Origin of the sequence: Brevibacillus porteri (genome assembly GCF_003013475.1) — a bacterium.
Taxonomy (GTDB): Bacteria; Bacillota; Bacilli; order Brevibacillales; family Brevibacillaceae; genus Brevibacillus; species Brevibacillus porteri.
This window is the reverse complement of the sequence record NZ_PXZO01000004.1, coordinates 56,575-113,674: the sequence shown is the minus strand read 5'-3', so window position 1 is coordinate 113,674 and position 57,100 is coordinate 56,575. Positions and strand designations below refer to the sequence as shown.

The following is a 57,100-nucleotide window of genomic DNA, read 5'->3' as shown; positions in this document are numbered from 1 at the left end:
TTGGTGCTGCTTCCATCGTTTTGGCTGAGTACGATGTGCCAGAAAAAGACCTTGAGATCAATATAGCCGCAGCCCGCTTGGCCAGAGAAGCGGTGGATGCCTATTCTACGGAGGAGTGGCCGCGTTTTGTAGCAGGTGCAATGGGACCTACGACCAAAACCCTTGCGTTGACAGGCGGTGTCACTTTCGAAGAACTGGTCGAGGCGTATTATCGTCAGGCAAAAGGTCTGATTCTTGGCGGCTCCGATGTTCTTCTATTGGAAACCTCGCAAGACACGTTAAACGTCAAGGCTGGCGGAATCGGGATTCGCAAAGCTTTTGAAGAGCTTGGACAGGAGCTCCCGGTGATGCTGTCAGGTACGATTGAGCCGATGGGCACAACGCTGGCGGGCCAAAACATCGAGGCGTTTTACATCTCCTTGGAGCATTTACAGCCAGTCTCCATTGGTTTGAACTGTGCGACAGGACCAGAGTTCATGCGTGATCATCTGCGGACACTGTCAGGAATTGCCCAATGTGCGGTTAGCTGTTATCCGAACGCAGGCTTGCCAGACGAGAACGGCCATTACCATGAAACGCCACAGGGACTTGCTTCGAAAATGCGGGCATTCGCTGATCAGGGCTGGATAAACGTCGCTGGCGGTTGCTGCGGAACAACGCCTGACCATATTCAAGCGATGGCAGAAGCGTTGAAAGACTGCAAGCCGCGCAGTGCAGCTGTGGAACCGCTGAGCGCAGTCTCCGGGATCGAGGTTGTTTACGTCGAAGATGACAATCGTCCCTTGCTAGTAGGGGAGAGGACCAATGTCATCGGTTCCAAAAAATTCCGTGAAATGATTGCAGCTGGTCATTATGAAGAAGCATCTGATATTGCCCGAGCACAAGTGAAGCGCGGCGCACATGTCATCGATATATGCTTGGCTGACCCCGACCGTGATGAATACGAAGATATGGAAAAATTCCTACAGTTCATCGTGAAAAAAGTAAAAGCGCCCCTCATGATCGACTCGACAGATGCCAAGGTCATGGAACTGGGACTTCGCTATTCGCAAGGGAAGGCCATTCTCAACTCGATCAACTTGGAAGACGGGTTGGAGCGATTTGAGGAAGTCGTTCCGCTTATTCACAAATTCGGTGCCTCCGTTGTCGTTGGAACGATTGAGGAAGCAGGTATGGCTATCACTCGCGAAAAGAAGCTGGAGGTCGCGCAACGCTCGTACGACATTCTTGTCAACCAGTATGGCATAAAGCCACAGGATATTATATTCGATCCACTCGTCTTTCCAGTAGGGACAGGGGATGAACAATACATCGGCTCTGCCAAGGAAACCGTAGAAGGAATTCGTTTGATCAAACAGGTAATGCCTGCTTGCAAGACGATCCTGGGTGTCAGTAACGTTTCCTTCGGCTTGCCTCCTGCGGGTCGGGAAGTGCTGAATGCAGTCTTCTTGTACCACACAACTCTCGCAGGGCTTGATTACGCCATCGTCAACACGGAAAAGCTGGAGCGCTATGCTTCGATCCCAGAAGACGAGAAAAAGCTGGCAGAAGCTCTTCTATTCGAGACAAATGATGAGACATTGGCGGCCTTCACCGAATTTTATCGCCAAAAGAAAAAGGAAGTCAGTGTGGAAGTCTCCTCGTTAACGCTCGAGGAACGTTTGGCCCGTTATGTAGTCGAAGGCTCCAAGGATGGCCTGGTGGAAGACTTGAAGCTGGCTCTGGATAAATACACACCGCTCGAGATCATCAACGGTCCGTTGATGGCTGGGATGGAAGAGGTCGGTCGCCTGTTCAACGGCAACCAGCTGATCGTGGCAGAAGTATTGCAGAGCGCGGAAGTGATGAAGGCATCCGTTTCGTTTTTAGAGCCATTCATGGAAAAAAGCGATGCCGCTGCCAAGGGGAAAATCTTGCTGGCGACAGTCAAGGGCGATGTACACGACATCGGAAAAAACCTCGTGGAAATTATTTTGTCAAACAACGGCTACAATGTCGTGAACCTAGGGATCAAGGTACCGCCAGAGCAACTGATTGCCGCATGCAGAGAAGAAAAGCCGGATGCCATCGGTCTGTCTGGACTCTTGGTAAAATCCGCACAGCAAATGGTCATTACAGCACAAGACCTGCGTGATGCAGGCATTGATATCCCGATGATGGTTGGCGGTGCGGCGTTGACGCGCAAGTTCACATCGAACCGGATCGCACCGGAATACCGTGGAATTGTTTTATACGCAAAAGATGCCATGGATGGTCTGGATCTCGTAAATCGTCTGCAAAATCCGGAAGAACGTGATCGCTTGGTAGAGGAACAGCAACATCTGCTGGAAGCAGTTGCAACGGCTCAACCTGTCATCGAGGAGAAAAAAGCACCTTTGCCAGCTCGCTCAGCCGTCAGCAGAACGGTTCCGATCCATCTGCCACCAGATTGTGAACGACATGTTCTGCGACAATACCCGCTCAGCCATCTGCAACCGTATTTGAACCTGCGGATGCTCCTCGGAAAACACCTCGGTGTTCGCGGAAATGTAGATAGATTGATAGAGGCAGGCGACGAGAAGGTACTGGAACTGTACGGCATTGTGGAAGAGCTATTAAATGAAGCGAAGCAAAAAGGAACCATTACGACACACGGCGTGTATCAGTTCTTCCCGGCTCAGTCAGATGGCAACGATATTTTGGTTTATGATCCAAAAGACCACAGCAAGCTGCTGGAGCGCTTCTCGTTCCCGCGTCAGCTGGAAGAACCTCATCTTTGCCTGTCCGACTTCTTGCGACCAGTGGAGAGCAAGGAAATGGATTATGTCGGATTCCTGACCGTAACGGCTGGGGGAGGGATTCGCGAAAAATCTACAGAGCTAAAAGAGCGTGGTGACTACTTGCGCTCTCATGTCCTCCAATCCTTGGCATTGGAGCTGGCAGAGGCATTTGCAGAGCGAATTCACCACGTCATGCGCGACGTGTGGGGCATTCCTGATCCGGTTGAGATGACGATGCTCGAGCGCTTTGGTGCTAGATATCAGGGCATTCGTGTCTCCTTCGGTTACCCTGCTTGCCCGAACCTGGAAGATCAGGCGCAGTTGTTCCGTCTGCTGCGTCCAGAGGATATCGGCGTTCAGCTGACAGAGGGCTTCATGATGGAGCCAGAAGCTTCCGTATCCGCGATGGTATTTGCACATCCTGAAGCACGTTATTTCAACGCAGGTCCATCTATTTTTGAAGTGTAAGGAAAGTAGTAAAGATAAATGAAACTGGGAGAGAAGGGATTGAGTTGACGACGAGAAAGAAAGATTTACGAGCCTATTTGAAAGACCACCTGCTAGTCGGAGATGGTGCGATGGCGACCCAGCTGCACGGGCTGGGCGTCCCGGTTGGCGTCAGCTTTGAAGAGCTGTGTTTATCCAACCCGCGTTTGGTACATGAAGTTCATACGTCTTACTATCAGGCCGGTGCACGTTTCCTAGAGACAAATACGTATTCTGCCAACCGAGATGCATTGAGCCGTTACGGTCTGGAGCATAAGGTAGCGCGGATTAACCGGCTAGCAGTCGCCATTGCACGGGAAGCCGCACAGGATGATGCTTATGTGGCTGGGAGCATCGGATCGATTTTGGCTGGACGGGTGAAGAAAAAGGTTTTGGACGAATACCGTGACCAGTATGAGGAACAGGCGATTGCTCTGTTGCATGCGGGCGTAGATGGACTGATTCTGGAGACGTTCGTGGACTTGGAGGAGCTGCTTCTGGCGATCGAGGTAATCCGTCCGCTCACAGATGTCCCTGTAATCGCGCAGTTAGCCACTCTGGAAGTAGGACGCACACGTGATGGCTACGCTTTGACAGATGCTTTTTCCGAGCTAAAAGCCGCAGGCGCTGACGTGATCGGTCTAAACTGTCGCCTTGGTCCTGCTGAATTGCTACGCTCGTTTGAAAATACAGTGATTCCAGAAGATGCACTTTTATCCGTATTCCCGAATGCGGGGCGTCTGGGGATGACTGACGGCGAATACGCTTTTAAATCGTCACCTGAATATTTTGGACAGAGTGCGCTTCGCTTGCGTGAGCAGGGGATACGGTTGATTGGCGGGTGCTGCGGAACCACACCTGCACATGTGAAGGCGATTGCGGATGCACTTGAGTCACTTGAGCCGCAAGCGCGTGTGAACCCGACCATCGTAGCTGGTGATCGTCCTTCGATTTCTGTGCAGTACACGAGGGAGAGGGAGAAACCAAGCATTGTCGAGCGCGTAAAAACAGCAACGACGATCATTGTCGAGTTTGATCCGCCGCGTGATCTGGATGCAGACCAGTTTCTCCACGGATGCTGCGAGCTACACAAATCCGGAGCGGACGCCATTACGTTGGCGGATAACTCGTTGGCGACAGTGCGGATGAGCAACATGGCTCTCGGAGCACTCATGAAGAGCAGACATGGAATCGATCCGCTCTTACACATCGCTTGCCGGGACCGCAATCTGATTGGGCAGCAATCGCACTTAATGGGGCTGCACGCTTTGGGGATCGACCAAATATTGGTGATTACTGGGGATCCATCGCGCTTTGGGGATTTGCCAGGTGCCAGCTCGGTATTTGATGTGACCTCTTTTGATCTGATTCGCATGGTGAAGCAGTTAAACGAAGGAGTTTCGTTCTCAGGACGTCCGTTAAAGCAAAAAGCCCAGTTCATCGTGGGCGCGGCCTTTAATCCGAATGTCCGAAATATGGATGCTGCCGTTGCCCGCTTGGAAAAAAAGGTCGAGGCAGGCGCGGACTACATTATGACACAACCTGTGTACGATGCAGAGTCCATTCGGAATGTATACGAGGCGACGAAGCATATCGGCATTCCTGTCTTTATCGGGATCATGCCGTTGACCAGCTCGCGCAATGCGGAGTTCCTGCATAATGAAGTGCCGGGAATCAAGCTGTCGACAGAAGCTCTGGAACGGATGAAAAAGGTACAGGGAGAGGCTGCCCGCCAGGAAGGGATCGCAATCGCGAAGGAATTGGTCGACACGGCCGTTCGTTACTTCAATGGCATCTATCTGATTACACCCTTCAATTATTACGAGATGGCGGCAGAGCTCATTCAATATACTCGTCAGCAAAGCTCATTGGTGAAGCTGGCTCAGACTTAGCGGTATACATCAGTAAAATAGGGAAGGCCTATGTGTATAGACAGGCTATAGCCTTGCGTCTAATATACATGGGCCTTCATTTCGTCTAACATATAGGCGGTCTTGAGAGCTTCCCGATTGCAAAACTGTTGAATCTCAGCAAGGCTCATCTGGGCATACAGCTTCTTGCGTAAAAAACGTTCAATGATATGCGGGAAAGAGAGATCGACAAAGAGCAAATGCAGTTGCTCAATCGATAAGGGATTTTCTTGGAGATAGCCACGCAATATATGAGAGAACCATTCTTCGTTCCACTGCTCATTTTTTCGCATCGCAAGGGATAGAACACGAGCAATGTCTTTGGACGGAAAATCGTAACGAACGTCCTCCCAGTCAATGATTGCAATTCTTTGATTACTGACGAGCAAATTCCCATTGTTAAAATCTCCATGACAGAGATAGTGATTGCTTAGGGGTTCCTTTTTCCATTTCGAGAAGTATGGAGAGGATATCAAATGTTCCTTGGCTGTGATCCCGGCTTGTTTAAAAAAAGGAAGATATTCCGTGAGCGCAGCGTATTTTTGATCATTCTTCCTGGCGTGTCGAAGCTCCCACTTCTCAATGGCAGCTAAATCTGTTTTGTACTCTACTGACCATTTTTCTGCGCCATTGTAAAGGATGCTATGGTTGGAGGAAAAACCGAGCGACCTCGCATGAAATTTGCCTAATACCATGCCGATCCGTTCCATTCGAATAGGGGAGTTATACGCAATATTTGGCCAGGATAGTCTTTGGTGAAGAACGAAAAGATTTTCTTTATGAGTGATGTAACGCTTATTATTTTTGGTTCGTTGAATGTCGGGGATGAGTACGCCGTTTTTGCGCAAATGCGCTTCTGCATTCAGAATGAAATGTAAACGTTCCTTTTGCAGAGGGAAAGCTTTTCCGATGAATTTGCCATTGGTTGTTTCCAAGTAAATGACGAATGATTTGGATGTATCCCGAATGGTTTTGTGATGCAGAACAGTCATGGCGTATCTGTTCTGGATTTTTTTGATGAGGTCGTCCACTGCTGATGCCCCTCCTTGCGTACAGAGCTACAAGTATTGTATGGAAGAAGAGGAGTGGTTGACACGAAAGGATCTACTTAGGCGCGGGAAGAGGGTGCCAATTCATCTCGCGTAAAAAATGACTCAACTCACTAAACTTGGCGATTCGTTCCTCACGTGTAAAAGATGCGTTAGCCCCACTGGTAGACGGGACGACAAACACATAGCTGCCAGACCAATCTTCTGTCCCAAAGTACCTGATTGGCTGCAGCCCCAGTGAAATGGCTTCTTTTTTTTGTCCAGTCGCGTGACGAAAAGCAGTAATGCCGTTAAAACAAATGACACGAGGCCGGTAAGTCTGAATCATTTGGACGAACAGCTCTGCCCCTGTGGCATAATCCTCGTTGCGCAGGTCTGTTGCGGAGCGGGTAGGGCGTGATACCAGATCGGTAATACCGTAGTTGTAGTCTAAGAGGGTAGCGGTTTCCTCGGGCAAGAGCTTGTGAGGTGTCAGGCCGCCTTCGTACAATCCACGCCAAAACAGGTTGGCTGGATTGGCGTAGTGGAAACCCGTCGCAGCTGATATACGCCCTGGATTGATACCGCAAAATAAGACCGCCAAATCGCGGCGAATGTATGTGGGCAACCATTTTTCTGTGAACTCGACCAAAAGCGAACCCCTCCTGTTTACCACATTGTAGCACATCAGTGAGCGCTTTCAGAAAGGAGCAAAAAAAGCTGCCAGATTCGGCAGCTTCAGGTTATATTCGATCAAGTATTGGATCTTATAACTGGGGAAGCGGATACGGCAGCACTTGCTGTGGCTCATTGAACGTGAATTGCTCCATTTCATTTCGGACGTATCTTTTCGTCTCGAATGGAACGACTTCTTGTTCTTCATTCCCCCACAACCAATTCGACAGCATTTGTATCATAAGGATACCCTCCACTTTGTGGAAATGTTTTACATGTTCATCATACTCCAGGTGAGGGCATTTTTGGTTGGGCAGGTGTGAATAAGGCGTGAAGAAATCGTGGATAGAACGTGAACAAAAAGGAAGCGATTTCACAGAGCTTCGAAAAAAAGCGTAAAGAAATCCGCCTGTACGAACGGACTCTTTTCGCTTTTTTGCCGTGCCATTTCTATGGATTGGTGGACCACAGTCCAGCGGATTTCACGAAGATGCGCTTGTTCAGCTTCAGCTGGCTAACCACGAACTCAGCAATATCCTCTGGCTGCATGGTCTTTTCAGGATTTCCGTCGGTCAGACCCAAGTCAATGGCCATATCGGTTGCTACTGTGCTAGGCGTAAGCGCCGTTACGCGAATGTTGTGTTTGCGCACTTCGAGAGCCAACGATTCAGTCAGGCCAAGAACACCAAACTTGGATGCACTATACGCGCTGGTGACAGGAGCTCCTTTTTGTCCAGCAGTGGAGGAGATGTTGATAATGTCACCAGAGTTTTGGTCAATCATGCCAGGGAGTACAGCGCGAGTGACGTAGTACACACCCATCAGATTGACTTGGATGATTTGTTCCCATTCGCTCGTTTCAAGCTCCAGGAATTTACCGAATTTAGCCACGCCAGCATTGTTGAGCAGGATATCAATGTGACCCAATTCATTTTTGATAGAGGTAACGGCTGTCGTGACGTCATCATAGTTGGAAACGTCTGCTGTCGCAATCGCGACCTTCACGCCGTATGCTTCTATTTCCTTCGCTACTTGCTTCAAATTTTCCTCAGAGCGAGCCAAGAGTCCAAGATTCACGCCTTCTTTTGCCAAAGCAATTGCAGTAGCGCGCCCGATGCCTTTACCTGCTCCTGTAATGATTGCGGTTTTTCCTTTTAGATCGATAGCCAATCGATAACACTCCTTTTTCAAGACAATAGGAATCTCATGTATATTGTGCAGTGTACTAGCATTTATCCTCGAGGGGAAGGATGCACTTTTATGTACGTAGGTTACGAAAGGTAACTTTACAAAATAAAAATGTCCTCCCTGAGCAGGGAGAACATTGGATAGCAAGGGGATAACTGTTTACAGCTTGTATACGTCTGTGTATTTTTTCTCAAGGTAATTCATCAAGTAAGTCGCATTTGTACCTTCGCCTGTAATCGCTTGAACGAGTTCACGAGGACTCTTCATTTTACCGTACTGATGGATTTTTTCCTTGAGCCACTCACGTATTGGAGCGAAATCGCCTTTTGCGATCAGTTCTTCGTAGCCGTTGATCTCACTCTCCATAACGTGGACGAATTGTGCCGCATACACATTACCCAGCGAGTAAGTAGGGAAGTAGCCGATCATTCCACCTGACCAGTGTACATCCTGAAGCACACCCAGTGCATCTGTCGGTGGCTCGACACCCAGGTATTCTTTCATTTTTTCGTTCCAAATTTTTGGCAGATCAGCCACTTGAATGGTTTGATTGATCAAGCCTTTCTCGATTTCGTAACGGATCATGACATGCAGGTTGTACGTCAACTCATCTGCTTCCGTACGGATAAAGGAAGGAGTAACAGCGTTAACCGCACGATGCAGGTCTTCTACAGACACACCTTCGAATTGAGTAGGGAACACTTTTTGCAAGTCCGCGAAAAAGTGATTCCAGAACGGCAGACTGCGTCCGACCATGTTTTCCCAGTAGCGGGATTGAGATTCGTGAATCCCCATGGAGGTACCATCGCACAGAGGAGTGAACAGCAGGTCAGGATTGATGTTCTGCTCGTACATCGCGTGGCCAGCCTCGTGAATACAACTGAAGAGCGCAGAGTTGAAATCATTTTCAGCGTAGCGCGTCGTAATGCGGACATCACCAGGATTGAAGGTGGTGCAGAACGGATGCGCACTGCGATCCATGCGGCCAGACTTGAAGTCGTACCCGATTTTCTCGAGGATATAACGGCTGAATGCTTCTTGGTCTGCCACAGGGAAGTTTTTCGTCAAAAATGATGTGTCTGGCTTGTTCGGGGAGTCGGCGATTGCTTTTACCAGCTTGACAGTTTTCTCGCGCAAGGTGGCGAAGATCGGATCGAGCTGGTCGACAGTCATGCCAGGCTCATACATGTCCAAGAGGGTGTTGTACTTGTTTTTACCGTCATGACCCCAATACTCGATGAACTCGAGCTGAAAGTTCACGATTTTCTCAAGGTACGGTTGGAACATGGAAAAATCGTTGTTGGCACGAGCTTCTTCCCACACCGTTTCTGCTTTGGCGGTCAGCACGACGTACTCCTGATGCCTGTCAGCAGGTATTTTTTTGTTGCGGTCAAATTCCTTTTTGCATTCCAGCACACTGTGACGGGTAATTTCATCCAATGTTTCGAGGACAGATGGCTCACTCAGTTCCGTCAAAAGCGCTTCCATTTCTTTAGACGTCGCCAGCTTGAATTGCTCGCCAGCCAAAGTCCCGATGATTTCAGAACGGGCATCCATTCCATTGCGAGGCGCTTGTGTAGCCTTGTCCCAATAAAGAACGTTCAGTGCTTGCGTGTAGCTGGTTATTTTCTTCACATAGTCACGGAATTCGGCCGTACGTGTTTCCACAGTCGTTGACATAGGGTTCCTCCTGTAAAATTGTAATATTCTGGTAATTAATATGTATGTCATGCAGTCAAAAAATTTTTACTACTGAATATTATAACGGTTTGATCAAAAATTACTAGGTGGATGCGACAAGCATTTGTCGGTATAATCGTAGAGGAAACGAATGTGTTACTTATTTGCGATGACAGGAGAATGAAGATGAGTCAATCCAATCCCCAATGGGAAAATGAGATAGCAAAACGCCGTACCTTCGCCATCATCTCCCACCCGGATGCGGGTAAAACGACAATGACGGAAAAGCTGCTCTACTACGGCGGAGCCATCCGTGAAGCAGGGATGGTCAAAGGGCGCAAAAATTCCAAGCACGCTACCTCCGACTGGATGGAGATCGAGAAAAAGCGTGGAATCTCCGTAACGTCCAGTGCGATGGATTTCGAATACAACGGACACCACATCAACATTTTGGATACACCTGGTCACCAGGACTTCAGTGAAGATACGTACCGTACGCTGACGGCTGCTGACGCTGCTGTGATGATTATCGACGTAGCAAAAGGGGTAGAGGCACAGACGATCAAGCTGTTCAAGGTCTGTCGGATGCGGGGTATTCCGATCTTTACGTTCGTGAACAAGCTGGACCGTCACGGTAAAGATCCATTCGAGCTCTTGGAAGAAATTGAGCGCGTATTGGGTATTCGTTCTTATCCGATGAACTGGCCGATTGGGATGGGTAGCTATTTCAGCGGTGTATTTGACCGCATGAAGTCTCGTGTCGAGCTGTATCAAAACAATACACAGCACGAGGATATTTCCTTTTTCCCTGTAGAAGGAGCAGAAGATCCACTAATCGGTGATCGTGTCGGTCAAGAACTGTGGCAGCAATTGCAGGACGAAATCTCCCTGCTGGATGTTGCGGGAGATGAATACGATCCTGAACTGATCAACAAAGGACAACTGACACCTGTTTTCTTCGGTAGTGCCATCAACAACTTCGGTGTACAAACATTCCTGGATAACTTCCTGCAAATGGCGCCAGCACCTTCTGCGAAGAAAAGTACAGAAGGCTTGATCGATCCGTATACGAACGCGTTCTCCGGCTTCATCTTCAAAATCCAAGCCAATATGAATCCAGCTCACCGAGATCGCATCGCTTTCTTGCGTATTTGCTCCGGAAAGTTTGAGCGGGGAATGTCAGTCAAGCACGTCCGTCTTGGCAAAGACATCAAATTGGCGCAGCCAGTACAGTTTATGGCACAGGACCGCGAAATAGTCGATGAATCGTTCGCGGGAGATGTCATCGGTCTTTTTGACCCGGGCATTTTCCAGATCGGTGATACACTCTGTGTTGGAAAAACGTTTGAGTACGAAGAAATGCCGCACTTCTCGCCAGAGTTTTTCTCCAAGGTGATGGTGAAGGACGCGATGAAGCACAAGCAATTCCAAAAAGGGATCATGCAGTTGACCGAGGAAGGAACGGTGCAGTTATTCCGTACTCATCCGATGGAAGAGCTGATTCTTGGCGTGGTAGGTGTGCTTCAGTTCGAGGTACTGGAATACCGTTTGAAAGCCGAGTACGGGGTAGACATCATGTTGACTCGTATGCCGTATCAAATCGCTCGCTGGCTCGAAGGGGAGAAAGCAGACCTCGATGCTGTGAAGAACAGAACCGTTTCTGACCGTTATGGCCGTCCCGTTATGCTGTTTGAGAGCGAGTACCAGCTGCGTGTTGCGATGGATAAGTACTCGAATATCAAGTTCCACGAGAGTTCTCTTGGTTTGAAATCCGTTCATTCTTAATTGAAAAAAGAAATGCAGGGCCTCCCGATTACGGTGAGGCCCTCTTTGCAGTTGCCTGTCTTGCACGACATTTACTTTGGCAAAGGCGACACAGGTATCCACTTGTTTAAGTACAACGAATACGGATGTTCAAAGAAAATAAAGTAGTAGACTGGTGTTATTGATTGAGCGGGCTAGGATTTGCGAACAGGTAAATATGCTTTTGGAATTTTACAGGCGACACTGTAAGCAGGATTGAACACGTTGGCCACCTCATATTCGACGACTTGGCCGAGCAGCAGGCTTGCTTCATTTACCGAGAGCCCATAGTCTTCAACTAGCAAGGAGAGCATTTCAGTAGTTGCGTGCTGAAGCGCTTGTTCGAGCGGTCTGACGTTGCCGATGCAAGACAAGTGAGTGTCAGACTCCACCCTAGGCCATTTTATCGTCTTGCCCTTATGCACACGGACGGAAAAACGGACGTCTAAAGATATTTCTATACCCGTGCCGACAATTTCACCGCATCCCTGTGTCGCATGTCCATCGCCAAGATGTAAAAGCGCGCCTTCCGCAAACACTGGAAAATAGACAGAGACACCGGCAACTAACGCTTTGTAGTCCATATTACCGCCGTAATTGCCGCTTGTCGCCGTTGATATGACCTGACCTTGGGACGGGGCTACGCCGAAACAGCCGAGAAACGGACGAATCGGCAGGTTCAGGTATTCTAAACCGGGTGTCGGCTTCTCTAACCGCGCTATACCCTGCGCAGCATCCACCTGCCAGCGGACTATTTCCAGAGTGGGCAATGTTGTAGCTGTCAACGGATCGACTACGTTAGGCGCAAGCACATTGCATGTCCATCCCCAGTCCCGGTTTGGCGTCATCGATTCCAGCTTAACCTCCAACACATCACCGGGTTGTGCGCCTTCCACGTAGAAGGGACCCGTCATCGGATTTCCTCTGGGGGCAACGCTTTCTCCCATGTGATCCCATCCTCTTGCATCGATGGTAGAGGTGATAACCGTGTCGCCGTCGTTTATAACCAGCGCCGGTTCATAAGAGCCGATATTGTTATAATACAGTTGCGGTTGAAACGTATGTATAGCCATTTCATTCACTGCCTTTCCTGGAATGTTTAAAGTCAAATATCCGAATATTTGTCTATAATAATTCTCAGTATGGAGGATAAAATCCCTTTTGGTATCTTTTCCAAGTTTTCTCGATGTAATATTGACTAGTGTCTAATACTTTATTTTCTTTTGACAACGGAAGTCTAATCCATTTCACCATTTCCACGACTCATTTGGACAGCATGGACTAAAACTCGATGGCAAAAAACTTGACTTCCTCCGTAGTATTTGGAAGGGTAATCATCCCTTTATCTTGCAGGCCGATTTTCTTTAAAAGATTGGCAGAAGATGTATTATCGGGGTTAGTGATTGCTACGATGCGCTTTAAGCCGACAACTTCTTTTCCGTGGGTAAGAACGGCAGAGGCTGCCTCAAACGCGTAGCCTGTGCCCCAGTATGCGGGCAATAAGGCAAAGCCGATATCGACATCCTCCAGCGAATCTCTCTTGATCAGTCCACATAAACCGATCGGAACATTTCCTTCCTTCAGCTCTGCCAAATACAGACCAAAGCCATGACTCGCGTACATCGCGACAGCACCATTCAAAATATAGTTGCGGGCGTCTTCTGGCGTACGAAGACCACGATCGCCAATAAATCGAATCCAAGAAGGCTCATTCATCAGTTTCAAGACAAAATTAGCGTCTTCGGCAGTTTGCCAGCGGAGGATGAGACGATCTGTTTCTAGCACTTTCAAAGGAACGACACCAGCCTTTTCTTTTTTCATTTATCCGATGATTTGCAGCTCTTTGGGAAAAGACGTCAATACTTCTACGCCATCCTTCGTGACGAGCACATTGTCTTCAATGCGGATGCCACCGATCTTCGTGTTATAAATGCCCGGTTCAATCGTGAAAACCATGCCTGGGATGAGTTCTCCAACTGCCTGGCTGTGAACGTACGGGGCCTCATGAAGCTCCAATCCGATTCCGTGCCCTACACGATTGATGAAAAATTCTCCATAGCCCCGGTCCGCAATGACACCTCGTGCAGCTAGGTCAACCTCTGCGATCAGAGCTCCTGGTCGAACGGCTTGTATCCCAGCCAGATTCGCTTGCAAGACCGTATCGTACATGTCTAGCAATTCTGCACCCAGTTGACCAACTGCAAAAGTACGAGTCAGGTCCGATACATACCCATCGACATACACCCCTGCGTCAATCAACAAAACTTCACCCGCCTGAATCACACGTGTCCCCGGGTCGCCATGGGGCAGTGCTGCTTTTTCTCCAGCTAGTACAATCGTTGAAAAGGATGGGCCTTGGGCTTTTAGCTTTTTCATCTGGTATTCGAGCTCTGCGACGACGTCCAGTTCCGTCATCCCTATGGATATCAGAGGGAGCGTACGGCGTAGGGATTCCTCCATCACCCAAATAGCTCGCTTGATAGTCGCGATTTCAGATGCATCCTTAGCCACACGTATATTGCCCAGCAATTCTCCGACATCCACTGCTTCTGTAGCTTGCACGATCGATACGAGTGCCTCATATGTTTTCGCTGTCAAATGGTTCTTCTCCACACCAATGTGAGAGAGGGGAGTCGGCAGCAAATCCTGAAGCACAGTTAGTGCATTCTGTGAATCGTCATGGGTGTAAATCATAATGGCAGGACAAGCCTCTCGTGCTTTTTCACCGTCCAGAAGTGGAACGAAGAGGAAGGGGGACTCGCCTCTCACCAAAATGAGGCCCATGAAACGTTCATGTGGCTCTGTCAAAAATCCGGTAAAGTAATACACGTTTTTGGGATGCGTAATAATCAACGCGTCCAGTTTCCTGCTTTCCATATACGCGTGCAGCTTTTCCAGTCTTTCTTGCATCCAGATCACCCTTTTTTATTGGTAGACAATGTTAGGTTCTAAAAATGACAGGCGTCAAAACGGACAGGATCTCGGCTTCTTCAACAGTGGAAGGATTGTACCACGTATGAAGGAGAGAGGAAGGGAAGTGGATCGTGTCTCCTTGTTCGAGATGGTATTCTGTTCCGTCGACGACGATGGTGACACATCCTTTTACGACGTAATAAAACTCTTCACCTGGATGCTGAAAGGCGACATGCTTCATCTGTCCGGGTGGCAACACGTTGAGGAGGGGTTCAAGCGCCCTATCGGGGAAATTCCCACCGATTCGAACGTACTTCACAGGTGAACCTTCAATCTGTAACGTTTGACGCTTTTCAATGGGAGTGTGGTACGTGATATCTTTTTCTACTTCAAAGAAGTACGTAATGGGGACACCCAGACATTCCGCAATTTTTTGCAGAGAAGTAATCGCGAGCGAACTGTTACCACGCTCTACTTGTGATAAGAAACTGACGGAGAATCCTGATTTCTCACTTAAATCCTTTAAAGTAAGCTCCTGCTGTATACGAAGCGCTCGTATTTTTTTGTAAACGTGCTCCAAAAAGTCACCTCCTGACCAAAAACAATTACCGTATTACAGTAAATATTACGGTAATACGAAAATAAACGCTACATTTATTCCGAATTTTCTATATTCTTTTCTTATCCTACTTGTACCATTCCCTTCATATACTGGGACAAAGATAGGCCGTTAGAGAGGAAGGGAATGCTTTGAGGGCTCTCCTGTTAGTGGTTTTGTTTCTTGTTGCCTTTGACATGCACGCGCAGACGCCACTTCTTGCGCCGTATTTAAATGTATTAGGTGTATCCGCTGCGATGATCGGCTTCGTGCTCGGCGGATATGCGATCAGCAATTTGACAGGCAATCTGCTCGCAGGACCTTTTCTCGATCGCTATCCGAAAAAATGGTTTATCGCAGGTGGATTGATTTTGGCTGGTGTGATGCTAATTGGCCAAGGCATCGTGCAAAATACCGCAGGTTTTTTTACCTTTCGGCTGATGCTCGGGTTTTTGATGGCGTTTGTATCCCCTGCTTGTTCTGCCTTGCTCGGAGAAACAGGGAAGACGGCACTTGAGCAGGGCGAAATCATGGGTAAAAAGGGATTGGTCCTTACCTCGGCAGGTATCGTATCCCCGGCAGTCGGTAGCTTTTTGGCGGTGCAGTTCGGCTATGGTCAATCATTCGTGATTCTCGGCTACATGATGATCATTGCTGGCGTTTTCGCTTGGATGATGTTGCCCCAAAGAGTAGAGGGAAGCACGCCGTCCACGCCACGGATCAAAGGTGGGGGCAAGCAGAGCCTTACCGCTATCCTGGAAAATCGTATGCTGTACCCTGCGTTTCTTGGAGGATTTGCGATCATTTACGCCCAAGGAACAATCATCTATGAAGTGCCTTTGCTCATCCAAAAACAAGGGCTGTCCCCCGCAGTTACTGGCATCTTGTTCAGTTTGAAAGGTTTGGGGGCACTAGCGATTCTGTGCCAGTTTTGGCTGCATCGCGTCCCCGTAGAGACGAGAACGTTTGCTGGATTGGGTGTGCTTAGCCTTCTTCTGTACGCCCTCGCAATCGGCTTGGCGATTCCGATTCACGTCATGATGTTTTTCTTCGGGGCGTGCTTTGGGATGCTGTTCCCAGCTTTTGCGACCATTTTGACGGTACATTCACCCCGAGAGCAATACGGGAGTGTGTTTAGTATTTACTCAGCGGTATTGTCGATCGGAGCGGTATTGAGCCCAATATTGGCAGGCTTGCTGGGGAATTGGCACCATTCCTACTTCATTGCGTTTTTTGTAACAGCTGGCGTGTGTCTGATCGGGGGACTACATCGATTCTTGTTAAGTGGGGTTCCACGCTAAGCGGATTAAAAATAGAGAGTAGAAGGACTTTCTGCTTAGTAAGCAGGGGGTCTTTTTTCGTTTCCATAAACAAAAAGTTGAGCATCGTGCCATAATCCGATATAATACCCATTGTGATTTTGATAATTATTCTCAATGAAAATGTGGTCGAGTTGGCAATTGCCGCTGCTTGATGGCATGACGCAGATGGAGGAATACACCAATGAAGAAAACAGCCAAACTTTCGATAACCAGTGTCGTATTGGCAAGCCTAGTTACAATCGTGAGCGCTTGTTCTGGCCAGCCGAACGCAGCGAATCCAGAGACTCAAGCGGGTGACAGTCAGACTGCGACGCCGGGGGCTGAAGCTCCACGAGTACTGAAGGATGCGATGGGAAATGAAGTAACAGTCCCAGCCCGACCGCAGCGCGTGATCGCTTCTTATCTGGAGGATCATTTAGTAGCGTTGGGAGTGAAGCCAGTCGCCCAATGGTCTGTAGGGAACAGTGAGGTACAGGGCTACCTGCAAAAGGAGCTGGCGGGTATTCCAGCGATTCCTTATGATCTGCCACCAGAAGTTGTGATGAGCCACAGTCCTGACCTGATTATTTTGGATAGCGCGACCTTGATCCAAGGCGACAGGTATAGTCAGTACGAAAAAATTGCGCCAACCTATACAATCGGAAAAGAAAAGAACAGCGATTGGCGCAAAGAACTCCTGACAGTAGGAGAAGTCCTTAACAAGGGGGAAGAAGCGAAGAAAGTGCTGGCGGCTTATGAGACATTTGCAGTCGAATCCAAACAAAAGTTGCAGCAAGCGATCGGAGAAAAATCAGCGGCAGCACTCTGGATGACGGGGAAAAATGTGTACGTAGCACGTCAGGACTTGTCTAGCGGCGATGTGCTCTACAAGGACCTCGGTTTTAAGGTTCCTGCAATCGTCCAGGAAATCTCCAAGTCAGGAGAAGCAAACTGGAATTCGATTTCCATGGAGAAATTGGCTGAACTCGATGCCGAGTACTTGTTTATCGTAAACAGTAATCCAACTGGTTTGGAACAGCTGCAAAAGGACCCCGTATGGGCGAATATCCCTGCTGTGAAGAATGGAAATGCCTATACGTTTGCGAAAGATTCCAGTTGGCTGTACACAGGCGTCATCGCTAACCGCCAAATGATTGAGAATGTACTGAGCAACGTAATCAAATAAGAAGAAAAAGCCTATCCACCCTTTGACGTTTCGATCGAAAGAGTGGATAGGCTTTTTATATGTGTCTCTTGTTATCATGGGACTGGGATCTTCTGGATTTTACGTGCTTCAATTCCGCCACGATAATAAAGCTCACGATGACAAGTAAAAACCACGAACTGATTTTACTGAGATGCACGAGCTCCCAGCCTGCTCTTTGATTCGGATAATTCCAAGCACCGAGGAACGTCGCTATATTTTCCGCAATCCAAATGAAAAAACCGATCAAAAAGTAACTAAGAGGGATGGGCATGAAAAATCGCTCGTTCGCGACGCTAAAATAAACACGGGTTTTCCAGAAGACAATGAAAATAGCTGCCATCAGCACCCAACGCAAATCCCAAATATAATGGTGGGTGAAAAAGTTCAGATAGATCATGGCGCCCAAAATGGTGGCGATAATCTGATGCGGCCAGCCAGAGAGAGAGACCTCTAGTCGGCGCCAAGCTTGACATAAGTAGCTCGCGACACTGGCGTACATGAACCCACTGTAAAGAGGAACGCCAAACACCTTGCTGTACGCATCTTCTGGATAGCTCCAAGATCCCATATGCACCTTGAATATTTCCAAGCACAGCCCGATCACGTGAAAGACCGTGATGACCTTCAATTCGTCCCGAGACTCCAAGCCACTTTTCACCATGAAGATTTGGAAGAGTAGGCAAAGCAAAAGCAGGAGGTCATACCTCGGCAAACCAGGAATGGTGACGAATTTGGATAAGGCCAGCGAAGCAAAAATAAAGACCGGAAACAAGCATGACATGGCTTCTTGATAGCCGAAATGAAGCAATAAACGAATATATCGTATCATTTGTCTGTCCTTTACGTTCTGAAAGTAGTTTCAGAGAGTTAATCCGTAAGCACAAACCGCACCAGTCTATTGATCGCGGAAGGCAGCACGCTTACGTGGCCCTCATCTTCGAATTTGATGTAGCTCACTTGAATACCTTTGGTAGCGAGTGGTTCCATGCGCTCGACGACCCGTTGTGCACCCTCGACCATGAAGGAGAGTTCATCACCGCCAACAATGACAAGAAGCTTTACTTCGTGTTCCCCTTTCCATTGGGCAATGAAGCGCTCTTGCTCCCTCAATACTTCGTCATTGCCCCACCAAACGGAAGGACTGCCTGATATGACGTGAGAGAATAGCTTCGGACGCGAGAACATCGTATACAGTGTGAAATGGCCGCCCAAGGAGTGGCCGAAAATCGCCTGTTTGTTCGGATTTATTTGCCACTCGGAAGAAATAGCTGGCATCAGCTGCTGTTCAAGGAAATCGAGGAACAAATCAACTCCGCCATACTCTGGCCAAGGCTGCCCGTTTGGTCGGTCAGGAAGCGTAGCTGCGTCCACAGGCATGGTCAGATCATAACAACGGCGGTCCATGTCAAATGGCAGACGTGATGGATAGCCGATTCCTACAACAATGGCTGGGTTGAAGCCCTTGGGCTTACGGGTTTGGACCTTCACTGTCTCGGCAATCGTTCCGAACATCGCATCGCCATCCACGGCATAAATAACCGCATACCCTTCAGGAGGGGCCTCAGCTTCCGGAATCGAAATCATAATCCGATAGGAACGACCTTGGCTTGATTGCAGTGTCCACTCTACACAATTACTAGGGGAGTAGCCGTTTTTCTCTATGATTCTCATTTTGCAATCAATCCTTTCACATCGTCAATGACTTTCATATGTGCGATCAGACCACCACTTAACCAGTGATCTCCGTCAACTTTAAACGTACGACCGTTCTTCACAGCCTCCATGCTTTTCCAAACAGCACTCTCTGTCAAGTCTTTCTCAAACGCATCCCCCGTACCAGCGTCATTGATGAGGAAAATATAGTCCGCATCCAAATCAGGTAAGCTCTCTAGTGATAAATGAATCTCACCGCTGGATACGACCTGGCTTGGCAAAAAGCCTAGTTCTTTGGTAAGTACGTATCCACTGAAGAAATCGTATTTGATGAAGAACATCCCTCTGCCATTGAAGCGAATGATTGCGGCTTTTTTGCCTTGGATATGAGGGGCCAACTCCTTTTTGGCTGACTCGACATGCTCCTTATATGTCTGCAAAGCTTTTTCAGCTTCCGTCGACTTGCCCAACAGATCGCCAACCACGCGTACGGAAGATTCAAGATCAGAATTTGCCTGTTTGAACACATATGTCGGAGCCATCATCTTATATTTATCGTACACGCCGCTTTCGATATGGTTGGCATTGTGCAAGAGGATGAGATCTGGCTCATGGGCCATAACCGCTTCCGGCTCTGGAGGCAATCCACCTGCGAAGGTAATGGACGGCACATCTTTTAGCTTATCTTGCAAATACATTTTTGGTCTTGAGCCCGTTGACCACTGCACGACCGGAGCAACGCCTAATGCGACCAATGTATCTTCCAGATTGGGAGCGAATATTTTGGCAGGTGCGGCAGGCAATGTCACCTCGTTACCCATTTCATCTTTTAGTACCCGCGGGTAGGCAGGCTGATCAGATGAGCTCTTTGCCGATCCTTCGACACTCCCAGTCGCGGACGAATCGACCTTCTGCGTCACTGACTCACTGCTTGTATTGCTCCCGCAGCCTGCCGTAAGTCCAGCAACGAGCATCGTCGTGGTCAGCATCAGGGCAAGGCTAGTTTTCTTTGTCATACAAGTGGAATCCCCTCTCGTTGATAATGTTTCTCACTGGATAACATTATAATTCACACAAGAAAGGGGCTCCATGGACAACACCTTGAATCGCATTTGGACTTTTCCCCGTTACCATCAGTAGCATTTCATCCAGCATCCGATTCATGGCAACGGGTGAATACTCGTACCACGGATTAGAAGGCAAGGAATAGAGATACCCATCTTGAACAGCGCGAAGTCCTCTCCAAAGCGAATGATGCTGTAGCGTCAGCCAGTTTATACGTGTCGACTCATCCAGACAAACGAACAACAGGATTCGCTCCGGGTCTAAGCTCACAAGCTGCTCAAGCGAAATTGGCCGATTGCAAGGTTCCGTTTCCTCTTCCACAAGAGAAAGCTGCAAATCATCGCACAGAAGCTCCTTCATCCCCTTGTTGTTGTAGAGATGGATGCCATCCCGATAAAGTCGAATGATCGCAAATTTATCTTGTTTGAGCACGGACTGCAGGTCTGCGCGAACGGCAGCAGCCTTCGCTTCATAAAAAGCAATCCAGGAGTCACAAGCTGCTTCTTTGCCCGTGTAACTGGCAACTTCACGTAATTGTTCTCTCCAGCCAGAAGATTGAAGGGTCAAGACGTCTATGCCATGTGCAGACAAGCGTTGCCTGGTAGTTTCGGGAAGTACTATGTGGCTGATGACAATATCAGGCTTGGCAGCCAGAAGCATCATTTCCTGATCGTCATCGTTCCATGGTGTTTCGACCGCTTTTAGATGAACCGCAATCTGTTGCTGATACTGCTGATAGTAATACGGGGTCCACTTCGCATCCAAAGGAGCAGCGACTGGTACAATTCCCAGTACCATTAGATGTCCCAGTAGGGAAGGGGAGTAGACGGCAACTTTGCGCTCGGAAACTCTTTCATACGAGGAGGGGGATACACCCACTTCCTTCTTGAACTTCCGACTAAAGTAAAACTCATCGCTATACCCGATTGTTTTCGCAATCTCCCGCAGCTTCATATCCGTCTCGCGTAACAATCGCTTGGCGTGATTGATACGCAGACTCGTTACATAGTCCATGACACTTTGTCCGTAAGCCTTCTTGAACGAATCACCAAAATAGCTCGGACTTAAGTTCGCCATCGCTGCCAACGTAGTTACGTTTAACGGACGATCGAAGTTACAGATCATATAGGTGCGAACCTCGTGGAGTGACATTTGACGTCTAGGCTCGTATTCTTCGTTAGGCTTCATGAATCCATCCACCTTTTTCAGGCAAGTGCAATAGCTATTGATAATGATAATTATTATCTATTAATGATAGCGAAAATGATAGAGGAAGAAAAAAATAAGTGTTCCATGAAAATAAAGTTGTAGACTGCAAAATAAAGCACTAGACTGCAAAATAAAGTGTTAGACTGACGGCAAGTTATTCAACTAACGGGCAGATTAGTTTAAGATCAAGCGCGGAGAAGCGTATCACAAATAGTGGTAAAGCAAAGAATTGAAGTAGAGATTAGTATTGAAGGTATCCTTGCAGTGTGAAAAAAGATAAGCTCTTCCCCTAAACCGGGAAGAGCTTGCCGTCTTTTAAGCTTTATCCGGCAATAACGAGCTGACAATTAAAGACAACGTTTGCCTGTATACCGCATGCGCCGATTGTACATCTCCTAAGTGTCCTCCCATGTAAAGATGAATGACGCCATGGAGCGAAGCCCAGAATACGCGGATAACTAATTCAGTGTCATACTGGCCAGGGATGAGACCTTGCTTTTGCGCATTGCTGATCACCGTCAATAATTGCCGCATGGCCGTTACGGTACCATTTAGGCTTTCCTCGTCCGGTTTGAAATCCGCGAATGCGCCTCCGAACATCAGTTTATAATAACTGGAGTAACGCTGCCCGAATTGCCAAAAGGCTTCGCCTAAATTATGCAAATGCTGCGCCGGATCAGCAGCTTGCGGCGTCCCCTCGAATTCGTTAGCGAGAAGCTTACAACCGTCCAGATACAGCTGCTGAGCCAAGCCCTCTTTATTGACAAACAAGTTATAAATGATTTTTGTCGAGCAACCCATTTTCTGCGATACTTTACGCACCGTAACGGCTTCCGGACCCTCTTCTTGCAAGAGCGTTGCCGCAGCGTCAACAACGAGCTTGCGGAGATTTTCAATATTTTGCAAGCGGGCTTCTTGGTAGGTTTTCAACACTCGTGAGTTTGCATTGGAGGAGATATCTTGATCGCTCATAATCATCACCTTCGGATATCAAGTTATCGTCAGGAAACAAAGTTTCTGACGCTCTTGCAAGGAATTTTATACAGTTGTTAAGCGGTTGTCAATGAGACGATAGATGTTCAAGGATATTCAAAGATTGACTTTCTAGAAAAGCCGGGATACAATGAACTCGTTCGGAAACACTGTTACCAAATGGTATGATGATTATCACATTCCTTGAGAATCGGGAATAATTACTTTTGCTCATTCGGTAACGATGTTTCTACATTATAACATAGTTTCTAGAAGGGGAGTAGCGATATGACGATTCAAGGTAAATGGGCGCTCATCACGGGAGCTTCTTCCGGTATTGGAGAGCAATTCGCGAGACAACTGGCCAAACAAGGCAGCCATTTAGTACTCGTAGCCCGATCGAAGGGCAAGCTTGAGAGTCTGGCATCAGAGCTCAGAAAGATGTATAGCATCAAAGCCGAGGTTATCGCTATGGATCTTGCGAAAGAGGGCGCACCCAGCGAGTTATATCAGCAATGTCGACTTTTGAAAGTGGATATCGAACTGCTGGTCAACAATGCAGGCTTTGCTACGCATGGTTTGTTTGAACAAGTGTCAGGCGAGCGTCAACATGAAGAAGTTATGCTCAATGTCGCCGCTGTTGTAGATATGACCCACTTGTTTTTGCCGGATATGTTGCGCAAAAGCTCAGGTACAGTTATCAATGTTGCTTCAACCGCCGGATTTCAACCACTTCCCTATATGGCCGTATATGGGGCAACGAAAGCTTTCGTCCTGTCGTTTACTCAAGCGTTATGGTTTGAAAACCGCAACCGCGGCATTAAATTCTTCGCACTTTGTCCCGGTGCGACGGACACGAGTTTCTTTAATGTCGTAGGAGCGGAAGAAGCCTCCGTCGGAAAGAAAGATACTCCGGAAAGAGTCGTCGAGGTTGCACTTCGTGCGTTGAAGGAAGGGAAAGTATACGTCGTTCCGGGTGTGCAGAATTATCTCGGGGCGCAGTTATCGCGATTCATTACACGAAAACAAAGTCTTCGGCTTGTTGGAAGCATGATTCGTCCGCGTGAAGGATCCAGCAGCAATAATAAGAATCCGGGTAATCAATCTGATCTTGCAGGGAGGACAATTCGATGAAAGCTATACAGCTGAAAAACGGCTTCGGCTTCGAGGAATTAATCATAACGGAACTAGACACCAACGCCAGGACCTAAGGAGGTACTGATCCGCATGAGGGCAGCTTCTCTCAATTACCGTGATCTAGTGGTCCTCAGCGGATTAATGCCGATCGAAGTCAAATTTCCCTTCATTCCATTATCAGACGGAGCGGGAGAAATTGTAGCCGTTGTCCAAGGAGTAACAAGGTTCCAGGTCAGACACTGAGTAGCGGGTAATTTTCAACAGCGATTCATTGCCGGCAGCCCAAGACCTGGGGTGTTAGAAGAAAGCCTGGGGGCCGTTGAACGGAATAGGCCCGATATGTCGTTCTACATGAAGGCGGAGTCGTCCCTATTCCCGATCACCTCAACTATGAGGAGGCCTCAACCTTACCGATCGCGGCATTAACCGCATGGAGCATGCTAATCGAATATGGCGGTTTGCAAGCGGGTGATACCGTGCTGCTGCAAGGAACGGGCGGGGTATCCATCTTCGGGCTTCAATTCTCGCTTATGGCCGGAGCACGAGCCATCATCACGTCGAGCGGCAACGATGGGGAAATCCATAAATGCGCTTCGCACTGGAGGGACCTTGAGTATGGTCGGGTTCTTATCGGGCTTGACCATTCCGGAATACGATGTCTCCAGCATTTTGCAGAAACCCGCAACTGTTCGCGGCAGTCAAGTCGGCAACCGAGATCACTTCGAAAAGATGAATCGGGCGATTGCCCATCATCGTTTATATCCCGTCATCGACCATGTATTCCCGCTGGCCCGAATTGGAGAAGCATTCGCGCTCTTGGCTGAAGGAAAGCAATATTTCTGTAAAATCGTAGTCCAAATCTAAAATCTCGCTTATATGAAAAAGGAGACACACTAATGCCTAATACACAAGTTCGATCCGTTAAATCTACTGAAGGCGTGAATCGTCCTAAACGCTCACTACGTGCTAGGATATACAGATGGGGGCTATCGCTGCTCGCGGTGCTCGTTCTAGGAATACTCGTTTTCTTGCTTGTACCTTCACCGATCAAACCGGCAAAATGGTCAGCACCGACGGCCCCCTCTTTTGAGGAAGCGGGTCCGTGGAAACAAAACAATAAACTCAGCTCGGCTCAGCTTGTGACTGATGCCCCTCAATTCCCTGAATTCATTACATTCGATAAAGAAGGTCAGCTATATACAGGAGATTCAGATGGGAAGATTTACAAGGTTCCTTTCGATGCAGAGGGAAATCCGCAAAAAGCCCAAATGTTTGCAGACACCAAAGGAACTCCTAATGGGCTTATATTCGATGCCAAAGGCGATTTGATCGTTACTGATGTCAAGAGGGGACTGCTGTCTATTAACCCATCCGGGAGCATAGAGGTATTGGCTGATCAAGTGGACGGTAAGCCGATCTATCTAGCTAACGAGCTTGATATTGCCAAGGACGGCTCCATTTATTTTTCTGATACTTCGAATTATGGTAGTGTGACCTTCAAGGAAATTGCCGAGAACAAGCCGCATGGACGTTTGCTGAAGTACGATCCAAAGACCAAGCAAACGACCGTCCTGTTAGAAGGCCTTTATTTTGCAAACGGAGTCGCCTTGTCTGCGGATGAAGATTTTGTGCTTGTGGCGGAATCGTATCATTATCAATTGACTAGATACTGGCTTAAAGGACCGAAGAAGGGTACATCTGATATTTTCGTAGACAATCTCGCAGGTTTTCCAGATAACATTACGCGTGATGATCAAGGTCATTTCTGGGTCGGTATCTTCACGACTCGCATTTCCTTTGTAGATCAGATGCATAGCAACCCTTGGTTAGCCAGTACCATGGCCAAAATGCCGGAGTCGCTGCTTAGCGGCGCAAGCGCACCGGCGAAGCATGGGCTTGCTATGGAGCTCAGCCCGCAGGGAGAGCTTATCGGAAGCTGGCATGATCCGGAAGGTAAACTGTATGGCGTAACTACGGCTGTAAGCCATAACGGATATTTATATATAGGAACGGCACCGGGAGGCAGCAAGGGTGTTCATCGCGTGCTTTTAACAAAATAATGTTGGAATTTGGTAGGGTGCGAAATGAATCTGGATGATTTGGAGCTATCTTGGAATGAGAAGGAGAGTCTGATCGGCAAAGTGGCCTTGGTGACAGGCGCTAGCAGTGGCATCGGGGCATCGATTGGATGAGCTGGTTCAGGAATTGCATAAAGAGGGATTGTACGAGGTTATGGCAGTACCTGCTGATATTCAAAAGGCTGAAGAGGTACAGGAAAGATGGGAGGAGCTGTACAGGACGAATGTACACGGTCTTATGTTGACGCTGCACTACGGGCTTCCGCCGATGCTGGGTCAGGGCAAGGGAGATGTCATCATCATCTCCCTCATTGCCGGCAAGGAAGTGATTGCCAGCGCTACCAAATACGGTGTTAACGCCATAGCGTCTGCGTTACGTTTGGAGACAATCTGGACTGGCTTTTTGTACGGAAGTATTGAATAGTCTAGTACTTTATTTTCTACGAACACCTGGATTATCTATCACCGTTTTTATTAAGTGTAGGCGCAAATAGGATAGAAGGCATCCTGTCCTGTCTAGAGCTAGGTCTTCATTTTGAAGGAAATCCGTGCTTGCTTGCACGCCAAGCTACTAGAAGCGCAAGGATGAGCAAAATAAACAAAGCCCAGGGTAAGGAGCTGGGATCCATTATTTCGATAAGGACTCCGCCCAACATCCCGCCTCCACCGATGGCCAGGTTCCACGCCGTCACGAGCATGGACTGGGCCACATTTGCACTCTTGCCCGCAGCATCAGCTAGTGCAGTCTGTAGCAAAGTCGCTGCCCCTCCAAACGTCAATCCCCGCAGGGCTACCATTAGATAAATCACGATGGGATGGCCGCTACCTATACCAAGAATAACAGACGCCATGGCGAATACGGTGAGGCTGATCAGAACCAGAGGTCGTAATTTTCGACCAATCAACACACCAATACCCCAGATCCCAACCAGCGAAGTCATTCCAAAAATGAGTAATACCCAATCAATACGCTCTGATAATCCAGCCTGAGCAAGATATGGTGCAATATAAGTATAGAGAATGTTATGGGCTAGAACCCAGGTAATTACGACAAACAGTACCGGCCTCACCCCGGGGATAACAAAGATCTGGTGGAGGGGGAGCCGTTTATCCACATTCTCTCCGGGATAGTCTGGCAGCTTCCAAAGTACCCATACAACCAGCATCAAAGCCAGTAGTGACATGATACCGAACACAAAGCGCCAGCCAATAAGAGCACCGAGAAATGTTCCAGCAGGGACACCAAGCGCCAGAGCGAGAGGGGTCCCTACCATAGCCACCGCCATAGCCCGCTCTTTCAGCGATTCTTGCACCATCCGACGAGCATAGCCTGTAATCATCCCCCACAATACGCCAGCGGAAACACCCGCGGAAACACCCGCGAAAAATCGAGCAACCAGCGTCAGCGTATAGCTGGAAGACAGAGTGGTGATCGAGTTGAAAATGAAAAATCCAAGGATGCACATTAGTAAAAGCGGTCGCCGTCGCCATCCGCGTGTCGCTGCTGTCAATGGAATCGCAGCCGATAGTGAGCCAAGGGCGTATAAGGTGACAAGCTGACCCGCCAGGACCTCCGATACTCCAAGCCCCTCGCTTATCTGAAGCAGCAAGCCAGCCGGAATCGTTTCGGTGAGAATACAGACGAATCCAGCCATAGCAAGGGCCAGTAAGCCGGACCAGGGAAGACTGTCGGATTGGAGAGCACCGGAGACACTCTTTGTCGAGGTAGTTGGATGATGGTACATGACGTAGGCACCTCTCTTTACGGTTTGATATAACGTCTCTTCTCTCATGGGCCGATTTTCCTCTCGGTCAGCAGGCACCATCATTTCCCCTGAAAAAGTGGGAAAGCATACGGTAGCCTTTATGCTGTTTCATACGAGAGATTGTCACGCTTTCCTTGATTTTTGCCGCTCCACTCCCGATGTTGTGGAATGTTATCGTATCAGTGGGGAACACAATTACCTCTTAAAAGTTATGACCGAATCCATCCAAGCCCTCGAGGAATTCGGAAATCAATCTGATAAAACCGGAACCTACACAACGCTGATCGTGATGTCATCGCCTATCGACTATAAATTTCTAATACCTTCATTTGATGACGCAAACTTACTGCGATAGCTGGAAACGAAAAAAACAGCATGAAAAAAGGAATCCGATTCCGAAGTTCGAAGACCTTAGAAATGACTAAGCTAACAGGTATCGATAGTTCAAAAAACAAGCCAGTCTAACACTTTATTTTCGTGTTTTGACTGGCTTGTTTGTATGGGCGGATTGCATAGTCTAATACTTTATTTTCTTTGAACAATAAGGCGACCGCTCCCCAGTATCGTAGGGAGGCGATCGCCGCCATTCCATTTTTGGAATTACTCTTCACCGGTAGCAACCGGATTTTCCTCGTACGAGCTCCAATCACTCCAGCTGCCCAAATACAATTTCACATCTGTTCGACCAGCAGCATGGAAAGCAAGCAGATTGGAGCAAGCTGTCACGCCTGAGCCGCAATAGACGATCAATTCTTTGTCAGCGTAAGGAGCGAGACGCTTTTGCAGCTCGTCTGCCGGAAGCATCGTCTGATCAGCAGCGAGGTTGTCCTTATAAAAGAAATTGTGCGCCCCAGGTATGTGACCTGCTTTTGCGTCGATCGGTTCATTCTCACCGCGGTAGCGTTCTGGCGCACGAGAATCGAGCAATACAGTATGGTCGCTGCGTTTTTTGACACCTTCCATGTCAACCAGCATGTCGTGACGGACATGGGGGACGAACTCTCGAGCTTGTACAGTAGGTACTTCTGCTGTTACCTCATAACCAGCCTTTTTCCAAGCAGCGTATCCGCCGTCGAGTACAGCTACCCGATCGTGACCAAGGTATCGCAGCAGCCACCATAGACGTCCTGCCATCGCCATTTCCTGATCATCATAGGCGATGACAGTCGTGTTGGCATCGATTCCCGCATTTGAAAAATGGGCAGCTAACAGATCTGGATCTGGTAGAGGATGACGTCCACCATGCTCGCTTTTGGAACCAGAAAGGTCACGGTTCAGATGAAAGTAGAGGGCTTGCGGGATATGATCTTTCCCGTATTCCTCTGCACCTGCTTCAGAAGCACTTAAAGCAAAACGACAATCGACGATCACCAAATTTTCATCGTTCAGATGATCCTTGAGCCATTGAGGTGTAACAAGTGCTTGCATGAATCTCCCTACTTTCTCTTTTTTTTTCTTCATCATAGCAGATGGCACCCCAATCAGGTACAATAATTACGGTAGGTGGTTAGGGGAAAGGAGAAGAGAGATGAAGCGTTTCATTCGCTATTTTTTAGAGGGGTTATTGTTTGTCATTCCTTTGGCAGTGACGATTTATATTTTGTACTGGATTTTCACGACAGTGGATAGCTGGTTCTATAAGCTGGTCCACAACTGGTTTAACCTCCAAATTCCAGGACTGGGCTTCCTCTTAACCATACTCGGCATCACGATTGTAGGCTTCCTTGCATCCAATGTGCTGACACGCGGAGTGCTTTCGCTCGTGTCCACTGTTTTCGAGAAAGTGCCGTTTATCAAACTCATTTATACATCCATCAAGGATTTGATCGGAGCGTTTGTAGGGGAGAAGAAGAGCTTCGACAAGCCGGTGCTCGTGACGCTATCTAAGGATGGAAATGCAAAGGCAATTGGGTTTATTACAAAGGAAAGCCTCGATTCTTTCGGTCTCACAGACCACGTAGCGGTCTATTTGCCACAGTCGTACAATTTTGCAGGGAATCTCCTGTTGTTCCCAAGCGATCAGGTACAACTGCTTGATACGGAAAGCTCAGAAGTCATGGCATTCCTGGTATCGGGTGGGGTATCCGGAGGGCCGCAAAACGTAAACAAAAAAAGCAGCGATGCTTAAATAAAACAAACCTCCAGCGCCACTAATCTAGTGGTTTTGGAGGTTTGTTGCTTGTTTTGGGAACTACCTTCATGTTCTCTCATTTCAATTACATTAGCTGCTAAAAAATCCACTATGGCTAGAATATTTGCGACGATAGTGACGATGACCGTATGTTCGATGCCCCATCTTCCAAAAAGGGCGATATCGGTAATCACTGCTGCTGTACTTGTGATAGCCACGTCCGGTCATTTTCCACAAGAACCGGGCGCCTTTCTTAAAGAGGACCGCCACTATGACAATCGCAATAATCAAGATAACGAAACCGATCCCCAAAATCGTGAGTAGGACTGACATCCACATCGTCTCCTTGCCAAAAAGGTCTTACCCTTTTTTACGGATCACTCCACAGGAAGTTTCAATTATCCCTCGGCATTCAAATATTTCTCATAGGGAGTGTAGTCGATTTCTTTGGATTTCAGGTGAGCAATGAGCCATTTGTGGTCACGCTTGGGGGTTGCTACGATGTACCCCTTTACAATCAAATCTGTTGTAATGGTGGTTGCTTTCTCTTCCAGTGCGATCTGGCCGATTCTCGCTGCAATGGAACGTCTCGCAACATCACGAAACAACTGTGGCACAGGATCAACCAATTCATTGAGCAAGGTCAGACCCTCATCTGTCCAGAGTGCACGTGTCTGATCAATGTAATGATCTTGCCAATCCAAGTCAGATTTTCCATCTTGCTTGGGCATGGACTTGAGAAATTTGCGGAACATGAAATACCCGCCAATCGCCATAAGACTTACGAGAACAATGGTCCAGCCAACGATAAACAGGGAAAACCCTGTAGACATTTCACCCATACCTTGTACACCTCATTACCAATATCCATTCACTAGTAAAAATTGTACCTTATTTTGGTTCGAGCAACAAACTTTTTGTGCGTTTGCCTATCCTTGGGTTTGCTCTTCCCAAGAACACATACAATTTAGTATGATTAGAATTAATCTTTATTGGGAGTTGACGCTCATGTTCAAGCTTGGACAACGCGTCGTCATTGTTGCCGACTCCTTCGAGCAAGGTTTGCCTTTGGGTGAATACGGTTACCTGATTGCTCGTGACCGCAATCCGGACAGCGCATTTTCCTGGGTTTTACGCATACCGAAAATTGATAAGCATATCGCTGTTGTAGAAGAGGATATCGCCTTGGAGGAGCAATTGCTGGAGGAAGAAGCCAATCGCATCTCGCATGAGGCTTTACTTGATTTTGCATTGGCGACAAGGAACGAAGCACTGTTTCGACAACTGATGGGCATGGAAGATGCAGAAGAGGCAAATGACGAACCCGCGAAGGAATCAATGGAGGAATTTATCCGTAAAGTAAATATCAAAGCATGGATCTAATTGGCGGTTTTCCTTGTGTGGAGAATTTGAAACTTTTGTGAGGAAATGAAAGCGAGGCTGTTTCATGTCTGAATTTGTGACGTTTACCAATGAGTTTGGTCAAACCATCGATATGTCCCGAGAGGACTACCAGAAAACAATCATTCCGCAAAATCTGGATAAGTACTGGGATGAAAAAGATAAGCTTCGCGATTTTGCGATGGAGTTGGTGAAGGGTCAATTTCATGAGCAAGCCGCTGTCGCTGCTGACAGGCTTCTCGAATTATACGGTCCAATCGAGTCTGCTCTCATTTTCCGTGCAGTCGTTCATATGCAGGCGAGAGAATTTGAAAGCGCTAAAAAAATCCTGACAGATTGTCTGGAACGATTCCCGTCATCGGGTACGGCTTGCACCAATTTGGCAAAGATTTTCGCGTTTGAGGGAGATGAGCCAAAAGCATTCGAGACCCTACATACTGGTTTGCACAAAGACCCGAATCAAGAAAATGGCTTGAACATGTTTGTCGAGAGCTTCGTGCAAAGAGGGAAAAAGGATGAACTGAAAGGGCAGCTAGAGGCGTTGGCAAGTAAAGAAGGCGCTTGGAGACCACAGCTGCAGCTGGCTCGTCTGGCTTTGACGGAGGAGGATCTCCTGAATGCGATGAAATGGTACACGGTAGCGATTGAAGGAGCGAAAGACCGCTTTGAGGTCGTCATGACTGTGACAGGTGAATTGGGACAAGCGGGTTATGTCTATCAGTTGATTCAGATTTGTGAAAAGTTCTGGACGCCGTATTTCCCGTATCCGTATGCTGGCTTCAACTATGCCAACGCTCTGTTGGCAACCGATCAAATGGAAAAGGCAATCGTCATTCTGCGTAGCATGCAAGAGCATTTGCCAGATAACTACAAGCCTATGGTCGATCACTTCCTGAATCGAGTACCTGGAGCGCTCGAAGTGGAAGCAGCCGCCCAACAGAAGGTCGTCGAGAGCCACATGGACGATCCGACAGCGAAGAAGAGCAAGTGGAAGTTTTGGAAGTAAATCGATAGCTAGAGCGCCCGGCACTTCACTGTCGGGCGTTTTTCTGTAAAAAGGGGGACTGTGGGATGCTGCATCATGTTGAAGTGTACGTCTCCAATTTGGCACGCTCCAAAGATTTTTGGGGCTGGTTGCTGGAGGAAGAGCTGGGCTATGTGCGATATCAAGAATGGGCCAGTGGGGTAAGCTGGAAACAGAATGGTACCTATCTGGTATTCGTTCAGGCCGAGGAGCGATTCCTCGATACCCCGTATCATCGGTGTCGAGTCGGTTTGAATCATCTGGCATTTTACGCACGGGATCGAGAACATGTGGAAAAGCTGCGGGAGGAAGCTGCTCGTCGCGGTATCTCTTTGCTCTATCAGGATCGGCATCCGCATGCTGGAGGCGAGGGACATTATGCTTTGTTTTTCGAGGACCCAGATAGAATTAAGGTCGAGATCGTGGCCCCTTAACCTCGTAAGAACCTATTGATCCATGAAAAAACGGTGCAATCATCCCCGGTAGATGGTTGGCACCGTTTTTTAGAAGCCATCTATTTGAACTGGCTGGTGAGCCGCCGCTCTATATAGGCTACGCCTTGATACATCAGGGTAGCGATGACCGCGATAATGGCTAAGCTCATCATGACCAGGGTGAAATTAAATACTTGGAAGCCGTATATGATCAAATACCCCAAGCCTTGCTGGGATACGAGAAACTCTCCGACGATGACGCCCACCCACGAAAGTCCGACATTCACTTTCAGCGTTGCGAGAAGGGTTGGGATGGTAGCTGGCAAAATGACGAGCGTGAAGATTTGCCGTTTGCTCCCTCCAAGTGTTTGCACGACTTTGACGTAATTTTGATTGACTTCTTTGAAGCTGGTGTAGACGTTGATCGTGGTGATGATGACCGAGATCGCGCACCCCATGGCTATGACGGAGAGCAAACCTGGACCAAAGCCGACGATGAAAACCGGACCAAGGGCTACCTTTGGCATACTGTTGGCAATAACCAGATAAGGCTCTAGTACGCGGGAGAGAAAAGGGGACCACCATATAATCGTTGCCATGACGGTTCCCAGAATCGTGCCTAAGAGAAAGCCGATAATCGTTTCCCATACGGTCAAGCCGACATGCGGGAGAAGACTGCCATCTTGCAGCTGCAACCAAAATTGAGCCCAAATCTTGGAGGGATAGCTGAAGATGAGTGCATTAATGGTGTTTGTTCGAGCCAAGAGCTCCCATAAGCCGAGAAAAACGAGAAAGAGGAACAGTTGTGTGGAAAAGACGGAAAAGCTCATACGCTTTTCAAGCTGCAAGTAGCGACGATGGACGGATTCAATTTCCTTTGGCTGCATCAGACACTACCTCCATCTCTTTCCACACGCGATGGAACAAGTCTTGGAATCCATCATGATTTCTGGCGTCGAACGGCAGAGCATCCCGGATCGGGTTGGGTACGACAATCTCGCTGTTGATGCGTCCCGGGTTGCGTGAAAAGATATAAACGCGATCGCCCATCGCGATCGATTCCGAGAGATCATGTGTCACAAGGACTGCCGTTTTTTTATGCCGGCGTAGTGTTGAAAAGATCAAGTCTTCGAGCTTGAGTTTGGTTTGGTAGTCTAATGCAGAAAATGGTTCGTCAAGCAACAGCACATCAGGTTGACAGGCGAGTGTTCGGACGAGTGCAACCCGTTGTCGCATGCCGCCTGACAGCTGTAGGGGAGAGGATTTGCGCACATCAGACAGTTCCATTTCATCCAGCAGATGCAGGGCGTACTCTTCTGTTTCCTTGGAGCGGATGCCTTGGATATCGAGTCCGAGAAACACGTTATCTTCGATGGAGCGCCAATTGAACAAATAATCTTGCTGAAGCATGTAGCCAACTTGCCTAGACGTTCCGCTGACTTCTCTTCCGTCGATCCACACCTTGCCTGCTGTCGGCTTCTCAAGCCCTGCAATAAGGGAGAGCAACGTCGTCTTTCCACAACCGCTGGGACCAACCAGACAAATGAAATCGCCTTCCTCCACGCGCAGGTTAATGTCTTGGACCGCCATGAACGCCCTGGTCGTGGATAAATAAAGATGGGTCACGTGGCCGAGTTCTATTTTTGCCGGCGTAGAAGAAATCTGCTTCATGACGGCCTATTTCCCTTCCTTGGATTGGGTAGCAAATGTGGTGTTTACCAGCTTGGTGTAATCAGCACGTTGCTTTAACTCACCAGCGGAATCCATAATATCTTGTAGCTGGTTCCATTCCTTTTCGTCCAGGATGGGATCGGTAGCATAGGAGCCCTGCTCCAAGTAACGCTGTACAGCGATTTCCAGAATCTTTGGATCGATTTGCTCGAAGTACTTGCCAATCACATCAGCCGTTTCTTTTGCACTGTGGCTGGCAACCCACTGTTGCCCTTTGTAGACCGCATTGGTAAACTTTTGAATAGCTGCTGCGTTGCTGTCGATATAGCTTTGTTTTGTCATAAAGGCTGTGTAAGGAACGGTTCCGCTCTCTTTGCCAAAAGAGGCGACGACATGGCCGATTCCTTCCTGTTCAAAGCGGGAGGCTTCCGGTTCAAACAGCTGTACATACGCTCCGGTACCAGATGCGAAGGAAGACGCAATATTTTTGAATTCGATATTCTGAATGAGTTCCAGGTCGCCTTGCGGATTGATATTGTGCTTTTTGAGTACATACTCGCCGACCATTTGCGGCATGCCGCCTTTACGTTGGCCCAAGAAGACACTGCCCTTTAGCTTGTCGAAAGTAAAGTCATCCATTTTGTCGCGGGAAACAAGGAAGGTACCGTCCGTCTGCGTGAGCTGCGCAAAGTTGACAACTGGGTCGGCAGCTCCTTGCTGAGAGACGTAGATGCTGGTCTCGGAGCCAACGAGCGCGACTTCGATGCCGCCAGATAACAGAGCTGCCATCACTTTATCTCCGCCAGGTATGGTTGAGAGCTCTACTTCCAGACCTTCTTCCTTGAAAAATCCTTTTTCAAGTGCGACATATTGCGGGGCGTAAAACAAAGAACGAGTCACTTCACCAATTCTTATTTTTTCGGGAGTGCTGGTGCAGCCAGTCAAGACGGCCGTCATAGCGAGAAAAGCGGCCAGCCCCAGCGCCAAAAAGCGTTTCATGATTAGGAGTCCCTCCTTGCTAGGCTTTGTATGTTGTAGGCTATGCGCCCAGACAAAAAAGGGTGAATGCCTAGAGATAGAGACAGGCACATGATGAGGGAAGGCCACAAAGGAGATGGACATAGCGTGATCGTTACATTTTTAGGCACCGGATCAGGTGCACCTACTACGCGAAGAAACGTGAGTGGGATCGGCTTGCGATTTTTACAGGCAGGCAAGTGGTGGTTGTTTGACTGCGGAGAGGGGACTCAGCACCAGCTACTGCGAGCACCGATGAAAATTAGTCAGTTGGATAAAATCTTTATCACCCATCTGCATGGGGATCATCTGTACGGACTGATCGGATTGCTTGCGAGCCGGTCTTTGCGCAATACAGAACCGACTCCGTTAGAGCTGTACGGACCACCAGGGCTCGACCGATATTTTCGAGCGATCATGGAGGCAAGTCCGGTTCATTTGCAATATCCCTTGGAAATAAAAATCGTCAGTGAGGGCGTAATCTACGAGGACGAAGAAATCGTGGTGAGCTGTCGAATGGCGAAACATCGCGTGCCTTCGTTTGCTTATGCTGTGATGGAAAAGGAAAAGACAGGAGCATTTCAAGTAGAACTGGCAAAGCAGGCCGGGGTGCCGTCAGGACCGTTATTTGGAGCCTTGAAAAGAGGAGAACAGGTCACACTCGAGGATGGGCGTGTTCTGGACGGAAAGGACTTCGTTGGAGAGCCGCAGCCAGGACGTAAAATCGTCTTCAGTGGAGATACGGAGCCGAGCCAAGCGGTTGTGGAACTGGCAAAAGGGGCGGATTTGCTCGTCCACGAAGCGACCTACGCCCATCACGACAAGGAGCTGGCGACCAGAAGCGGGCATTCCACAGCACGTGAGGCAGCTCAAATTGCCAAAGACGCGGGCGTGAAAGAACTGTGTCTGACTCACTTTAGTCCACGTTATGAAGATGAAGACGGGGATTTTTCGATGGAGGATCTGTTGGCAGAAGCGCAGCAAATTTTTTCGGCGACCCAATTGGCTGATGATCTTGGCAGCATATCTGTAAAACGAGAGAGAAACGATGGGAGAAAGCCATAATCCCTGCTATAATGAATGATCACGATGGAGGAGGTGGGGGAGCATGAAGCGGATTACCTTTGCTACACCAGAAGAACTCATTCAACACTGTCAGTCGGAAGAAGTCAGCCTCGTTGTCGAATATCGAGACGATGTGAACAAGCAACGTCAGGTCATTTTGACGGGAGAGCAGCTTGCAGAGGCACAGACCTACCTGAACTTCTCCAAATCCGAAGCGTATTACCGTAAGGACGGACTTTTTTACGAAGTCATTGCAGGCTGGAAGTAAACCACATCGTCAGGAGATGAAAGAGACGTGTCTGGCAGAGGGTTCAACAGGTCGATCACAGTTCGCTACTTGATGTTTGTACTAGGTTTGTTCGTCGGTGCATTCGGTACGGTACTGGCCATTAAAGCAAACCTCGGCGTAGCACCTTGGGAAACCTTTCACATCGGCCTGCAAAAGACATTTGGATTAACGATTGGCCTGTGGTCTCAGATCGTAGGAGTCGTTGTCATTTTCGCCACTTATTTCGTGGCAAAAATGAAGCCTAATTTTGGAATGTTCTTAAATATGATTTGCTTTGGTGTTTTTCTCGATCTTATCTTATGGTTAGATTTTATTCCTGAGCTACAATCTATCTGGGCGAGGCTCTTGATGTTTCTCACAGGTGTTGTTGTTTTGACTGTCGGGATCGGGATGTATTTATCTCCTTCTCTTGGGGCAGGACCGCGCGACAGCTTTATGCTGGCGATGAACGAGCGTCTTGGCTGGAGTATCCAGCGAGTCCGTCTCATCATAGAAGTTACCGTACTGCTTGCAGGTACTGCGTTGGGTGGACCTGTGTCAATCGGCACGATACTGATTGCATTGTTAACGGGACCGATGATTCAACGTACGATTCCGTTTTGGCGTCAAGTCATGAAAAAGCAGTATGGACTGCCAGAGCCAATTGAAAGACAAGCGAGCTAATCTCCTTTCCATTTGCCAGTAACTGTGTAAAAAACCAGGAAAAACAGTCTTGTATAGGCGATGGTCCAATCATCTTTGAGCATTCGCACATACAGTATGACTAGTTGCTGGCAAAGGAGGGAAAGCGAATGAGTCTGTTCAACGGAGGATTTGACGACTTTGCTTTAATACTGGTGTTGTTCGTACTGCTCGTAATCGTTGCTTGCTCTTGCGACTAACGAAAACACTGGTCATTAGCTTCGCCAGGAGGGAGAGCGATTTTTCGCTCTCTCTTTTGTTTTGCAAAAAAAGGCTTCGCCAAAGAGGGGCGAAGCCAAAGGGAGGCATTTCCTATCCCAGGCGATCATGCACTTGTTTTTTTACGCTGGACATTTGCTGATCGGATAATTTGACTCCGACCGCCTTGCTGACTTTTTTAATCAGCTCGCTTAATTTCTTGTCATCCTTCAAGTCTTTCATGGAGAAGTCTCTGGCCAGTGATCGTACATCGCCCATCGTCCATTTTTTCTTGCTTTTCTTGTTGATGGATTTCAGTAAGTCACGTGGACTGCCCTTCGCTTTTTGCTTGACCTTTGCCCTTACTTTTCCTTTTGCTTTTGCCATGATGCTTCGCTCCTTTCAAAGGAATACGCCTGCCCTATGCAGTTATATGGAAAAGCAAGGGAGTTCGCTTGGACAGATTCACGCGGCTATTCGCCTATTTTGGTCAACGTTGTGCAATGGCCCAAACCCACAGAGGGAGCCGTGACATAGGATGAGTCAGAACGATGCATGACAGGAGGCTAGTGGGATTGAAAATTGTCAGCTTTCATCGGGATACGCCGTTTACCGAGATTCTGTCAGATTTGAAAACCAAGGTTCTGACCAAAACCGAGAGACTTCCATGGCGATGCTATGATGACCTTTCTTGCTTGTGTGTCAAACAAAAGATATTTGAGCAGCATGAGGAGCTTTTTCGAAGGTATAAAGCGATGGTGGAAGAGAACATTACCGTAAGCGTCCATGCGGAAGGAGAGGATGAAATCCCGTGGGGAGTGCGATATGTGGGGGCACAGAGATTGTGGCGAAAGGGGCGAGGAGCAGGCGTCAAGGTCGCTGTCATCGATACGGGAATCTCCCGCGATCATTTTGATTTGAAGGGCCAAATAAAGGGTGGCATCCAGCTAGTGCGGGGCAAACAAAATGGACACGGGACGCATGTCGCAGGGATCATCGTAGCCGAGATGAACCAAAGAGGAATTGTCGGAGTTTCTCCAGAGGCTCATTTGTATGACGTCCGTGCTTTTGATCATGAGGGTCAATCATCTTTGTCGACCATTTTGCAAGCTCTGCAATGGTCAATTGCCAATAAGATGGATGTTATCAACATGAGCTTTGGTATGCCCCAATATAGCGAAGCAATGGCGAGAGCAGTTGATCGGGCCTATCAGCAAGGAATCGTACTGGTAGCTTCTGCAGGCAACGGAGGGGGAGAAGCGGAGTATCCAGCGCGGTACGATGGTGTATTAGGGGTTAGTGCGATTGATCAAACGGGAAAATTGGCAACGTTCAGTGCGAGAGGCAAGGGCGTAAATATGAAGGCACCCGGGGTTGATATTTTATCTACGTGGCCGGGAAATCAGTTTAAAAAGCTGAATGGCACTTCGATGGCTGCCCCGCATGTAGCAGGGCTGAAGGCGTTAGAAATTGGTCGCAAGCGAAAATAAGCATAGCGTTCCTACGAAAAAGCAGCTCCGAGGCTAAAAAAGAAGCCAAGGAGCTGTTGCTTTTTATAAACGAATTATTGATGGGGTTTGGAGTCATGGTCTTGCTGGACACGGAACCATATATTAAGATCATTAATAACACTGGCCAATTCGTGGATCTCGCTGTTCAATTCGCAAGATCTAACGAAATTTTCTTCTTCGGACATTAGTTTGGTTTTCTCGATAATGACCTTCTCTACCCGGTGTATTTTATCCGGAATGGTCGCGCGGATTTCTTCCCATTCCAGCAACATATCCGCTCTTTCTACTTTCGAATAATCTTCCCATTCCAGATGCAGCACGGGAAGTCGTATACCTAGCCGTTCATCATGGATAAATTGATAGCGCAAAGGTGAACTCACTCCTCTCCACTTCCATCATACCAAAAATGAATCGGTACGGGGAGAGAAATACACACGAAAGGAGCAACTATGTCAAAAGGACGTGTTCTTATCGATGCGGATGCTTGTCCGCGCCAGGCACTCTTAACTGCCCAAGCATTGTGCAAGGAGCTCGACTGGATTTGTTTGACCTTTGCCAGTTATAATCATCAAATCGGCAACGCCAATCATGTAACGGTAGATGCCGGTCCACAAGCCGTAGATATGAAGCTGGCGAACGAAACGAGTTCAGGGGATGTCGTGGTGACGCAGGATATTGGTCTGGCAGCGCTTATTCTAGGAAAGAGAGCCCATGCCCTGACACCCCACGGGATGGTTTTTGACCCAGAACGGATTACATTTCATTTGGAAGAACGAAATGAAAAAGCGAGATATCGGCGAGGGGGAGGTCGTACAAAGGGGCCTGCTGCTCGCACGCGTGAAGACGATCAACGATTTGCTGAGTCCTTGCGCTTTTTGATGGAAAGAGGAGATCAACAATGAATCAGACAACTAGAAAAAATGGATATGTACGCGGAGCACTTACATTTGCGGTACTTGCCACAAGCATGTTTGCCCTCTACGTAGCAGGGAAAGTGGCTGGTATGGATCAAGCTGCCATGGCATTTGCAGAGTCGATTCGCTCGGATGTTGGGACTGCTTTTTTTCGATTGGTAACCAATCTTGGCGGCGGCATGTTTCTTGTACCTGTAGCGGTGATCATGTTCGTTGTCCTATACATAAAGAAATATCGTGTGGAGGCAATGTTTGTTCTCATTTCCCTCGGTGCCAGTGAAGTAGCGAATGAGCTCTTAAAGCGGTTCTTTGAGAGACCTAGACCGAGTGGCGTCAATCTGATTGAGCTGCCGGAGTCGTTTTCGTTTCCGAGTGGTCATGCGATGATTGGACCAGCCTTTTATTGCATGGTCGCGTTTTGGATTGCCCAGTGGTTTGCGGAGAAAAGATGGTCGTCGCTCGTGCAGCCTGCGGTTTTTATTTTCGTGGCATTGCTCGCGTTCAGCCGTGTGTACTTGGGGGTTCATTATTTGAGCGATGTGCTTACCGGCTTTTTCCTGTCGATGTGCTGGTACTTTCTCCTTCGTCTTGGCTATGAAGAATGGATGGGGAGACGAAGCACGGTCGTCGACCCCATACCGCAGTCCAGGTAATCAGCAAGCTAGGTGGAATACCCTAATTCACTCATTAAACTCAGCCATTTTTCTACGCTGGGTTTATTTTTTTTGTCCTTTGGCAAGACGATGTACGCCGATCGTTTGGGAGGTTTATTGCCTGTTATGATCAGTTCCTTCAAGGTACCTGCCGCAAGCTCTGCTTTGACGGTAGAGCGCGTCAACAAGCTCACGCCGAGACCTTCTTTGATCAGATCGATGGCGAGCTCCGCTTTGTCTACTGTCAGCTTGGGTACGTAATTACGCGGCAATGTCTGTCTAATCCACTCGTTAAAAGGAGGGCCCCAATTCATGTACAGCAGCGGCAGATTGCGCAGCTCGCGCGAATCGACGTGTGTAGATGCGGCAATGGGGCTCTCTGGACAGCAAACCAAGACAATTTCATCATCCCACGTTGGTATAACGTCAAAGTTGGGCAAGGATGGGGGAACGTACACGATTCCGATTTGAATCACGTTGTCCAGCAAATACTGGATGACATCGGACGAGTGCCCTGTCTTGGTGCTGATCGCAATTTGTGGATACCGATAGTGGTATTCTTTCAAGATTGGCTCGAGGGTGGAAGTCCAGATCGCGTTTAAGCTGCCGATCGATAAATAGTCTTCATAAGGCTGGAGTGAAGCGACTTCATTTAGGGCTTCATGGGACAGTTTGAGGATTCTCTCTGCATACGGTAAAAGGGTTAAGCCCGCTTGGGTAATCTCAACACTTCTTTTATCACGAATGAAAAGAGGTTTGCCAACTTTTTCTTCCAGTTGCTTGATTCGCATTGTCACCGTAGACTGGACTAAGTGGAGCATTTCCGCAGCCTTGGTGAAATTTTTCGTTTGGGCCAATGTGTAGAAAGCGCGTAATTGTTCGAAGTCCATACAGTTGGAATCCCTCTTATCTAAATATTTGATTACCATATACAAAAATGTTCGTTTCCCAAATTATACCCTGTTCGCTAAGCTGGGGATATCCTTATTTCATGTGGGCTATCGGGAGAGCGAGGGGTATTGGGATGAAGTGGGAATGGTGGCGAGAAACGCCCTTTTCAGTGAAGCTCTTGTTAAGCACATCTTTTATGATGAATATGGGTTTTTATGCATTAATCCCGTACCTCACTTTGTATATGACGGGCAGCATCGGCTGGACACTGGCGATGGCAGGGATTGTCCTGAGTGTCAGACAGTTTTCCCAGCAAGGTCTTGCTTTTTTAGGCGGTGTGATCGCGGATGCCTTCGGATACAAAGGGGCGATGTTCCTTGGATTGGGCGTACGTGCCGGTGGTTTTGCGATGTTCGCTTTTTGTACCGAGACCTGGCACTTTTTTGTTGCCGCGATTCTTTCCGGATTGGGTGGGGCGTTGTTTGAGCCTGCTTGTTCTGCTGCCTATGCGATTATTACACCTGAGGCCATTCGAAAAGAAGTATTCTCCCTTCGCAATGTGCTTGGAAATATTGCGGTTGTCGGTTCCCAAATCGTGGGGACAGCACTCTCGGCTATTGATTTTACGTACATTTCGTTGTTTGCAGGAGCCGTTTTCGGAGTGAATACAATCGTGATCTTCTTTTTATTCCCACCAATTCGCGCCACTAATACACGGCATAGCATATGGGAAAGTATGTCCACGGTAGTGAAGGACAAGCTGTTTGTACGATATACCTTTATTTTGATGGGGTATTATTACTTGAATATGCAGGTGTTTTTAACGATTCCGCTGTTTGTTGAAAATGTTACGCATAGCAAGGTGAATGTAGGGATCGTGCTTTCTGCTCTCTCGCTGTTTGTGATCTTATTTCAAATGAAAGTGACACAATTGCTGGAGGGTTATCAGCAAAGGCTTACCTTGATTGGCATCGGAACGTTGTTTATGAGTGTGGGACTATTTTTGTTCACGTTTGCCGATTCATTGTGGCTCATTCTTTTGGATGTGTTCCTTTTTGCACTGGGTACCATGATTGCTGTTCCGAATCTGGTGGATGTCGTTCCTCGTTTTGCTCCCAAGGACTTGGTTGGCGCCTATTACGGCTTCAACGGGTATTCGATTGCCATCGGGGGTTCGTTCGGACAAATAGCAGGAGGATGGGTGTACGATGTAGGGCTGCGCTTGCAAACGCCGTGGCTGCCGTGGACCATTTGTTTGGTCATCGGGTTTTGGGTGGCCTGGATGCTATATCGCATGGAACAACAAACCGGACAAATCGGGAATGATCTTAAGAAAATAGCTCGATCGTAAATATTTTTGGGCGAAATGAAACATTTTCCATTGTTCATACGTATATAACGATAGAGAAGATTGGCGCAAGAAAGTGAGGGAATTTTATGGAAGATATGAAAAAGCTGAAGCGCATGTTGCTGGTAACGAGTTCCCTTGGATTTGCAGTCTTTGCCATGGTAGTCGTTACGGAAATTGTCCGAATCTCATTGTAGTATTGCCAAGCCTATCGCATCGCATATAAAACATGAAAAGCTTGCAGTCCCTTCTTGAAAGAGGGGGGCTGCAAGCTTTTCTTTTTGTGATTATGCTTCGATTTTCTTTTTAAAATGGAATTGATACACGCATATCGCAATGATCATGAACGGAACTCCGCAGTACAAGGCGATGCGCTGTTCGGGATCGAATGCCAAGCTTACGAGAACGAGCAAGTTCAAGATCAAGGAAATCAAAGGCAGTATCGGATACAAAGGTGTACGGAACTTCAGATCCTCCAGCTTGCCTCCATTTTTCAGGTAATGGCGACGGAAAGCGAGCTGCGAAGCGGAGATGGAGATCCACCCCACTTGTGCGCCGAGACCAGCGATAGACAACAGCACCATGAACACTGTATCTTCTGCAAAAATACCGGACAGAAGAGACAAGAGAGCAATTGCAAACGTAATCAACAAAGCGTTCATCGGAATCCCTTTTCCATTTACAGCCCCAAGCTTTTTCGAAGCCATTCCTTCTTTGGACAGGGAGTAAAGCATGCGAGTTGCTGCGTACAAACCAGAGTTGGCTACAGATAGAAGTGCTGTCAAGACAACGAAGTTCATAATGTCAGCGGCATAAGGAATCCCAATACTGTCAAAAACGACGACAAACGGACTTTCAATCACACCTGCCTGTTGGTGTGGAATCATCCCTGCCACGATGGCAATCGCCAGAATGAAGAAAACGAGTGTACGCCAAACCGTCGTACGAATGGCCTTCGGAATCGTCTTCTCTGGATCCTCACTTTCTCCAGCGGCAATCCCGATTAGCTCGGTACCTTGGAAGGAGAAGTTCACGGTGATCATCGTCATCAGCAAGCCTGTGATTCCAAAGGGGAGAAGCGGGCTTTCTGTAAAGTTGGAGAGCATTGGCGCAGGCTGACCGTTTTTCAGGTCGATGAAACCAAACATCGCCGCTCCACCCAAGATGATGAACAAGATGATAGCGCTTACTTTAATGCTGGAAAACCAGAACTCAGATTCACCGAACGCTCGAGCAGATAAAGCATTTAATAAGAAGAGCACTACACCGAAGATCGCGCACCACATCCAAACAGGTGAGTCAGGGAACCAACGTTGCATCAGCAATCCTGATGACAACAACTCTAAAGCAACGGTCACGGCCCAACCAAGCCAATACAACCAACCTACACCAAACCCAAGTGCTGGGCTAACAAAGCGGGTCATATATGTTTGGAACGAACCGGCCACTGGCATGGCAACTGTCAGCTCGCCCAGACATAGCATAGTCAGGTACATGATAAAGCCGCCGACTAAATAGGAGAGAATGGCACCAACTGGTCCTGCCTGACTAATTGTATAACCTGATCCGAGAAATAACCCGGTTCCGATTACGCCGCCAAGAGAAATCATAAAGAGGTGTCTGCTGTTCATCGTGCGTTTCAATTGATTGTGCTGCTCCATGTTGCTTGTGGACATATAACCCTCTCCTTCACGCGAGTATGTTCAATGGATGTATGCGTTTTCAGGCGCGATAGCGATATATGCTCTGCAAGAATGATACCAAAAGAAATAATTTATGAAAATATTATTTTTGAGGTATATACTACCAAAATGTGCAAAATGATTTGGCAGTTGATGCAAAATAATTAAAAAAACGCCAAATTTCTTGGCGTTTATTAAAAATGATAAGGTAATAACTGAACTGAAAGAAAACATCTTAAGAGATGTACTTGTAAATTTTTAGAAGGTAACGATGAACCAATTAAGCTGGTGAGAAAGACGGACAGTGAATCTCCCTTGCCGGAGTGTCAGAGTCGAAGAGAACTGTGCTTTTTCTTCTCCACCACTATGTTGACTCAAACCAGAACATTTATATTAGTATGCCTTATCCTTTAATCCCCAGCTTACGCAAACGATACTGCAAGCTTTGACGACTAATTTGCAATTCCTTGGCTGCTCGTGAAATATTTCCGTTATAGCGTTCCACAACATGGTGAATATATGCTGTTTCAAATTCTTGCATGGTTTCCTTTAACGGCTTTCCTTCGTCCACAAAAGGCAACGTGTGAGGGGAGGGTTGCTCGATTGTTACGGAAGCGGCTGGCGTACGACGCAAAAAGTGTAAGGGCAAGTGTTCATAGCGGATGGTTGATTCGTCAATCATCAGATTCATGGCCCCCTCAATCAAGTGTTGAAGCTCACGCACATTACCAGGCCAGTCATGCTGGATAAAAAATTGCAGAACCTCGTCACTGATGCCTCTTACCTCCATTTGGAAGAGCTCATTGTATTTCTCAATAAAATGGCTGACCAGCATCGGAATATCTTCCTTGCGTTCCCGAAGCGGGGGGAGAAATAACGTGACGACTCCGAGGCGATAGTACAAGTCTTTTCGCAAATGCGAATGGGCGATTGCCTCAACAGGATCTTCATTAATAGCTGCAATGATTCGTACATCGATCGATCGATCCTTTGTGTCACCAATACGTCTAATCGACTTCTCTTGCAGAGCACGCAACAATTTTGCCTGTAGTGGCATACTAAGCGAGTTGATTTCGTCGAGAAAAAGGGTTCCGCCTTCTGCTTGCTCAAACAATCCAGGTCGCTCCACTGCGCCAGTAAATGCTCCACGAGCAGTTCCAAACAAAAGCCCTTCGATAAGGCTATCCGGAAGCGCAGCGCAGTTTTGTGAAATAAGGGGACCAGAAGCACGCAGACTGGCATTATGAATGCTTTGCACGAACAGCTCTTTCCCGGCACCCGTTTCACCCACGACCAATACGGATGAGGAGGTGCGTGCTGCGCGTTTGGCATTCTCTATGACATCGAGAATAGGACCGCTTCTCCCGATAATGTGCTCGAATGTGTAGCGTGACCCGTTTTTTTGCAGCAAGTTTTCTCTGATCAATCGTTCCATTTTGGTAACATCATTTGCGATTTCCATTGCGCCGATGATCTTGCCATTTTCAATGATGGGGTACGTATGGTTGATGGTTGAAATTTCTTTTTGCTTGTCATTGAAATACGTTTGGCGTGTATTGCGAATGCTATTTCCGGTACGCAAGCATGTGAGCAAGGTACTTTCCTGTCCAGACGGGAACTGAAAAACCTCTGCCAAAGGTTTGTGCAAAACGTTTTGTCTGGTCATCGATTCCAGCTCGGTCATTTTGGAATTGTAGACAATCGTTGTCCCGTCCGAATCGATGACATGTACACCTTCATTCATTCTGTCCAAAATATGTTCATAAATGCGCAAGAGAGTGTCAGCTGAAGAATTTTGCCTAGAAGACGACACCGTGGTCACCAGCCTTTCCTTATGAGGGTATCATAGCATAAAGGGAATGAGTGCAAAAACATTATGCACTGCAAAAGATTATGAATGCGAGGTGCAAAATTTTTTTGCTCATTTGATCGGATTGGATCGACTTTGTGAGGTTTTCCTATTTGGCATCGTTCTTGCTAGATAATTTTAGCAAGTGATCTTGAAGGAGGCTAACGACATGAGTAAAACAAACGTGGTTATTGAACAAACAGAAAAATTTGGTGCGCATAACTATCATCCGCTACCGATCGTTATTTCCAAAGCAGAAGGCGTATGGGTACACGATCCGGAAGGCAATAAATATCTGGATATGCTGAGTGCATATTCTGCGCTGAACCAAGGGCATCGTCATCCACGTATCATCCAAGCTCTGAAAGATCAAGCAGATAAAGTAACGCTCACTTCCCGTGCTTTTTACAATGACCAACTGGGTGAATTCTACGAAAAGCTCTCTGCGGTGACAAGAAAAGAAATGATCCTGCCAATGAACACTGGTGCAGAAGCAGTAGAGACAGCACTCAAAGCGGTTCGTCGCTGGGCTTATGACGTGAAAAAAGTACCAGAGAACCAAGCAGAAATCATCGTATGTGAAGGCAACTTCCATGGTCGTACTGTCACAGTAACTTCCTTCTCTTCTGCTGAAGAGTACAGACGTGGCTTCGGACCATTCACACCTGGGTTCAAAATCATTCCTTATGGCGATATTGAAGCGCTTAAGCAAGCGATTACACCGAATACAGCAGCATTCATGCTGGAGCCGATCCAAGGCGAAGCAGGGATCATCATTCCGCAAGAGGGCTTCTTGAAGCAGGCACAAGAGGTATGTAAAGCAAACAATGTACTCTTGGTCAGCGACGAGATTCAAACAGGCTTCGGTCGCACAGGTAAAATGTTTGCCAGCGATTGGGAAGATGTAGTACCAGACATGTACATCATGGGGAAAGCTCTTGGTGGTGGCGTGTTCCCGATTTCCGCAGTAGCAGCAAATAAAGAAATCTTGAGCGTATTTGAGCCAGGCTCTCACGGTTCTACCTTTGGCGGAAATCCACTCGGATGCGCAGTTGCCATCGCAGCTATGGATGTACTGGCTGACGAAGGTCTTGTACAGCGCTCCCTGGAAATGGGCGCATACTTCATGGAGAAATTGAAAGAAATCAACAACCCGATCATCAAGGAAATTCGCGGTCGTGGTCTGTTCATTGGTTTGGAGCTGACAACAGCGGCTCGTCCATATTGCGAAAAACTAAAAGAACTGGGACTCCTGTGCAAAGAAACACATGAGACAACCATTCGCTTTGCACCGCCACTCGTCATCAGCAAAGAAGACCTGGATTGGGCAATTGATCGCATCAAGCAAGTTCTGCACGTGACAGAAGCAGCAAACGCATAATAGCAACGAAAAAAGCCATCCAGTACAGGGTGGCTTTCTTTCTTAAGGGGTCATTATGACAGGATAGTCACATCATTCGTTCGACAAATTTCGACTGACTGTGGATAAAGGGAAAAAAACATCCACACAGGAAATGCTTGGATACTTATAAGTTACACACAATTTGCCCACATGTTACCAACAAGATGTCCACAATGCTTGTGGATATCCGAACGGTTGTTCGATACAAAGGCTTCTGTTACAATGGGCTCATATTAGCGATGGAGGTGAGCAAAGGTGAAATACTTAAGTGACCAAATGTTGATAGAAGTATATCATCGCGCTGTCGACCTTCAACTAGATGCAGCTTTTATCGAATTGCTTCGCGAAGAACTACAGCATCGGAATATCCGTATCACGCAGTTCAGCGCCTAAGAGCAAAATCATCACACATACGTAACATATGGCAAAAGCCATCCTCTTTTTTTCGAAGAAGGATGGCTTTTGTTATCCAAGAGAGGATTAGCTTAAGTGGCTTGTCTTACACTTGCTCCGTAATAAACTCCAAAGCGGTAATTCCTTTGATTGGCGCTTCATTTGCCAGCAACACTTCTGGCAAATAAAAGTACACAGGACCATCCTCTTTAATAGGCTTGCCGTCTTTGGAGAATTGGAGGATGGCTCTTCTTGCCTCTGCAAGTGGAAGAACGATCGCTTCCTGATCCTCGCGGTGAAGACGGACATGAGTCACCTCTGGTAGGGGCTCAGCGTTTGTAATGAAGGGATCGAGACGAATTCCGTACTCGCCTTCGAGCACTTTACGTTCTTCGGCTAAGCTTTTTCGTTCGGAAGGAAGTGTAGCCCCTTCGCGCAATTCCTTATCCCATTGCGTCCCCGTGCCAGCCAAATACTTTGCTTGTGTAGCCAGCGAGCTATCATCTTCGCCCGCGTATGTTTTCAGATCGAATTTGCGTTCATCAAAAACCCAAACGGTTGGATCCAATGTAATAGGGAAAGCAATGGCCCCTTTGAACACGATAACATCAGACATACGTCATTCCTCCGTGATCATTCGTAATCAATCTCTATATTACTATAGACTCGCAAATGACAGCAATTATCCAAAAAGCGAAAATTTCATAAAATAGTCTAAAAATTATTGACATGGATTTTATAGATTATATAATCATATTAGCAAGTTATTATGTGTGAGTGAACTTTGCCTGCTATATTTGAACTTTTACTTAAAAGTTGAGGTCAGATAAAAGGCATTGTGTACAAGCCTTTCGATTCTTGGAAAGGCTTTCATGAAATAAGGGAAGCTCACTTCGTCTTTCTCCCGCTGAACCATCAACGGCGATGAGCGCTAGAGAAGGAAGACCACATCATTCATCCCGAGGATGATCGCAAATCCGCAAGAACATTCAGGGAATTCAAACGAATAAGGGGGCGAAACTATGGCGAAAGGCACGAATGTGCAAGTAGATCTGATGAAGCAAAAAGGTATCCTAAAATGGATTGAAACGGTAGGGAATAAGCTCCCGCATCCATTTGTATTGTTCATTATTTTGTGTGGTGTATTGATGGTAGTCTCTGCAATCCTCGCAGCCATGGACTTTTCGGTTATGCATCCTGCAAAAGGCGAAGAGGTTGCCGTTAAGAGTTTGCTTAGCGTCGAAGGTATTCATTGGATTTTAACAAGTATGCTGAAAAACTTTATTGAATTTCCAGCACTTGGTCTCGTTCTGGCGATGACGCTTGGAATTGGACTGGCAGAAAAAATCGGTCTTTTGACGACAGTTCTACGCAAAATGATGGCAGGTATTCCGGCATCGGTTGTCAGTTATGCAATTGTCTTTGTCGGTATTTTAGGAAATCTTGCTTCTGATGCAGCCATGGTTATTATTCCTCCGCTTGGCGGTCTTGTGTTCTTGGCAATGGGGCGCCACCCGATTGCAGGTTTTGCAGCTGGTATGGCTGGTGTATCCTCCGGTTTTACAGCGAACTTTTTCATTGCCGGTACAGATGCTCTCTTGGCAGGGATCAGTACGGAAGTAGCGAAAACGATTGATCCGAATGCAATGGTTACGCCAGTAGATAACTGGTTCTTCATGTCAGCTTCCGTTGTTATCCTCGCTTTCTTTGGAGGATGGATTACCGATAAAATTATCGAACCACGTCTTGGCACGTATCACGGCGATCGAAATGTACAATTCGAAGCAGTAACTCCGAAAGAAAACAAAGCACTGCGCAAATCGGGTATCGCAGCGCTGATTTTCGTGGTGATTGTAGCATTGCTGGTCGTTCCAGAAGGTTCACTGTTGCGCGATCCAAAGACAGGTGACTTCTTGACATCACCGTTTTTGAAAGGGATCATTCCCATCATCCTGTTGTTCTTTGTGACCGTATCGTTTGTGTATGGTAGAGCAATGGGATTGATTAAAACATCGAAGGACATTCCGCATTACATGTCCGAAGCAATCAAGGATATGTCCGGCTTTATTGTGTTAGCGTTTACAGCAGCACAGTTCATCGCGTTCTTTAACTGGAGCAACATTGGTATTTTGATGGCTGTCAATGGTGCAGAATTCATGACAAACATGGGCTTGACTGGCTTGCCGATCATTATTGCCTTTACACTCTTCACTGGTATCTGTAGCTTGTTTATCACGAGTGGTTCAGCACTGTGGGCGATCCTTGCACCTGTATTCATGCCAATGCTGATGCTGTTGGATTACAATCCGGCATTTATCCAGGCCGCTTATCGAATTGCGGACTCTGCAACCAATACGATCTCACCTGTGAATCCGTACATCCCGCTCTTCCTGGCGTTCTATCAGAAGTATAATAAGAATGCGGGAATGGGAACGATTTTCTCTACCATGACCCCATTTGCAATCGTTTTCCTCGTCGTTTGGATCTTGCAATTGACATTATGGTACTACCTTGACCTCCCATTTGGTCCTGGCATATACGCTCGTTAATCTATTGAGAGTAAGAAGAGAGCCGCTCACTGGGCGGCTCTTTTTTTCGTACACCTGAAGCTTGGACAATTGGAAAAAGACGGTTTATGCTGTGTGTAAGCATGTGAAGGGAATAAGGGAGGAAACGAAAGTGTACGATTTTGATCAGCGCATCGAGCGCAGAGGGACAGATAGTGTCAAATGGGAGATTCAGAATCCAAAAGTAAACGGTGAAGGAATGCTTCCGCTCTGGGTGGCGGATATGGATTTTGCTTGCGCTCCTGAAATCACAGAGGCACTGATCAAACGCGCGAGTCACCCGATATACGGATACACGTTGAAGTCAAATGCCCTTTTTCAGAGCTTGAAAGAGTGGATACACAAGCGATTTGGTGTAGAGGTAGAAGTGAGCTGGATGACAGGTATACCTGGGGTCGTTCCTGGCATACACGTAGCCGTAGAGGCTTTTACAGCCCCGGGAGATGGTGTTTTGATCCAGACGCCTGTGTACCACCCTTTTTATCATGCAGTCGAAAATCGCGGACGTCACGTCGTTACCAGCCCACTCTTGGAGCGTGACGGGCGTTATGAAATGAATTGGGATGACCTCACACAAAAGCTGAGCGACCCGCGGGTGAAGCTCTTGCTACTCTGCACACCCCATAATCCAATCGGGCGAGTATGGACCAGAGAAGAGCTGGAGCGCTTGGGAAGATTGTGTGTAGAAAATGGCGTGATTGTGGTTGCCGATGAGATTCATTCGGATTTGGTCTATGAGCCAAATGTTCATACGCCTTACTACTCGCTGGCACCGGAATTGGCCAACCAGAGTGTGACCTTCCTATCAGCCGCCAAAACGTTTAATTTGGCCGGTCTGTATACTTCCTATTTGATGACAGAAAATCAGCAGTTATTGCGGAACTTTTCTATCACGGCATCCAAAATGGGCTACGAGAATCTGAATCTATTTGGAATGGAAGCAACGATTGCTGCCTACCAACATGGAGAAGCATGGCTGGAAGAACTGTTGATCTACTTACGTAAGAATGCAGCCTATGTGCATGAGTTTTTATTGACTCGTATTCCTGGGGTATCCATGGCACTTCCGGAAGCGACATACTTGGGGTGGATGGATTTTAGACAGCTAGGACATAGTCAGGCGGAGTTGAACAAGCTCATTCGTGAGGATGCAAAGCTCGGTTTGCACGATGGTACAACGTTTGGACAGGATGGTGCAGGGTTCATGCGAATCAATTTTGCTTGCCCGAGATCGATTCTAGTCGAAGCGATGGAACGATTGGAGCACGCCATGCAGAAGTAGGGATAATTTGACATGTCTCATGTAGAAATCTACAATCGAATCTATATACATCGACGTAATAGACTGAGGGGTTTTTCGATGGATTTGAAACAAGCGTCCAAACAATTGGAGCAAGTACGCAACCAGTCACTTGCGTATACAAACAAGGGGAGTGTAGCGTCCTACATCCCTGAATTGGCAAAAGTCAATTCACATCAATTGGGAGTGGCTGTATGCTTGCCCGATGGGACGATCCTTTCTACTGGGGATGCAGACGTGCCTTTTTCGATGCAAAGTATCTCCAAGATTTTCTCTCTGATCGTCGCCTTATGCCAGAACGGAAAGGAATACGTGTTTCGGCATGTGGGGAAAGAACCAACTGGAGACCCGTTTAATTCGATTATTAAGCTGGAGACGACCGAATCCCATAAACCACTGAACCCGATGATCAATGCAGGAGCCATTGCGGTTGCGGGCATGATTCGCGGTGCCAACGTGGACGAGCGGCTAGATGCTGTGATGGCTTTGATGCGGAAAATGACGGGGAATCCTCATCTTTCTATTAATCAAGCTGTTTATTGTTCTGAAAAGAAAACGGCTGATCGCAATCGTGCCCTCGCTTGGTTTCTAAAGGACAGCGGCATTCTGGAAACGGATGTAGAAGAGACGCTTGATCTGTATTTTCGCCATTGCTCGATAGAAGTGACAGCGAAGGAAGTAGCGACACTAGGGATGGTGCTTGCAGCAGACGGAATTCTCGTGAATACAGGTGAGAGAGTGATTCCAGAAGAAGTAGCGCGAATCTGCAAGACTTTCATGGTGACTTGTGGGATGTACAATGCCTCTGGTGAGTTTGCGATTGACGTAGGAATCCCCGCGAAAAGTGGGGTTGCCGGCGGTATTATGGCAACAGTGCCACAGCGAATGGGGATTGGCGTGTTCGGTCCATCCTTGGATGAAAAAGGAAATTCGGTAGCCGGTGTCAAGCTGTTGGAGCTGCTTTCAAAAGAGTGGAAGCTTGGTATCTTTTAGCTTCTTGCAGTTGATCTGTCTTCTCCCCTTTTCAAATGGCCCAGAATCGCGTACTATGTATGATAAGGATGGAGGCAAACGGAGGGATAGGTTTTGACAGAAATTAAGGTTCCCGATCTGGAACAAAAAGCGCTAGCGTTGCTTCAAGCAGACGCCGACAAAATTTACAAGCTGATCGACGTACAGATGGAAAACCTGACCATGCCGCAGTGCCCACTGTATGAAGAAGTGCTGGATACCCAAATGTTCGGGCTTTCTCGTGAAGTAGAGTACGCGGTCCGCTTAGGACTGATTAGCGAAGACATTGGTCGAGAAATTATGGGGTCATTGGAACGTAAATTGGCCCATCTTCATGAACTGTTTAATCAAAAGTAAGGCGAGGAGAGCGGCGATTATCCTCGCTTTTCATTTTGTTGAAAGAAAAAACACTTGCCTATTTCGTATATTTATATTAAATTAAACTCTATAATTTTTTATTAATTTTGAAATGCAATGACGGAGACTAGTATGCGGAATCACCGCTTGTCAGGGAGAAGCTGCCTTAGACTGAAAGCAGCTTTGAAGCGCGCCCCGTAGAATTCCCTCCTGAGCAGCCCTCTTAATGGCATTTGCCTAGTAGGAGGAATCGGGTCATTCCCGTTATCAATGATGGAGAGAAGTGCCTAGGGAATCTGTATCTCGTGCACTTAATCAGGGTGGTACCGCGAATAACTCGTCCCTTTTTTGGACGGGTTTTTTTTATTCTCGCAAGACGCCCAACAACCGAATCATAGAAACAAGCAAGGAAAGAGACTAGTAAACGGACCTGCTGCATGACAGGGAAGGCTGCCATAGACTGAGAGCAGCCTGATGTAAGCCCCGTTGAATTCACTCTTGAGCTGACCTCTGAACGCAGGCGCCGCCAGTAGGAGTGTCCGGGTCATACCCGTTATCAATGACGAAGCGAGGCATCGCCAATAGGGGATGTCTAAGTAGGGTGGTACCGCGAGAAATAAGTAACTCGTCCCTTTTTGGGGCGGGTTTTTTTGTATCCATTTTTGAGCATAAAAAGAAGATCTTTGGAGGGTGAAAACTATGAAACAAGCCGAACAATGGACGAGCAGGCTCGGCTTCATCTTGGCAGCGGCAGGCTCAGCGATTGGACTGGGGGCCATTTGGAAATTTCCTTATATGGTTGGAACGAGCGGTGGTGGAGCATTCTTTCTGCTATTCATCATCTTTACGCTAGTAATTGGTCTTCCGTTGTTGCTAGGAGAATTCACAATCGGACGCAGTACTCAAAAAGAGGCGATTAGTGCGTATAAAACCATTGCACCGGGGTCACTCTGGCATTGGATCGGTCGCCTTGGGGTGATCACTTGCTTCTTGCTCTTGTCCTTTTACAGTGTGGTAGGAGGCTGGATTCTTAGTTATCTTCTTCGTGGGTTTACTGGTCAATTGCAAGGGCCAGCTTATGACAAAGTGTTTGGTGACATTATCGGTGATCCTGTTAGTGCAGTAGTTGCCCAGTTGGTTTTCATGCTCATTACGGCGTGGGTAGTCGCGAGAGGCGTACAGAGTGGAATTGAGTCCGCTAACAAGTACATGATGCCTGGTTTGTTCCTTTTATTCATGGTATTGATGGTTCGTTCCTTGACGTTGGATGGGGCGATGGATGGCGTTTCCTTCTTTCTACGTCCTGATTTTTCCAAGCTGAGTGCTGAATCGATCTTATACGCATTGGGGCAATCCTTTTTCGCGCTGAGCGTCGGGGTGTCCGTCATGGTTACGTACAGCTCGTATCTTGCCAAAAACGAAAGTCTGGTTCGTTCTGCTGGATCGATTGTCAGTTTGAATCTGCTCGTATCGCTGTTTGCCGGTTTGGCGATTTTCCCAGCAGTCTTCTCCCTTGGAGTAGAACCAACAGCGGGGCCGGGCTTACTGTTTATCGTACTGCCTTCCGTGTTTGAACAAATTGCCTTCGGTAGCATTTTTCTGTTAATCTTTTTGGCGCTTTTCCTTTTCGCTACATTGACTTCGGCTTTTTCCATGCTAGAAATTATCGTTGCTTCTCTTGCAAAAGGAGATGAAAAGAAACGCAAACGTCTCGCTTGGGTGATTGGTCTGTTGATTTTTATCGTCGGTGTACCATCGGCTTTGTCATTCGGCGTATGGAGCGAGGTTACGCTGTTCGGCAAGTCTATCTTTGATGCGATGGACTTTTTGGTCAGCAATATCTTGATGCCGCTTGGAGCGCTGCTCATTTCGATCTTCGTTCCTTTGAAAATGAAGCGCGAGACCTTGATAAACGAGCTGGGGGTGCATACTTCTCTGGGCAAACGCCTGTTTATCATTTGGCTTCTCCTGATTAAATATGTAGCACCTATCGCGATTCTGGCAGTTTTCCTGCAAATGCTGGGTATCTGGTAAAACAACGAAAGGCTTCGCCACAGAGGATGGCGGAGCCTTTGTTTTGTTCCTGCACCCTACGCGAAGAAAAAGACCGTACCCAAAATAATATACACCGTCAACAGAAGTACGCCTTCAAACCAGTTCGTAGCGCCATCCCGTGTGATGGAAATCGTAATAAAGGTAGCAACTCCGATCGCAGCCAATTCAAAGGTAGTGAACACAATGTCCATTGGATTGCCTAGCAAAAGACTGATGATGACGAGAGTAGGGGCTACGAACAAGGCAATCTGTAGGCTGGAGCCGATCGCGATCTCGACTGCTGCACCGATGCGTCCTTTTAGTGCCAAAAGCAAGGCAGCGCTGTGCTCTGCGGCATTCCCGATGATCGCAATGACAAAAGCACCGACGAATAACTCCGACCACCCTAACGATTCAGAGACATGCTGTACACCCTCTACCAGCCATTCCGAGACAACGGCCACGAAAAAAGTGGATACAGCAAGCATTAAGAGAGAGACACCCTTTGACCATACCGCATCACTTTCTTGCGGCTCGATATCCGATAAAAAATCGCTGTGGGTAATCATCGAGAAGATAAGCCACAAAATGTAGGCAATAATGAGCAGGCTGGCGATAACGATGCTGATGATCTCCACCCTGATCATAGGCAGATCGAACATGAAAACTGCCGGTATAAACAAAGCGACGATTGCGAGTGTCATCAGGGAAGCATTGTGACTTGCCAGTCTGCTATTGAAGGTTTGTTCCTTGTACTTGAGACCGCCCAGTAAGGTGCTCAAGCCAAGAACCAACAGCATATTTCCGATGATCGCACCCGTAATAGAGGCCTTGACCATATCGAACAAGCCTTCTTTCACCAGGAAAAAAGCAATAATGAGTTCTGCGGCATTTCCGAAGGTAGCGTTAAGAAAGCCGCCGATTCGGTCCCCAGCATAATGGGCGACGCTCTCTGTCGATTTTCCGAGCCAAGCCGCCAAAAAAATGATGGCAAGTGAAGCCGTGACGAATTGGAGCATTTCATTTCCGGAAAAATAGTGGGCGTAAAGAGCTAACAGCATGCTCCCGCCTACTAATGAGAAAAAGAGTCTCAAGTTCATATCATCACCTCAGCAGTTTTTACTCATCCCTAAAACCTCATAGGTATAGAGTTCCTGTTCTGGACAAAACTAACCATGAACAAGAAAAGTGAGGTGTTTTTTTTTATGACCCAGCCTTTGTTGTGCCCGACATGTAAATCGAATCGGATGAGGTTCACTGTCATCGAGCAGACCCCTCGCTATATTAGACTGGACCCACAGTCAGGTGAAGTCGTAGCGGAACTCCATCAAGAACAGCTCGATATGTTTCACCAGCCGTACAAAGGTGAGAACTACATGATACAATGTGGAGTTTGCGGGACCACAGAACCGGAAGAGCGTTTCGTCAAAATGGCACAGCACATGCAATCACAACGTTCGAAATGAAACTCGAAAAAGGAAAACAGGCACGCAGCTTACTGTTGTGCCTGTTTTTTTATGGAATGCTAGCGGCAAAAAATGTGTCTGCCGATCTTTTTGATTTGAGGGCGGCTCCAAATCCAACCGGATGTAGCTGTATCCGGGTTGAAATAATAAATGGCTCCGCCTGTTGGGTCCCATCCTTTAAGCGCATCATTCACTGCTTTTTTTGCCTGCTCGTTCGGTGCCAGCCAAATCTGACCATCTGCAACAGCTGTAAAGGCACGAGGTTCGAAGATAACGCCCGCTGGTGTATTGGGAAAGGATGCGTTCTTCGTCCGGTTCAGAATAACAGCAGCAACTGCTACTTGGCCAATGTAAGGCTCTCCACGCGATTCTCCGTACACGGC

Annotated in this window: 59 protein-coding genes, 1 pseudogene and 2 other annotated features (2 of these 62 running past the window's edge); of the genes and pseudogenes, 31 read left to right on the top strand and 29 right to left on the bottom strand. The window is 47.6% G+C overall.

What is annotated here, in order from left to right; translation table 11 throughout:
- A protein-coding gene (gene metH / locus C7R92_RS05270; protein ID WP_106833460.1) for a methionine synthase crosses the window boundary here: on the top strand, positions 1–3,227 show its 3' portion. The gene continues 220 nt to the left of window position 1, outside the view; only the last 3,227 of its 3,447 coding nucleotides appear in the window; its start codon lies beyond the left edge, outside the window; it ends in the stop codon at positions 3,225–3,227.
- A 44-nt stretch (positions 3,228–3,271) separates the two neighbouring features.
- A complete protein-coding gene (locus tag C7R92_RS05265; RefSeq protein WP_106833459.1) occupies positions 3,272–5,137 on the top strand; it encodes a bifunctional homocysteine S-methyltransferase/methylenetetrahydrofolate reductase in 1,866 nt (621 codons plus the stop codon).
- 59 nt (positions 5,138–5,196) lie between these two features.
- Here C7R92_RS05265 and C7R92_RS05260 read toward each other — a convergent pair whose 3' ends face one another.
- The 5 genes from C7R92_RS05260 to C7R92_RS05245 form a co-directional block, all read right to left on the bottom strand.
- On the bottom strand, positions 5,197–6,186 hold the full coding sequence (locus C7R92_RS05260; protein WP_106833458.1) for a phosphotransferase: 990 nt from the start codon (positions 6,184–6,186) through the stop codon (positions 5,197–5,199).
- Between the two features lie 73 nt (positions 6,187–6,259).
- Complete coding sequence (locus C7R92_RS05255) at positions 6,260–6,835, bottom strand: mismatch-specific DNA-glycosylase (protein WP_106833457.1); 576 nt, start codon at positions 6,833–6,835, stop codon at positions 6,260–6,262.
- A gap of 115 nt (positions 6,836–6,950) precedes the next feature.
- Entirely contained in the window at positions 6,951–7,100 is a 150-nt protein-coding gene (locus C7R92_RS32245; RefSeq protein WP_016739809.1) for a hypothetical protein, read from the bottom strand.
- 208 nt (positions 7,101–7,308) lie between these two features.
- Positions 7,309–8,028 carry a 3-ketoacyl-ACP reductase gene (locus C7R92_RS05250; RefSeq protein WP_069852239.1) on the bottom strand — a complete coding sequence of 240 codons (720 nt, stop codon included), beginning with the start codon at positions 8,026–8,028 and terminating at the stop codon, positions 7,309–7,311.
- A gap of 177 nt (positions 8,029–8,205) precedes the next feature.
- Positions 8,206–9,726 carry a carboxypeptidase M32 gene (locus C7R92_RS05245; RefSeq protein ID WP_106833456.1) on the bottom strand — a complete coding sequence of 507 codons (1,521 nt, stop codon included), beginning with the start codon at positions 9,724–9,726 and terminating at the stop codon, positions 8,206–8,208.
- A 186-nt stretch (positions 9,727–9,912) separates the two neighbouring features.
- Between C7R92_RS05245 and C7R92_RS05240 the strand changes: the two genes are divergently transcribed.
- Positions 9,913–11,511, top strand: coding sequence for a peptide chain release factor 3 (locus C7R92_RS05240; RefSeq protein ID WP_017247887.1), 1,599 nt, complete (start codon positions 9,913–9,915; stop codon positions 11,509–11,511).
- Between the two features lie 173 nt (positions 11,512–11,684).
- Here the strand turns inward: C7R92_RS05240 and C7R92_RS05235 are convergent, their stop codons facing one another.
- The 4 genes from C7R92_RS05235 to C7R92_RS05220 all read right to left on the bottom strand — a co-directional run bounded on the left by C7R92_RS05235 (position 11,685) and on the right by C7R92_RS05220 (position 15,022).
- Complete coding sequence (locus tag C7R92_RS05235; protein WP_106833455.1) at positions 11,685–12,602, bottom strand: acetamidase/formamidase family protein; 918 nt, start codon at positions 12,600–12,602, stop codon at positions 11,685–11,687.
- A 208-nt stretch (positions 12,603–12,810) separates the two neighbouring features.
- Positions 12,811–13,350 (bottom strand): GNAT family N-acetyltransferase, encoded by a 540-nt coding sequence (locus C7R92_RS05230; RefSeq protein ID WP_106833454.1) that lies wholly within the window; start codon positions 13,348–13,350, stop codon positions 12,811–12,813.
- Positions 13,351–14,439 (bottom strand): M24 family metallopeptidase, encoded by a 1,089-nt coding sequence (locus C7R92_RS05225; RefSeq protein ID WP_106833453.1) that lies wholly within the window; start codon positions 14,437–14,439, stop codon positions 13,351–13,353.
- Positions 14,440–14,470: 31 nt separating this feature from the next.
- Positions 14,471–15,022, bottom strand: coding sequence for a helix-turn-helix domain-containing protein (locus C7R92_RS05220; protein WP_106833452.1), 552 nt, complete (start codon positions 15,020–15,022; stop codon positions 14,471–14,473).
- Between the two features lie 170 nt (positions 15,023–15,192).
- On the opposite strand from C7R92_RS05220, the gene C7R92_RS05215 reads away from it, so the two are divergent.
- Both C7R92_RS05215 and C7R92_RS05210 read left to right on the top strand, forming a co-directional pair.
- Positions 15,193–16,341 carry an MFS transporter gene (locus C7R92_RS05215; RefSeq protein WP_017247895.1) on the top strand — a complete coding sequence of 383 codons (1,149 nt, stop codon included), beginning with the start codon at positions 15,193–15,195 and terminating at the stop codon, positions 16,339–16,341.
- A gap of 202 nt (positions 16,342–16,543) precedes the next feature.
- On the top strand, positions 16,544–17,527 hold the full coding sequence (locus C7R92_RS05210; RefSeq protein WP_106833451.1) for an ABC transporter substrate-binding protein: 984 nt from the start codon (positions 16,544–16,546) through the stop codon (positions 17,525–17,527).
- Positions 17,528–17,582: 55 nt separating this feature from the next.
- Here C7R92_RS05210 and C7R92_RS05205 read toward each other — a convergent pair whose 3' ends face one another.
- The 5 genes from C7R92_RS05205 to C7R92_RS05185 all read right to left on the bottom strand — a co-directional run bounded on the left by C7R92_RS05205 (position 17,583) and on the right by C7R92_RS05185 (position 22,447).
- Positions 17,583–18,377 (bottom strand): DUF817 domain-containing protein, encoded by a 795-nt coding sequence (locus C7R92_RS05205; RefSeq protein WP_069852228.1) that lies wholly within the window; start codon positions 18,375–18,377, stop codon positions 17,583–17,585.
- A gap of 38 nt (positions 18,378–18,415) precedes the next feature.
- Entirely contained in the window at positions 18,416–19,219 is an 804-nt protein-coding gene (locus C7R92_RS05200) for an alpha/beta hydrolase (protein ID WP_106833450.1), read from the bottom strand.
- Positions 19,216–20,217: an ABC transporter substrate-binding protein gene (locus C7R92_RS05195; protein ID WP_106833449.1), complete on the bottom strand. Its 1,002-nt coding sequence runs from the start codon at positions 20,215–20,217 to the stop codon at positions 19,216–19,218. The genes C7R92_RS05200 and C7R92_RS05195 overlap by 4 nt, the downstream gene beginning before the upstream one ends.
- 46 nt (positions 20,218–20,263) lie before the next feature.
- Positions 20,264–21,454, bottom strand: a complete 1,191-nt coding sequence (locus C7R92_RS05190; protein WP_106833448.1) for a helix-turn-helix domain-containing protein — start codon at positions 21,452–21,454, stop codon at positions 20,264–20,266.
- 336 nt (positions 21,455–21,790) lie between these two features.
- Entirely contained in the window at positions 21,791–22,447 is a 657-nt protein-coding gene (locus C7R92_RS05185; protein WP_106833447.1) for a TetR/AcrR family transcriptional regulator, read from the bottom strand.
- 288 nt (positions 22,448–22,735) lie between these two features.
- Between C7R92_RS05185 and C7R92_RS05180 the strand changes: the two genes are divergently transcribed.
- The 5 genes from C7R92_RS05180 (at position 22,736) to C7R92_RS05165 (ending at position 26,086) form a co-directional block, all read left to right on the top strand.
- Positions 22,736–23,581 carry an SDR family NAD(P)-dependent oxidoreductase gene (locus tag C7R92_RS05180; protein WP_069852218.1) on the top strand — a complete coding sequence of 282 codons (846 nt, stop codon included), beginning with the start codon at positions 22,736–22,738 and terminating at the stop codon, positions 23,579–23,581.
- A 93-nt stretch (positions 23,582–23,674) separates the two neighbouring features.
- A complete protein-coding gene (locus C7R92_RS32725) occupies positions 23,675–23,827 on the top strand; it encodes an alcohol dehydrogenase catalytic domain-containing protein (RefSeq protein ID WP_244195655.1) in 153 nt (50 codons plus the stop codon).
- Between the two features lie 372 nt (positions 23,828–24,199).
- Positions 24,200–24,448, top strand: a complete 249-nt coding sequence (locus C7R92_RS32720; protein WP_244195654.1) for a zinc-binding dehydrogenase — start codon at positions 24,200–24,202, stop codon at positions 24,446–24,448.
- 32 nt (positions 24,449–24,480) lie between these two features.
- Positions 24,481–25,644 carry an SMP-30/gluconolactonase/LRE family protein gene (locus C7R92_RS05170; RefSeq protein WP_106833446.1) on the top strand — a complete coding sequence of 388 codons (1,164 nt, stop codon included), beginning with the start codon at positions 24,481–24,483 and terminating at the stop codon, positions 25,642–25,644.
- 106 nt (positions 25,645–25,750) lie between these two features.
- Positions 25,751–26,086: an SDR family NAD(P)-dependent oxidoreductase gene (locus C7R92_RS05165; protein ID WP_244195653.1), complete on the top strand. Its 336-nt coding sequence runs from the start codon at positions 25,751–25,753 to the stop codon at positions 26,084–26,086.
- 106 nt (positions 26,087–26,192) lie between these two features.
- On the opposite strand, the gene C7R92_RS05160 is transcribed toward C7R92_RS05165, so the two are convergent.
- Complete coding sequence (locus tag C7R92_RS05160; protein ID WP_106833474.1) at positions 26,193–27,407, bottom strand: MFS transporter; 1,215 nt, start codon at positions 27,405–27,407, stop codon at positions 26,193–26,195.
- A 76-nt stretch (positions 27,408–27,483) separates the two neighbouring features.
- Here C7R92_RS05160 and C7R92_RS05155 point away from each other — a divergent pair.
- Positions 27,484–27,783, top strand: a pseudogene (locus C7R92_RS05155) (Lrp/AsnC family transcriptional regulator); the annotation flags it as partial.
- Between the two features lie 245 nt (positions 27,784–28,028).
- On the opposite strand, the gene C7R92_RS05150 reads toward C7R92_RS05155, so the two are convergent.
- Positions 28,029–28,856, bottom strand: a complete 828-nt coding sequence (locus C7R92_RS05150; protein WP_017247901.1) for a sulfurtransferase — start codon at positions 28,854–28,856, stop codon at positions 28,029–28,031.
- A 100-nt stretch (positions 28,857–28,956) separates the two neighbouring features.
- Here C7R92_RS05150 and C7R92_RS05145 point away from each other — a divergent pair, with 100 nt between their 5' ends.
- Entirely contained in the window at positions 28,957–29,556 is a 600-nt protein-coding gene (locus tag C7R92_RS05145; RefSeq protein WP_106833444.1) for a DUF502 domain-containing protein, read from the top strand.
- Positions 29,557–29,649: 93 nt separating this feature from the next.
- Here the strand turns inward: C7R92_RS05145 and C7R92_RS05140 are convergent, their stop codons facing one another.
- A complete protein-coding gene (locus C7R92_RS05140) occupies positions 29,650–29,892 on the bottom strand; it encodes a hypothetical protein (protein ID WP_106833443.1) in 243 nt (80 codons plus the stop codon).
- A 65-nt stretch (positions 29,893–29,957) separates the two neighbouring features.
- Positions 29,958–30,401 (bottom strand): DUF2621 domain-containing protein, encoded by a 444-nt coding sequence (locus tag C7R92_RS05135; protein WP_017247903.1) that lies wholly within the window; start codon positions 30,399–30,401, stop codon positions 29,958–29,960.
- Positions 30,402–30,567: 166 nt separating this feature from the next.
- Here C7R92_RS05135 and C7R92_RS05130 point away from each other — a divergent pair, with 166 nt between their 5' ends.
- The 3 genes from C7R92_RS05130 (at position 30,568) to C7R92_RS05120 (ending at position 32,418) form a co-directional block, all read left to right on the top strand.
- Positions 30,568–30,942: a hypothetical protein gene (locus C7R92_RS05130; RefSeq protein ID WP_012685928.1), complete on the top strand. Its 375-nt coding sequence runs from the start codon at positions 30,568–30,570 to the stop codon at positions 30,940–30,942.
- 64 nt (positions 30,943–31,006) lie between these two features.
- Positions 31,007–31,966, top strand: coding sequence for a tetratricopeptide repeat protein (locus C7R92_RS05125; RefSeq protein ID WP_069852200.1), 960 nt, complete (start codon positions 31,007–31,009; stop codon positions 31,964–31,966).
- A gap of 65 nt (positions 31,967–32,031) precedes the next feature.
- Entirely contained in the window at positions 32,032–32,418 is a 387-nt protein-coding gene (locus C7R92_RS05120; RefSeq protein ID WP_069852198.1) for a VOC family protein, read from the top strand.
- A gap of 80 nt (positions 32,419–32,498) precedes the next feature.
- Here the strand turns inward: C7R92_RS05120 and C7R92_RS05115 are convergent, their stop codons facing one another.
- Genes C7R92_RS05115 through C7R92_RS05105 form a run of 3 tightly spaced genes read right to left on the bottom strand, consistent with a single transcriptional unit; the run spans position 32,499 to position 35,088 of the window.
- Positions 32,499–33,305 carry an ABC transporter permease gene (locus tag C7R92_RS05115; protein ID WP_106652840.1) on the bottom strand — a complete coding sequence of 269 codons (807 nt, stop codon included), beginning with the start codon at positions 33,303–33,305 and terminating at the stop codon, positions 32,499–32,501.
- Complete coding sequence (locus C7R92_RS05110) at positions 33,286–34,089, bottom strand: ABC transporter ATP-binding protein (protein WP_017247907.1); 804 nt, start codon at positions 34,087–34,089, stop codon at positions 33,286–33,288. The genes C7R92_RS05115 and C7R92_RS05110 overlap by 20 nt, the downstream gene beginning before the upstream one ends.
- 6 nt (positions 34,090–34,095) lie before the next feature.
- Positions 34,096–35,088 carry an ABC transporter substrate-binding protein gene (locus C7R92_RS05105; RefSeq protein WP_106833442.1) on the bottom strand — a complete coding sequence of 331 codons (993 nt, stop codon included), beginning with the start codon at positions 35,086–35,088 and terminating at the stop codon, positions 34,096–34,098.
- A gap of 126 nt (positions 35,089–35,214) precedes the next feature.
- Between C7R92_RS05105 and rnz the strand changes: the two genes are divergently transcribed.
- The 4 genes from rnz to C7R92_RS05085 all read left to right on the top strand — a co-directional run bounded on the left by rnz (position 35,215) and on the right by C7R92_RS05085 (position 37,341).
- Positions 35,215–36,171, top strand: coding sequence for a ribonuclease Z (gene rnz / locus C7R92_RS05100; protein WP_017247909.1), 957 nt, complete (start codon positions 35,215–35,217; stop codon positions 36,169–36,171).
- A 43-nt stretch (positions 36,172–36,214) separates the two neighbouring features.
- Positions 36,215–36,439, top strand: coding sequence for a hypothetical protein (locus C7R92_RS05095; RefSeq protein ID WP_017247910.1), 225 nt, complete (start codon positions 36,215–36,217; stop codon positions 36,437–36,439).
- A gap of 27 nt (positions 36,440–36,466) precedes the next feature.
- Entirely contained in the window at positions 36,467–37,123 is a 657-nt protein-coding gene (locus tag C7R92_RS05090) for a YczE/YyaS/YitT family protein (protein ID WP_106833441.1), read from the top strand.
- A gap of 128 nt (positions 37,124–37,251) precedes the next feature.
- Positions 37,252–37,341 (top strand): YjcZ family sporulation protein, encoded by a 90-nt coding sequence (locus tag C7R92_RS05085; RefSeq protein ID WP_100169674.1) that lies wholly within the window; start codon positions 37,252–37,254, stop codon positions 37,339–37,341.
- Positions 37,342–37,453: 112 nt separating this feature from the next.
- Here C7R92_RS05085 and C7R92_RS05080 read toward each other — a convergent pair whose 3' ends face one another.
- Positions 37,454–37,726, bottom strand: coding sequence for a stage VI sporulation protein F (locus C7R92_RS05080; protein WP_017247912.1), 273 nt, complete (start codon positions 37,724–37,726; stop codon positions 37,454–37,456).
- Between the two features lie 188 nt (positions 37,727–37,914).
- Between C7R92_RS05080 and C7R92_RS05075 the strand changes: the two genes are divergently transcribed.
- Positions 37,915–38,829: a S8 family peptidase gene (locus tag C7R92_RS05075; RefSeq protein WP_106833440.1), complete on the top strand. Its 915-nt coding sequence runs from the start codon at positions 37,915–37,917 to the stop codon at positions 38,827–38,829.
- Between the two features lie 74 nt (positions 38,830–38,903).
- Here C7R92_RS05075 and C7R92_RS05070 read toward each other — a convergent pair whose 3' ends face one another.
- Positions 38,904–39,230, bottom strand: coding sequence for a hypothetical protein (locus tag C7R92_RS05070; protein WP_106833439.1), 327 nt, complete (start codon positions 39,228–39,230; stop codon positions 38,904–38,906).
- 69 nt (positions 39,231–39,299) lie between these two features.
- Here C7R92_RS05070 and C7R92_RS05065 point away from each other — a divergent pair, with 69 nt between their 5' ends.
- Positions 39,300–39,752, top strand: a complete 453-nt coding sequence (locus C7R92_RS05065) for a YaiI/YqxD family protein (RefSeq protein ID WP_017247915.1) — start codon at positions 39,300–39,302, stop codon at positions 39,750–39,752.
- Positions 39,749–40,417, top strand: a complete 669-nt coding sequence (locus C7R92_RS05060; RefSeq protein WP_106833438.1) for a phosphatase PAP2 family protein — start codon at positions 39,749–39,751, stop codon at positions 40,415–40,417. The genes C7R92_RS05065 and C7R92_RS05060 overlap by 4 nt, the downstream gene beginning before the upstream one ends.
- An 8-nt stretch (positions 40,418–40,425) precedes the next feature.
- Here the strand turns inward: C7R92_RS05060 and C7R92_RS05055 are convergent, their stop codons facing one another.
- Positions 40,426–41,307: a LysR family transcriptional regulator gene (locus tag C7R92_RS05055; protein ID WP_017247917.1), complete on the bottom strand. Its 882-nt coding sequence runs from the start codon at positions 41,305–41,307 to the stop codon at positions 40,426–40,428.
- A 134-nt stretch (positions 41,308–41,441) separates the two neighbouring features.
- On the opposite strand from C7R92_RS05055, the gene C7R92_RS05050 reads away from it, so the two are divergent.
- Positions 41,442–42,659: an MDR family MFS transporter gene (locus C7R92_RS05050; RefSeq protein ID WP_208636181.1), complete on the top strand. Its 1,218-nt coding sequence runs from the start codon at positions 41,442–41,444 to the stop codon at positions 42,657–42,659.
- Positions 42,660–42,943: 284 nt separating this feature from the next.
- Here C7R92_RS05050 and C7R92_RS05045 read toward each other — a convergent pair whose 3' ends face one another.
- Complete coding sequence (locus C7R92_RS05045) at positions 42,944–44,332, bottom strand: amino acid permease (RefSeq protein WP_069852182.1); 1,389 nt, start codon at positions 44,330–44,332, stop codon at positions 42,944–42,946.
- Between the two features lie 409 nt (positions 44,333–44,741).
- On the bottom strand, positions 44,742–46,160 hold the full coding sequence (locus C7R92_RS05040) for a sigma-54 interaction domain-containing protein (RefSeq protein WP_017247920.1): 1,419 nt from the start codon (positions 46,158–46,160) through the stop codon (positions 44,742–44,744).
- 196 nt (positions 46,161–46,356) lie between these two features.
- Here C7R92_RS05040 and C7R92_RS05035 point away from each other — a divergent pair, with 196 nt between their 5' ends.
- Positions 46,357–47,568: an ornithine--oxo-acid transaminase gene (locus tag C7R92_RS05035; protein WP_106833437.1), complete on the top strand. Its 1,212-nt coding sequence runs from the start codon at positions 46,357–46,359 to the stop codon at positions 47,566–47,568.
- Positions 47,569–47,844: 276 nt separating this feature from the next.
- Positions 47,845–47,982, top strand: coding sequence for a sporulation histidine kinase inhibitor Sda (gene sda, locus C7R92_RS05030; RefSeq protein ID WP_007725857.1), 138 nt, complete (start codon positions 47,845–47,847; stop codon positions 47,980–47,982).
- 106 nt (positions 47,983–48,088) lie between these two features.
- On the opposite strand, the gene C7R92_RS05025 is transcribed toward sda, so the two are convergent.
- The gene (locus C7R92_RS05025; protein WP_106833436.1) at positions 48,089–48,598 is read right to left on the bottom strand and encodes a molybdopterin-binding protein; all 510 of its coding nucleotides are present in this window, start codon (positions 48,596–48,598) and stop codon (positions 48,089–48,091) included.
- A 406-nt stretch (positions 48,599–49,004) separates the two neighbouring features.
- Here C7R92_RS05025 and C7R92_RS05020 point away from each other — a divergent pair, with 406 nt between their 5' ends.
- From C7R92_RS05020 to C7R92_RS05000, 5 genes are all read left to right on the top strand, one after another.
- Positions 49,005–50,531: an AbgT family transporter gene (locus C7R92_RS05020; protein WP_106833435.1), complete on the top strand. Its 1,527-nt coding sequence runs from the start codon at positions 49,005–49,007 to the stop codon at positions 50,529–50,531.
- Between the two features lie 130 nt (positions 50,532–50,661).
- Positions 50,662–51,831: a MalY/PatB family protein gene (locus tag C7R92_RS05015; protein WP_106833434.1), complete on the top strand. Its 1,170-nt coding sequence runs from the start codon at positions 50,662–50,664 to the stop codon at positions 51,829–51,831.
- Between the two features lie 78 nt (positions 51,832–51,909).
- Positions 51,910–52,842, top strand: coding sequence for a glutaminase A (glsA, locus tag C7R92_RS05010; RefSeq protein ID WP_106833433.1), 933 nt, complete (start codon positions 51,910–51,912; stop codon positions 52,840–52,842).
- A 93-nt stretch (positions 52,843–52,935) separates the two neighbouring features.
- Positions 52,936–53,217, top strand: a complete 282-nt coding sequence (locus C7R92_RS05005) for an Fpa/YlaN family protein (RefSeq protein ID WP_007725848.1) — start codon at positions 52,936–52,938, stop codon at positions 53,215–53,217.
- Between the two features lie 108 nt (positions 53,218–53,325).
- Positions 53,326–53,565 (top strand) — a binding site (T-box leader).
- Positions 53,566–53,615: 50 nt separating this feature from the next.
- Positions 53,616–53,853: a binding site (T-box leader), on the top strand.
- Between the two features lie 63 nt (positions 53,854–53,916).
- Positions 53,917–55,251 carry a sodium-dependent transporter gene (locus tag C7R92_RS05000; RefSeq protein WP_106833432.1) on the top strand — a complete coding sequence of 445 codons (1,335 nt, stop codon included), beginning with the start codon at positions 53,917–53,919 and terminating at the stop codon, positions 55,249–55,251.
- Positions 55,252–55,307: 56 nt separating this feature from the next.
- Here C7R92_RS05000 and cax read toward each other — a convergent pair whose 3' ends face one another.
- Positions 55,308–56,351, bottom strand: a complete 1,044-nt coding sequence (gene cax, locus C7R92_RS04995; protein ID WP_106833431.1) for a calcium/proton exchanger — start codon at positions 56,349–56,351, stop codon at positions 55,308–55,310.
- Positions 56,352–56,456: 105 nt separating this feature from the next.
- Here cax and C7R92_RS04990 point away from each other — a divergent pair, with 105 nt between their 5' ends.
- The gene (locus C7R92_RS04990; protein ID WP_017247929.1) at positions 56,457–56,717 is read left to right on the top strand and encodes a hypothetical protein; all 261 of its coding nucleotides are present in this window, start codon (positions 56,457–56,459) and stop codon (positions 56,715–56,717) included.
- A gap of 59 nt (positions 56,718–56,776) precedes the next feature.
- Here the strand turns inward: C7R92_RS04990 and sleB are convergent, their stop codons facing one another.
- Positions 56,777–57,100 carry the final stretch of a spore cortex-lytic enzyme gene (gene sleB / locus C7R92_RS04985; protein ID WP_106833430.1) on the bottom strand. Its footprint extends 444 nt past the window's final position, so only the last 324 of its 768 coding nucleotides appear in the window; the start codon falls outside the window, past its right edge; the stop codon is at positions 56,777–56,779.

Excerpts from the sequence above, each read along its gene's own strand:
- C7R92_RS32245 (WP_016739809.1), bottom strand. The coding sequence starts at position 7,100 with ATGATACAAATGCTGTCGAATTGGTTGTGGGGGAATGAAGAACAAGAA.
- C7R92_RS05245 (WP_106833456.1), bottom strand. The coding sequence starts at position 9,726 with ATGTCAACGACTGTGGAAACACGTACGGCCGAATTCCGTGACTATGTG.
- C7R92_RS05240 (WP_017247887.1), top strand. The coding sequence starts at position 9,913 with ATGAGTCAATCCAATCCCCAATGGGAAAATGAGATAGCAAAACGCCGT.
- C7R92_RS05235 (WP_106833455.1), bottom strand. The coding sequence starts at position 12,602 with ATGGCTATACATACGTTTCAACCGCAACTGTATTATAACAATATCGGC.
- C7R92_RS05230 (WP_106833454.1), bottom strand. The coding sequence starts at position 13,350 with ATGAAAAAAGAAAAGGCTGGTGTCGTTCCTTTGAAAGTGCTAGAAACA.
- C7R92_RS05225 (WP_106833453.1), bottom strand. The coding sequence starts at position 14,439 with ATGCAAGAAAGACTGGAAAAGCTGCACGCGTATATGGAAAGCAGGAAA.
- C7R92_RS05210 (WP_106833451.1), top strand. The coding sequence starts at position 16,544 with ATGAAGAAAACAGCCAAACTTTCGATAACCAGTGTCGTATTGGCAAGC.
- C7R92_RS05205 (WP_069852228.1), bottom strand. The coding sequence starts at position 18,377 with ATGATACGATATATTCGTTTATTGCTTCATTTCGGCTATCAAGAAGCC.
- C7R92_RS05200 (WP_106833450.1), bottom strand. The coding sequence starts at position 19,219 with ATGAGAATCATAGAGAAAAACGGCTACTCCCCTAGTAATTGTGTAGAG.
- C7R92_RS05195 (WP_106833449.1), bottom strand. The coding sequence starts at position 20,217 with ATGACAAAGAAAACTAGCCTTGCCCTGATGCTGACCACGACGATGCTC.
- C7R92_RS05190 (WP_106833448.1), bottom strand. The coding sequence starts at position 21,454 with ATGAAGCCTAACGAAGAATACGAGCCTAGACGTCAAATGTCACTCCAC.
- C7R92_RS05185 (WP_106833447.1), bottom strand. The coding sequence starts at position 22,447 with ATGAGCGATCAAGATATCTCCTCCAATGCAAACTCACGAGTGTTGAAA.
- C7R92_RS05180 (WP_069852218.1), top strand. The coding sequence starts at position 22,736 with ATGACGATTCAAGGTAAATGGGCGCTCATCACGGGAGCTTCTTCCGGT.
- C7R92_RS32725 (WP_244195655.1), top strand. The coding sequence starts at position 23,675 with ATGAGGGCAGCTTCTCTCAATTACCGTGATCTAGTGGTCCTCAGCGGA.
- C7R92_RS32720 (WP_244195654.1), top strand. The coding sequence starts at position 24,200 with ATGGTCGGGTTCTTATCGGGCTTGACCATTCCGGAATACGATGTCTCC.
- C7R92_RS05170 (WP_106833446.1), top strand. The coding sequence starts at position 24,481 with ATGCCTAATACACAAGTTCGATCCGTTAAATCTACTGAAGGCGTGAAT.
- C7R92_RS05160 (WP_106833474.1), bottom strand. The coding sequence starts at position 27,407 with ATGTACCATCATCCAACTACCTCGACAAAGAGTGTCTCCGGTGCTCTC.
- C7R92_RS05150 (WP_017247901.1), bottom strand. The coding sequence starts at position 28,856 with ATGCAAGCACTTGTTACACCTCAATGGCTCAAGGATCATCTGAACGAT.
- C7R92_RS05145 (WP_106833444.1), top strand. The coding sequence starts at position 28,957 with ATGAAGCGTTTCATTCGCTATTTTTTAGAGGGGTTATTGTTTGTCATT.
- C7R92_RS05140 (WP_106833443.1), bottom strand. The coding sequence starts at position 29,892 with ATGTCAGTCCTACTCACGATTTTGGGGATCGGTTTCGTTATCTTGATT.
- C7R92_RS05135 (WP_017247903.1), bottom strand. The coding sequence starts at position 30,401 with ATGGGTGAAATGTCTACAGGGTTTTCCCTGTTTATCGTTGGCTGGACC.
- C7R92_RS05130 (WP_012685928.1), top strand. The coding sequence starts at position 30,568 with ATGTTCAAGCTTGGACAACGCGTCGTCATTGTTGCCGACTCCTTCGAG.
- C7R92_RS05125 (WP_069852200.1), top strand. The coding sequence starts at position 31,007 with ATGTCTGAATTTGTGACGTTTACCAATGAGTTTGGTCAAACCATCGAT.
- C7R92_RS05120 (WP_069852198.1), top strand. The coding sequence starts at position 32,032 with ATGCTGCATCATGTTGAAGTGTACGTCTCCAATTTGGCACGCTCCAAA.
- C7R92_RS05115 (WP_106652840.1), bottom strand. The coding sequence starts at position 33,305 with ATGCAGCCAAAGGAAATTGAATCCGTCCATCGTCGCTACTTGCAGCTT.
- C7R92_RS05110 (WP_017247907.1), bottom strand. The coding sequence starts at position 34,089 with ATGAAGCAGATTTCTTCTACGCCGGCAAAAATAGAACTCGGCCACGTG.
- C7R92_RS05105 (WP_106833442.1), bottom strand. The coding sequence starts at position 35,088 with ATGAAACGCTTTTTGGCGCTGGGGCTGGCCGCTTTTCTCGCTATGACG.
- C7R92_RS05095 (WP_017247910.1), top strand. The coding sequence starts at position 36,215 with ATGAAGCGGATTACCTTTGCTACACCAGAAGAACTCATTCAACACTGT.
- C7R92_RS05085 (WP_100169674.1), top strand. The coding sequence starts at position 37,252 with ATGAGTCTGTTCAACGGAGGATTTGACGACTTTGCTTTAATACTGGTG.
- C7R92_RS05080 (WP_017247912.1), bottom strand. The coding sequence starts at position 37,726 with ATGGCAAAAGCAAAAGGAAAAGTAAGGGCAAAGGTCAAGCAAAAAGCG.
- C7R92_RS05065 (WP_017247915.1), top strand. The coding sequence starts at position 39,300 with ATGTCAAAAGGACGTGTTCTTATCGATGCGGATGCTTGTCCGCGCCAG.
- C7R92_RS05060 (WP_106833438.1), top strand. The coding sequence starts at position 39,749 with ATGAATCAGACAACTAGAAAAAATGGATATGTACGCGGAGCACTTACA.
- C7R92_RS05055 (WP_017247917.1), bottom strand. The coding sequence starts at position 41,307 with ATGGACTTCGAACAATTACGCGCTTTCTACACATTGGCCCAAACGAAA.
- C7R92_RS05050 (WP_208636181.1), top strand. The coding sequence starts at position 41,442 with ATGAAGTGGGAATGGTGGCGAGAAACGCCCTTTTCAGTGAAGCTCTTG.
- C7R92_RS05045 (WP_069852182.1), bottom strand. The coding sequence starts at position 44,332 with ATGTCCACAAGCAACATGGAGCAGCACAATCAATTGAAACGCACGATG.
- C7R92_RS05035 (WP_106833437.1), top strand. The coding sequence starts at position 46,357 with ATGAGTAAAACAAACGTGGTTATTGAACAAACAGAAAAATTTGGTGCG.
- C7R92_RS05025 (WP_106833436.1), bottom strand. The coding sequence starts at position 48,598 with ATGTCTGATGTTATCGTGTTCAAAGGGGCCATTGCTTTCCCTATTACA.
- C7R92_RS05020 (WP_106833435.1), top strand. The coding sequence starts at position 49,005 with ATGGCGAAAGGCACGAATGTGCAAGTAGATCTGATGAAGCAAAAAGGT.
- glsA (WP_106833433.1), top strand. The coding sequence starts at position 51,910 with ATGGATTTGAAACAAGCGTCCAAACAATTGGAGCAAGTACGCAACCAG.
- C7R92_RS05000 (WP_106833432.1), top strand. The coding sequence starts at position 53,917 with ATGAAACAAGCCGAACAATGGACGAGCAGGCTCGGCTTCATCTTGGCA.
- cax (WP_106833431.1), bottom strand. The coding sequence starts at position 56,351 with ATGAACTTGAGACTCTTTTTCTCATTAGTAGGCGGGAGCATGCTGTTA.
- C7R92_RS04990 (WP_017247929.1), top strand. The coding sequence starts at position 56,457 with ATGACCCAGCCTTTGTTGTGCCCGACATGTAAATCGAATCGGATGAGG.